This window comes from Pseudoalteromonas sp. OF5H-5, assembly GCF_021530695.1.
In the GTDB taxonomy this organism is placed as follows: Bacteria; Pseudomonadota; Gammaproteobacteria; order Enterobacterales; family Alteromonadaceae; genus Pseudoalteromonas.
This window is the reverse complement of sequence record NZ_JAKGBF010000003.1, coordinates 115343-173013: the sequence shown is the minus strand read 5'-3', so window position 1 is coordinate 173013 and position 57671 is coordinate 115343. Positions and strand designations below refer to the sequence as shown.

Below are 57671 nucleotides of genomic sequence, written 5' to 3'. Positions count from 1 at the left end.
ATTTTAACCGCCAACGATGCAAAAGCGGGTGATGCCTTTGGACAAAGCATTGCCCTCACCGAGCAATTTTTAGTGATCGGCGCACCACATAGCGATGCGCCACACAAAGACTCAGGTTCAGCGTATGTATACGTGAGAGAAAACAATAGCTGGCATTTTCAGTCAAAGTTGACGGCAAGGGATGGGGCTGATGGGGACTTATTCGGAATTAGCGTAGCAATAGATGGCGATACCATTTTAGTCGGCGCAGATTTGAATGATGAAAAAGCAGAAAAAGCTGGTGCAGTTTATGTTTATCAATTCGATGGTAAAAAGTGGAATTCGCAAGCAAAACTGATGGCAAATGATGGTGGGAACACCGATATTTTTGGTGTTCGCGTGGCTATTTTTGGAGATACAGCCCTTATTTCTGCCAGAAGAGATGATATCGACGGTATAGGTAAAGATGCCGGCTCTGCTTATCTGTTTGAGAGAACAAATGATAAATGGACACAAACTCAAAAATTAGTGGCTCCGGATGCCAAAGCGGATGATAGATTTGCACGCGGTGTTGCGTTAAGTAAGAACATGGCGTTTATCACCGCCATGCACCATGATGAAAAAGGTAATAACGCGGGGGCACTTTATCTATACAAAAAACAACAAGGCCAATGGCAATATGCGTCTAAGGTATTTGCCAATGATGCCGCGCCAGAAGATAGGTTTGGTTGGAATATTGCGGCTTCTAATAACACTGCCATCATCGCAGCTCCTCACCGCGATGACAAAGGAGAAGGCTCAGGTGCCGCCTATATTCTGGATTTGGTGGAATAATAGCGATTGGTAATGTCTGAGCTTGGTTCGTTAAGCTCAGACTTTGGCTGTCAGAGTGAGATTGATAGGCCCTTATTTAACAGTTGACTTGGTGCCATTTTGAATCGTTCAAGCAACAAGAAAGGCTTTAAAGAAGACATTCGGTATCGGTTAAATAAACGACGACCGTTTTTTACGCGTTGTTTGACCGATAGAGAACTTATTTCATGTGTTTATTATATATTTGACCTTATCAGCGCTAACTTTCGTTTGCGACACGTATTAGCTAAAAACGTCAAAGTACACGTTCTAGCTATCTGAAGTTCATATTACTTCGTCTTGCTAGTACTGCCCTTTTATACGAACCATTTCATTCGCATACACTGACTCGCCATTATATTCAGTGAGAAATTCATCAGACACTTCGAATCCGTATGCCTTGTATAACTCCTTTGCAGGCTCATTTGTCTTGGCGACAAAAAGGTTCGCCTTGCCGCATATTTGTGACAAAAGGAATTCAAGCATTTTTCTTCCGATTCCGTTTCCTCTAGCACTAGGGCAAACAAATAGTGCCCTAATCTCTGACCCAAATATTGCTCCAAAACCAAGAATATTCCCATCATCAAAAACGTATATCTTTGATTCCTTTAGCGCTGATAGTCTCTTTTCATCATTTTCTAGAGGTAAGAGCTTAAATGTCTTCTTCTCAAAACGAAGCTCATCCAGCTTAGATTTGGAATAGATCTCAAAAATTCTCGGATAGTCTTCCTCTGTCAACTCTCGAATATTCATAGGGTGCTAGCTCTTATCAATTTTAAATATATCCATTGTACGTTGTAGCGTATCGCTGTTTAGTTTCATATCTTTAAACAATTCATTTAACGCTTTCGATGTATCTAATTCATGGTTTGCAGCGTCAAGTACAGCAGCGGTATTTTGTGATATATCGGCGGCCACTTCAGACTGTTCGCAGGCTGCTGTGGCAACCGAAGTCGTGAGTTTTTCAACATGCGAACTGTGTTCGTTTACTCTGAGCGATACTTTACGCGTTTCTTCTACTTCGTTCATGGTATTTTGTGTGAGCAGTGTGTTTTCTCTGATTGATTTAACAACGCTTTGGCTTATCTCTGACAGGCTAAGTAACAGCGTGGAAATTTGCTCTGAAGATTGTTTACTGTTGTTTGCAAGTCCTCGCACTTCGTCGGCTACAACAGCAAAGCCGCGGCCATGCTCGCCTGCACGGGCTGCTTCAATTGCGGCATTGAGTGCTAGCAGGTTAGTTTGTTCGGCAACACTGCGAATTGAATCCAAGATAGTGTTTATTTCAGATACCTGCTTTTCCATACTCGCGGCCATCTCGTCGACGGCGTTCATACTCTTCGAGAGGGTTTTCATGGTGTCTAAGTTTTTTTGGTTGTCTGCAAGTAACTGCTGTGATTCGATGTTAAGTTGGTCGCTGGCATCCAGCGTATCTTGCGCGAGTTTTGCAATTTCTTGGCTGGTTGCGGCCATTTCTTCTATTGCAACCGCAATGGAAGATGCCATGCCTTGGGTTTTTTGTGCATCCTCATTGACGTTAGAGGCTGCTAAATGCATTTTTTCGCCTAGTTTCGTACCTACCTGAACGGACTTAGCTAAGCCAACCATTAGGTCTTTAAACGCATAAATCGTATTGTAAATTGACTCGGAGATTTGCCCAAGCTCATCGCGCGTGTTTAAGCGCATATCTAAAGTTAAGTCGCCCTCTTCAGCTACGCGTTTTAATATACTCGTTAATTGTGAAAGCTCCGAGCGTAACGAGCGAATCAGATGAAAGTTGACGAGCGCGATAAAGCTGAGAACGACGACAAAAAGCACAAACATTAAGATACTTTCAAATGCGATATCTGATTTGTGCTTTTGGCTATCTTTAATTGTCATTTCCCACACTGAATCGAGTTTGGTCTTGAACTTACCTATTAGACTTGTCGCCGCAGAAAACCACTCGGCACTTGAAGGTAAGCGACTAAAGTCAACTTGCCCTTGGCTTTCAAGAGTATCAAGAATTTGATTGAATGCTTTTGCCTCGCTTGAAGATAAAATAGTTTGTACGTTGCTTTGGCCTGTACCTTCGAGTGCGGTTTCTAATTGATGTAATGACATCTCTAGCTGTTGGCGATAGTACTTGATATCGTCTTTGAGGGTGTCTGACATTGCTTTTTTTGCAAGCACACCATTCACTTTGCCACGGATCTGTCCAAGGCGCTCTTTACTTTGGGCAATAAGGAAAGCAATAGAAAGTTCAGAAGATAAGGTTCTATCTGATACGTAGGCTTGAATTTTTGCTGCTGTGTTTAATGAAACTTGATTAAGTTTGCTGTAGTAAGCAAAAGCATTACTGCCATTTTTCCTGTCGACCTCACCTCTTACGCGGTTCTTATTGGCTTCCACTTCAAAAATATAAGGTAACCATTTTTGCACATTTTTATCTTTAAGAAACAGTGAAGAGTGAATACTCTTAAGCGTTGATATTGTTTGGTCGGCAATTTCACGTTGCGCGTCGACCTTTCGTTTGTTATCACTACTTGGATTACCAAGGAACCCAGCCGTTAAGCCGCGCTCTACCGCATGATGATGCGCTACTTTCTCAATGGCGTCGAGCAAAACGACATAGTTGATATTTTGATCGGCCGCATTGTACTGTCTCCAGTTATTCAAAACGTTTTTGCCAACTAAAAATAGTAAAAATGCAAGCAGTGAGAAAGAACTTATCATCGTGAGCTGCATAATCGAGAATCTTTTCAAAATACCCATTCGTCTCTCCGTAGCGCGAGCGTAGATTATTGTTTAATCAAGGTAACTATAGTCCAACAAAATTAAGGTGAGATATTTTGTAACGAACATCGTGACGGATTTAACGTTTCGAGGCTGGAAGGATAGGTGAATGTTACTTGAAGTAATTTTTCTGAAAGCAAATGGTAATGAAGTGTTGCTACCTTCTTGTTGCTGATAATGGTATTGGCGTCAAAATTAAATAGAGGAATGTATGAAAGGATTTATCAAACTAATGTTAGTGAGCCTTGCGCTTATCTCTTTGAAGTCATATGCGGTTGTATTTACGTGTAAAGGTATCGTGTACGACCTTTATTCAAATGGTAATAATAGCTACGAAGTTAGGTTTAAGCGTGAGTCCGGAGTTGACCTTGAGCCTGTTATCATTTATCCAGAACAGCACTACCTTCTGGCTCCGGTTTTAGATGCCATCCGCGAAGGTGAAAAATACCGCACTGTATATCGCTTAGTCATTGAAAATAGAGATAGTGCTGATACTCGATGCCACGATGGTGAGAGTGAAAACGCCTTAATCGGTCTTACAAAAGTCATTGATTAAAAAAACAAAAGGCGCCGACGGCGCCTTTAGAAACTAACCTGTAATGATCCTTAACATTCTACGAAGTGGCTCTGCCGCCCCCCATAAAAGTTGATCACCAACAGTAAATGCACTGATATACTTTTCACCCATAGTGAGCTTTCTTATCCTGCCTATCGGAATATTCAGTGTGCCGGTAACATTAACCGGAGTTAGCTCTTTTGCGGTAATATCACGCTCATTAGGAATGACGCGCACCCATTCATTATGTGCAGCGAGAATCGCTTCTATTTCTTCGACACTTCGATTTTCACGTAACTTGATGGTGAGCGCTTGTGAATGACAGCGCATCGCGCCAATTCGTACACACAATCCGTCAATAGGAATGGGCTGCTTTGACGAGCCAAGGATTTTGTTTGCTTCTACTTGTGCTTTCCACTCTTCTTTACTTTGCCCAGACGGCATTGGAACGTCAATCCATGGAATTAAGCTGCCGGCTAACGGCACACCAAATTGATCTTGTGGTAAAGATTCATCTTTGATTTTTTCTGCCACTAGCTTATCGATTTCTAAGATGGCTGAACTTGGGTCGTTGAGTTGTGCTTTAACCGAGCTGTGGATCTCACCCATTTGAGTGATGAGTTCACGCATATTTCTTGCGCCTGCACCTGATGCCGCTTGATAGGTCATTGGGCTCACCCACTCTATTAAGTCTTGCTCGAATAAACCACCAAGCGCTAGTAGCATAAGAGAAACCGTGCAGTTACCACCAACAAAGGTTTTTACACCTTGCTCAAGACCTTGTTGGATGACATCTTTGTTGACCGGATCAAGCACAATAATACTGTCTTTTTCCATTCTCAGTGCTGAAGCTGCATCTATCCAATAGCCTTCCCAGCCCTGTTCACGCAATGAAGGATATACAGATTTGGTGTAATCTCCGCCTTGGCAAGAGATGATAATATCCATTTCGCTAAGCGATAGAATTTCGCTTGCATCTTTTAGCAGCTTTGGCTCTCCACCGCCTTTCACAACGGGGCCAAGTTGGCCCGCTTGCGAGGTAGTAAAGAAGTGTGCATCAATGACCTCAAAGTCATTTTCTTGCTGCATACGCTCCATCAGCACGGAGCCAACCATTCCACGCCAGCCGACGAGTCCTACTTTTTTCATGTTATGTGCCTTAATTCTTGATTATACGGATCATTGCGTGAGTCGTATGTCTAGATGGCTACCATAGCAAAAGAATACGCAGTGGACTAGCTAGAAATCAGGATTTTAAAAAATAAAAAACCCCGCATGGCGGGGTTTGGATACAACATGTAAAGGTTGTCCTAATTTAACGCATTTGCGTCAACAAGAACTCGGTACGAAACGAGCTATGGTTTTGTTTTTAAAGCTCTTAAATAATGTTACTAGTTAAATATGACAAGTATATTAACAAGCTAGTAACTTACTGAAGTATTTAGATATATTTTTATATATAGACCAACTATACACAAAGTTACAGAACTTAGTCTATGAAATAACGAATAACAAATAAAAAAATTTAGAAAGATTGATAAAGATCAAAAAAGCCAAGGCGGGCCTTGGCTTTGGTTTAGCTTAGTTGTTCCTTAGAACTCGTAGCTGTAGCTCAGGCTAACTGAGGTGCCAACATCTTTTTGTCTTACTACCACGTCAGATTGAGTTACTTCTTGATCTTCATTTAGCAAGTTCTTGACTTTAAATTTAACTTTAGAGTTAAAGTCTGGATACCAAGTATATACTAGGTCAAGCGAATGAAATGGTTGCTCATAAGCATCATCTCTACCACCAATCCCAGAAGCCAAAATACGCTCTCCAAAGACGTTATACACTAATGAACCACTGTGTTGACCATCAGCCGAATCATAGTTTAATTGCATATTAACTACGTACTCTGAGTGACCCGTCATACGCTTTGTTGGATTGGTTAAGTTACCTGCACGAGCAGGATCTATCGATACTTCAGAATCACTTAAGGTGATGTTACCTGACGTAAAGAAGCCGCTCGCAAGACTCGATAAGTCATATAACCACTCGGCTTCGATACCGTATACTTCGCCTTCCTCACCATTTACGAAGGTTGCTGTATAGTCTTCATCACCAACCCGTAAGATGGTTTCTATTGGTGCCGTGATGTCTTTATAGAATGCCGCAACTGAGAAGTTGTCGCCATTATCCATATAGTACTCAAAGCGCGCGTCATAGTTTTTCAGGTCGCTACTCTTTAGGCCAGCTACACCGAAGGTGCGGATATCGGTTAGTGGATCATAGTAGGCAACCGGTACTAACTCACGTAAGTCAGGGCGTACTGTGGTTTCACCATAACCAAAACGTACTTGATAGTTACCGTCTGAAAGATACGTTAGCGATAGTGCGTTAAAGAAGTTATCTTCGTTAACGGTACCGGCTAAAATACGCTCTTCATCGTAAATCGTTTCCATTGTTATGCGGTCGAAAATCAGACTCGATGTTGCAAGTGACACTTGTTTAAAGTCTTCGTAACGAATACCACCACTAATACGCCAGGTATTGTCGAAGAAGATATCAAACTCACCATAGCCCGCATCAATCTTTTGAGCCGCGATATAATCGTCTGCCGCTGGTGCCTGAGGTTCGTTGAAGGTCAACAAGAAAGTGTTGTTGTTCAAAAACTCATCGTCAAGATAACCCGATAATCCATAGATCTCAGACTCATCAAAGTTTACTGGGATGGATATACCACTTTTGTTGTTTACAACGAAGTTACTGGTATTGTAAACACGCGCTCTGTCCATAAAGTCATAACCACCTTTAAGGGTAATTTCTATACCCTCGAAGGTTAACGGTAAGGTGACATTGCCGCTGTAAGACTTTACGTTGTCTTCCATGTCGGTAAAGGCGTACGTTATACGGTTATCATCACCGGTTACGATGGAGTTTTTATAAGAACCGTCTTCGTTATAGTTATCAATAAACTTAAAGTCGATTTCTGTTGGAATATCGGTTTGCGCTTTTGACTCTGTATACTGCCAGTCAAAGCCTACCCCCCAGTAATCGAGGAACGTGTGTTGACCAATCACTTGGTCGATATCCAACGTGCGTTCTTCGTAATCAAACTGATGTGAACGCTGTGCCGCGCCCGTTCCCGCAATTGTTCTAACGGTACTGCCGTTAGGGCTTTGTAACACGGAAAACTCTGATTCGGTTTCGTTATCTTCTAGATAAATCTTAGAATAAGTAATGCTATGCTGATCTAAGCGGTAACCGATATTGAATACACCATTTAGGCGTTCAGTTTCAGTCGTTACTTTAGATTCTTTAAGTGTCACATAACAGGAATTGGCTGTGTCTTCTGCGGTTTCTAGTTTTGAAGTACAGTTTTCAGCTAATGTGTCGTCAATAACACCTGTTGTGCGGTCGCTATAATTCCAATCGTTGTCATAGGAACCCGCAAGCATAAAGCCTACCGTGCCGCCTAACCAATCTTCTTGGAAACTATTGCCAATGTTGGCTTTTACATCAAAGTTTGGATCTAGGGACTCTTCTTTGACTTGAATATCGCGAGGAAGTGATGACACAAAACCTTTGATCACGTCAATTGCTTGATCCGCACGTGTTAGCCCGTCTTTATCTTTGAAACCGTTTTTGTCTACAACTTCGCCGATGTCAAAGTTACCACGATATCTTACAACTGCATCTTGTAGTACTTGAGGTATACCTTCCGTGGTACCGCTGTAGGTAAAGCCTTTATCAGAATTAAAGTTTTGGCCAATACCTACCTCAATACCTGCGGTGAACTCCGATGGTACAGACTTAGTACGGATATCGATGTTACCACCACCGAATGCAGCAGGCATTGATGGAGAATAAGCTTTTTGTACCGCTAGACTTTCAATAATGCTTGCTGGAAAAATATCGAGTGGAATAACGTTTCGGGTTAAGTCCGGGCTCGGTACTGCGGCACCATTCAGGCGAGCACTTGAGTAACGCTCACCTAGGCCACGAACATAGATAAACTTGCCGTCAACTAACGTGAGACCGGTAACACGACGTAGCGCGGATGCTGCATCACTATCACCTGTTCTAGATAGCTGCTCTGCGCCTAAGATATCCGCAACGAAGGCTTGGTTTTTACGTTCTTCAATTACCGCCGCAGCACTACCTTGCAAACGAGTACCTACCGCAACAACTTCTTCGATTGCCTGTTCTTCTTCTGCAACGCTTGGTAGAGAAGTTGCGACTGTGAGTGCCGTACTGATGGCTAAAGCAACTTTTTTAAATTTCATTTGAGTATCCATATGCAATCCTGCCAAAAATCATAAAAAAGGCGCAATGACTGCGCCTTAATTGTAATAACTAAGGTCATTACGGATAATTAGTCAGCGTTTGAAGCCTCAATTGCTTTCTTAACCCACTGATACCATTCAGAAGACGTATCTTTATCAGATACCGCACCAATGTAATCAACGGTCGTGAAGAAGTTGTCATTTAGGCTGCTTAGGTCGTTTGCTTCAACAGTGATAGCGGTAGAGCTTGAATTTGTTGAGAAGCCGTCTGCTGCAATTACGTCAGCTGCACCGTTTAGAATTTGGTTAGAGCCTGCGTTAACAAACCAGTCTTCTTTACCTTCACCTGCAGGTAATGGGTCAGAACCATTTTTAAAGTTTGCAGCACAAGCAAGTACAGAGCTTACATAGTTAAGCGTATCAGCTTCAGCGTTTGCAGCAGCCTTATCATCTTTAAACTCTAAACATTCAGTGCCATTCGCAGCTGATGATTTAACTACTAATGCGTTGTAATACATACCACGGATAGCATCATCAAACTTCATACCTTGTGATTCGTCATCATCACGAATTGAGTTACCATCAGTCGTTAACACAGTTACGTTTGCAAAATTAAGCGTAGATGCTGGTGCTTGGCTGTAATCAGGGCCTGCTGCTTTTTCACCATCGGTTTCAAAACCATTGTTACCCATGAAGCCTTCTGTGCCCGCAGGAATTAGTACCGCGTCGCCGTTGTCATCAGCATAAGTAACGTCACGCTTAGTTTGAATTGTACCGTGCTTAACAAGGATAAACTGGCCTTTACCTTGCCATCCTGCATCAACGTCAACAGCATCATCTTGAGTATCCGTTACTACGATATTTTTGATGTTTGCAGCACCACCGAAGAATTCGATACCATCGTCAAAACCTTGGTGAATGTGAAGGAATTCGAAGCTTGAACCAGAACCCACAGCATTCAGTGTTAGTGAATTTAAGTCGTCCCCAGGGCCGCCATCACGAGGACCAGAACCTGCATACCAAATGTGCGCATATTTGATTTGACCGCTGCTATCTGCGTTGTTTTTACCGCCATAGTAGCTTGTTACACCTTCAGAATCTGCATTACATAGGTCGCCATCACGCTCTGCATCGGTACATTCGTTTGTGATACCAAAACCGTTAACCATGATACCACCCCAGTCAGCAAACTGTGGACCGATACCTGCTAGGTTAAATGCGTCAAATTCTGCTGCTGAAGTGAAACGAATTGGCTCGGCTGCAGTACCAACTGCGTTGATCTTCGCGCCACGCGCGATACGAACCACTGACTCACCAGAAGTGAATGCCATTACAGCACCTGGCTCTACAGTTAGTGTTGGACCGTTCGCCTCGATTGTACAACCTGTTGATGTGTTACAATCTTTACCGATTAAAAGTGCACCTTTGAATACGTGAGCGCCGCCATTCTCAAGCTTTTTGAATGTAACATCGCCTTGTACTTCTAGCGATTTAGAAGCAAAGTCAGTGCCGTATACACAGTGTGGTGCTTGGAACGTACCTTGAACTTCAGTGCTTCCTACAGCGCGAGTTGTACAAGGGTTAGTTGTGCCAGTATCGCCACCTGTATCACCGCCTGAATCGCCATTGTTTGTTGTATTGTTTGAATTGTTAGTGCTGTTATCGTTTACAGTAGGTGTAACTTCGATGTCACCACCACAACCAGTAAGTGCCATAGCAGCGACGATTGCAGAGACTCTGAAGAGGTTTTTTAGTTCCATTGCTAACTCCAATAGTAGACTTTTAAAAAATTATTTTTTTACTGTGTTTAAATGATGTGACTAAATTAATGGGGTTTTATTACACGAAGATTACACAAAATGATTGTAATTAAATCTTCATAATAAAAATTGGAACTTTTAAAAATAAAAAAACCGCCCGAAGGCGGCTTTGGTGTTGCGATTATAAAATATTATAATAAAGCTTGTTTTAATGTTTCAGCATGAACTTTTTCCCGCTTCACATATTTAATCCATTGCTTAGCGAGATTTGCTGATTTTTTGTGCTTTTCAGCTTGTTCGAAGGCCAATATAGAAGCATCAAAGTTTTGCAGGTTAAACTGTGCCATTCCAAGTGCGACATAGGCGTTAGACTCAAACGTTAAATCGCCTTTATTGAGAGCAAGTCGGGCGTGATCTGCGGCTTCATCATATTGTTCAAGATTTAAGTAGATCTCTGCAAGTCTCTGATCTAAATTGCCATGTTCAACTTTTTCAGTTGCTGCTAGGAAGAAAGGTAGTGACTTTTTATCTTCTCTTGCTTGAACGAATGCTTCTGCGATAAAAGTTAGGTTTTTGGCGCTGTCTTCAACGACACCTGCTTTTATTCCGTTATCGAGTGCTTCCGCTGCTTTAAAAGGCAAGGCGTTCATTAAATAGACTTGAGCAAGTTGCATATAATCAGATTTCGATTTTATAAAGCCCCTTTGCTTTGCAGTTTCAAATGTTGCAAGCTGTTTTTTCTCGGCACCTATTTCACCGTACATGCCGCCAAGCTGGATCCAGTATTGTGGTTTGTCATAGAGGGTAACCATTTTCTCTAAAACATCTGCTACTTTTTTTGGCTGATTTAATGAGTAATATATCGCTCGCTGAAGAACTAACCAGTTTTCTTTTGGTAGTTCACCGTCGGATTCAACTAAATCAATCGCAGTATTTATATTGCTTATCGCATCATTATATTTTTTTAGTTGATATTGTGCTTGCGCTTTTAAAATATAAAAGTTGCTTTTTGGGGCCTGGGTATTAGCTTCTTTCCACTGATCAAGGAATGATAATGTACTTTCAAAATCATTGTTTGCCATGGCCAATTGAGCCAAGCTAAATGTCGTAGAAAGACGCAGGGACTCAGGAATAGATTCTTCCGCAATAACTGCTTTGAAAGATTCGATGGCCTTGTCGAGCTTGTTTTCGTTGTAATAAATAAAGCCATAGAAGTTATACATCATTGCCACTTCGTAGCTATTCATACTCGAAACGCGTTCTTTCACCGAATCTAATGCGGCGAGGCCTTCTGCAACTTGCCCGTCGTCTGCAAGTTTTTGCGCGCGGGCCAGTTGACTATACACTTTTTCGCGTAGCGCGGGCACACGCTTGGTTTTAGTTTCTGAGTCAGCATAAGCCGTTGCCAAATTAACATTTGGTATGACTGAAATGAGACTCGGCGCTATTAAACCTGTGCTAAATAACGCACTTACTAACGTAATTTTTTTAAACATTTTCATAATCGCAATCCTTAATGGCAGTTAGCCATTAATTTGAAATGAAATCTTATTTTGAACACCCGCAACTTCAACCGGTTCACCGTTTACTACGCGAGGTTTGTATTTAAATTTCAATGCCGCATCAAGCGCTGCTTGGTCAAAGATTGATTCCGGTTCGGCGCTTACTACAACAGGGTTTCTCACAGTGCCTTGTTTAGTTACAATGAACTCAACAATCACATACCCCTCAATTCCGCGTGATAAAGCACGTCTTGGATATACCGGCGCAACTTTAACGATTGGCAGATATTCACCATCACTGGACTCAAGTGCTAAACCACTCGCCAAATCTACGTCAGCGTCCACATTGGCACTAAAATCAAAGTTGCCGCCTGTTGCGTCAAGATTGTTGTTCTGGGTTTGTGGTGCATCCATTGGTGGAGGCGGCTCTTTAGGTGTTGGTGGCTTTTGTGGCTTACGCTCTTTTTTCTCCACCGTCTCTTCTTTTTTAAGACGGACGAAATCTAGTACTTGTCCTTTTACAGGATCTGTCATTGCTCCTTCCCCTCCTTGGATAAGCGCTTGCATACCCAAGAAAAGGAAAAAGGTAACTATGCCTGCAATTACTAAAGCAATTAAGTAACGCATGGTATGTTCCTATGACTCCTGTGCTGCAATCGAAACATCAAATGCGCCAGCTGCGCGTGATGCATCCATTACTTTAATTAGCGTGTCAGTAGTTGCCTTTTTATCAGCCTGAATAACCACACTACCCTGCGGATTCTCCGCTTTAAGACGCTCAATATTTGCTTGAACTGCACGGATGTCTACTTGGCGTTTGTTAATCCAAATTTCACCAGTATCTGAAATTGCAACCAGGATATTGGCTCTTTGCTTTTTAACTGCAGTGGCCGCTTCTGGGCGGTTAACATCAATACCCGCTTCTTTAACGAAAGAGGCCGTTACAATAAAGAAGATAAGCATGATGAATACAACGTCCAGCATTGGCGTCATGTTGATTTCTTCTGCTTCTTCTTCTTGGAATACTTTTGCAAGTGGTGCTCTCATAATTCTTTCCTCACACGACCGCTTAATGGTCTAGTAGCATTTTATCTTCTAACAACTCAACTTCACGCTTGGCTTTACGCTGAAGGTAGGTCGATGCAAATACACCCGAAAGCGCGCCAACCATGCCTGCCATTGTCGGGATAGTTGCTTTTGATACCCCAGATGCCATAGAGCGTGCACTGCCTGATCCGGTGATCGCCATTACATCAAATACTTCAATCATGCCAGTTACCGTGCCTAGGAGTCCTAGTAAAGGACACAGTGCCACCATGACATTGATATATGGTAAGTTGGCGTTGAGTTTGATCCCCACGCGAGAGATAGTTGCTTGTCTTATCTGCTCTGCGTTCCAACTGTTACGCTCATTTCGCGAGTTCCAAGCTTGTAGGACTTCGTTTTTGTAGCCTCTGTATTTACCGAACACAAACATGAAGCGCTCGAGAATAAGTAGCCACATGGCGAAGGTTACGAAGCCGATGACCAGGAGAACCTGGCCACCTGTATCAAGGAATTCACGTAAAGCGTTAATTGCATCAAGCAATAAAACCACGATTACGCTCCTTTCTCGCTACGCTCAGCAATGATCCCCGCGCTTTGCTCTTGAAGAATAAGGAGCAAGTTACGAGAACGTGTGTTTAGTAGTGTGTAAAGGAATACGGTTGGGATAGCGACAACCAGACCAAGTACGGTGGTTACGAGGGCCTGAGAAATACCACCAGCCATGAGTTTAGGGTCGCCCGTACCAAACAAGGTGATTGCTTGGAAGGTGTTGATCATACCGGTCACTGTACCGAGTAGACCAAGTAGAGGTGCTACGACTGAAATAATTTTGATTAAAGTCAGGTTACGAGTGATCTTTGGCATCTCACGAAGGATTGCTTCGCTTAACTTAAGTTCTAGCGTATCGTAAGCCACATCTGGGTATTGCTCTTTCACTTTCATCACACGACCTAGCGGGTTGTCGTCACGGGCAACACTATCTTTAAGCTGACGGTTGATTTTAGAACCCATCAACATGAGTGATACAAAACGCTCAATTGCAATAAGTAGTGCCAGTAAACCAACACCTAGGATCACATAACCTACCGCGCCACCTTGGTGTACTTGTTCTTCGGTATTTGGCGCTTGTACTAGTAGACCGAGAATTGAACCGCCTGTTGGGTCAAGGGCAAAATCGACAGAACCGGTCTTCGCATTTTGTAATTCACCCGCTGTCGAGGTGAAACGAGACGCTGGCTGACGAGTCAGTTCAGAAAGCGTTTGTGTATCATTGTTGTAAGTCAGGTATTTACCATCAGCGATTAAGTTAAACGCACCGACGCGAAGCACTTCTTTGTTTTGCTTGGTACCACCGGCTACGATAACTTCGGTATTAAAGCGCGACACTTTACCTTGTTCCGTCATTTCACGTTGCATCTCAAACCAGACTTTTTCAATGTCTTCGATTGATGCTAGACGCGATGTTGAGCCCATCTTTTTCGCAAGCTCAGTCATGTAATCATCACGACCTTTAATTTCAGCTGATACAACTGACGTTGCGAACTTATTTGAACTGTCGCCAGCTACTTGTTGAAGCACACCGAATAGCTCTTTTAATGTACCCATACGTTTGCTAAGCGTGTCACTTAGGTTGGCCAGTTTTATTTCGTTTTCTTCGAAATTGGTTTCTAGACGCTCTGATTTAGCCAACGCTTGGTTACGTTCACCCGTTAACGCATTCAACATTTGGATTTGGTTGTTTTGCTGCGCTTTGAACTCGGCTTCACGTTGTTTGTTTTGGGCTGTTTGTGCCGTTTGCCCTTGCTCTAAGGTTTTTAGTAGTGAATCTAAATCTAATGCTTGTTCAGCATGCGCAGATGCGGTTAACGCAAGTGTTGTTGCGAAAATAGCGTGTTTAGTGAATTTTTGTACGAATTTCATAGTGGTCTCACCTATTACTCTGCAGCCTGAACTGGAAGCGTTAACATGTCAGGTGCTAACTGCTTACGTGCGATGCGAATGCCTTTATTGATTTGGCTGATGTTGGTATCTGGTAATGCGTTAAAAGCATTACTGTCTTTGTTCCAAAAACCAGCTTGGCTGCCATCTTTTGTGACATAAAGCAGCTCAAGACGACCAATTCGTAGGAAATCTACTTCACGTTCTTGTCCATTCACGTCAAGTAATGAGGTGTAAGCTTCGATAGTACGTCCGTAGTCAACTTCGACTTGGTAAGCCTCAAGTACGCGGCGGAACTTTTCGCTTGATGAAATATCAGCACGCTCCATCAAGTTAGTTAACTGAGTAATACGCTCAGCACGCTCTTTAGGAAGGAAAGGCACATCTAATTCAACAAACTGTTTCAGACCTGTGATCATGCGCATCATGAGAGGTGTGATTTGACGCTCGATCACCGAAACCTGATCCATAGAGGTGTTAATGGCTGCCATTTCTTCAAGTTGGTTTTTGATTTGTTTTTCTAATTGAGCGTTGTAAACAGATAGGCCGTCGATTTCTTTGTTCAACGTCTTGAACTTTTGCAAACGAGACTGCATATCGTCTGCAATACCATCGATTTTCCCTTGAGACTTTAATGCAGATTCATTGATAGCTGCACTTTTGTCCATCGCTTGATTTAATTCTGTTGCTCCGGCAGAGGCCGTTGCTAGCATACCTGCTATAAGCAAGTGGTTAACGCACTTCATCGCATACACCTTATAAATTATTGCTAGTTGCTAAAAAACTGGGTGCAGTCTAATTACGAAAAATGACAACCATGTTGCGCAACTAATACACAAATGTGACAGCTGTCATTGAAATTACATTAATCAATTAACTTATTGTTTTTAAGGAAATTTTGTTGGTTAATGAGATGTTGCAGGTGTTTTGTGTCATAAAAGGATCACAAAAAAGCCGCTTTTGTTAAGCGGCTTTTAAGCTCTAGTGAGATGGCGTTAGACTCTAAACTTGAGCACCATTTGTTCTAATTCGTCGAACTGTAGTTTCAATGACTTACACTCTTCAAGGGTTGCGGTTAGGTTATTGCTGCCTTGCAGGCTGAGGTCACTAATATGATGAATGTCGCTATCTAATGTTTGGATAACGGTGTTTTGCTGGTGGGTGGCGCTGGCAACTGCATGGTTAACGCCGTCTATGGCATCAATCGAATTGCTCACTTCTTGCATTTTAGTACCTGAAGCATTGGCTCTATCGGCGCTTCTTGCTGAGTCTTCTAAACTCGCTTTCATTACGGCCACAGCTGAAGCAGAACCTTGTTGTAGTTGTGCAATAGTGCTTTCGATTTCTTGCGTTGACTCTTGCGTGCGCTGTGCTAATTGCCTTACTTCATCGGCAACGACGGCGAATCCACGTCCGGCCTCACCTGCCCTAGCCGCTTCAATGGCAGCATTTAACGCCAGTAAATTGGTCTGCTCGCTAACTCCTTTGATCACTTCAAGCACTTGCCCTATGCTGCCTGAGAGTTTATCCAATCCATCCAGCGTGTCTTGTGCCTGAGACATTTTTTGTGTCAGTGAAGCGATTTCTTCGATATTTTGAGTGAGTGAATGTTGGCTTTCAACAGAAAGCTTGTTGGCGTTACTGGCAAGTTCTGAAGCATGGGTTGCATTGTTTGAGATCTCTTGTGCACTTGAGGAAAGCTCGTTGATCGCTGTCGCGACGCTATCGGTGCGCTTTGACTGATCTGTATACATAGATAAGGTATCTTGCGTTTGCGCAACCAAACTATTTACGACGTTTTCAAGTGTTACTGTAGTATTTTTTACCTGCGTAATAGAAGCATGAATTTTATCGATAAATTGGTTGAAATAATCGGATAACTCGCCAAATTCATCTTGATTTTCTACGATTAACCTACGAGTAAGGTCACCTTCACCTTGGGCGATGTCTTTGATGGCTGCATTGAGATTGTACATCGGGCGCATCAGATACTTGAGCAATAGTTGTAGCATCACCACAATCGCAATCACGCCAAGTAGCATATAGATAGCCGCCATATTTCTAAAAGAAGATACGGACGAATAGGCAATTTCTTTATTAATGACAACGCCAAGATACCAGTCGACATTTTTAATGCCTTTCATTTTTACAAATGAAACGAGCTTTTCTGTGCCATCAATTTCAAGCTCCGTGAAATCCCGATTTAATGACAGGCGTTTACCAAACAGCTCTGACATCGGCTTGTCATTCAGTTTAGTATCTGGATGACTGAGTATTTTACCGCTTTCATCAAGTAAGAAACCGTAACCAAACCCTAAGAAGTCAATTTCATTGATAATTTCTGTAATGGTTGACATGTCGATGTCCCCCCCTGCCACACCTGCGAAACGGCCTCCTTGTTTTACAGGTACAACGGCTGAGATAGTGAATTCGTTGGTGGTAACGTCGATATAAGGTGCGGTAAATGCGGTATCTTGTTTTTGCTCAGCGAGCTTGTACCAAGGGCGGCTAGTCGCATCAAAATCAGCAGGAAGTTGGATACTTGGATCGTCCAACACAAATGTTCCATCTGGCGTGCCAATAAAAACGTTTTTGAAATCCCCCGCAGTGTCTGCGGTTTTTAACCGTCTTCTTATCTGTTCAGTGGAGTCATCAGCTCTATGTCCATCAGCAATCGAGACCACGATTTCAAGTCTGTCATTGAGCCAATTGGCGATATTCTGTGAAACCGAGCTTGAAATCTCTTGTAAAACCAAGGTAAGTCGAGCTTGAGTTTGGTCTCGCATAACAAGAAAGTTGTTTACGGTAAATAAGCCGAGCACAATTACTAACACAAGGGAGGCTGCTACGGTTACTTTGGTGGTGAACTTTAGCGCTTTAAACATCATGATCCTGTTGAAATTGTTCTTTTCTTCAGCCAAACAATACACTTGTTGGCCGATTATTATTAATAGATTTAGGAATTGGATTCCTTTGTAACTATTTTTATCAAAAACTCAAAGGTTTGTCTTTGATTATCGGCAGGAAATGAGAGAGGTTTAGAGTGAATGTTAAATAAAGGTGAGACTTCGCTCACCTTGCGTTACAGTAACGACGCTTGATAATGTCGCCAAGCAGTATCTAATTTAACACCTGCTGATTGCTCAAAGTATTGCCAGTCCCACTTTATGTCGTCATGTGGGTCCAATTGAGCATTGATCTCCTGAAGTAGGTCTCGGTTACTTTGCTTCGATAACCAATCGATAAAGAATGCTGTATTTTTATAGCCGTCTTTATAGTTGCCACCAGGCTTTTGGGTATCATCAGGAATATACCCAGCTTTTAGTCTAACAACATCTGCTATTCCCTCAATGATTGGCCCTATTTCCTTGTAGTTATGATCATCTAGCTGATAAGCATGGGCAATTTCATGATAGAGAATACCGATAAGTTCGTCGACTGATTCTGTTTCACTGTGCGATGTAGAAAAGTTTTCCATGTAGTTTGCGCTGATATGGATTGTTGCGCCGTTAAAATCGCCCTCTTTATATGCAACCCCTTTTAGGTCTTCAAAGACGATATGGAGGGTTGGTAGCTTAGGCGCGCTAGTCATATCTTTATAAAGTAATCTAGCCACGTTATAACTTATTTGCTCTATTACTTTGTTATCAATTTCTTGCCATGCGAAATGGTTAATTTTAGTCGTTTTGCTGAGCGAGACGGCTGGTAGAGGAAATTGACGCCATGCTAAGTCTGACTGAAACGCGATCGGTTTTAATCGCGCTGCGGCATTATCGATGTCATTTGCAAGTGCGAACGGCGCACTTGCAAATGTGGTCATAGCCGCAAGAAATATTCCTGCTTTAACCATTACTTATACTCCGACAATGAAGGCGGTCTCTGCGTCTTGGATTGACCCCATGCTTTATTCGGCTTGCTAGACATTTGATACTCCAATGTACCACCATTCATAATGTCGTTATGTGTGATGTAGCTGCGCTTAAGCGGTTTTCCATTTAATTTAATGGACTTGATATATTTGTTTTTGTCACTGAAACCTTTCGCAACGGTTCTAAATGCTTTGCCGTTTGCAAGTTTCAACGTAACTTCTGGCACTTGAGGCGCACCAATCGCGTAGCTTAGGTCGCCTGGCGCAACAGGATAGAAGCCCATCGCAGAGAATATATACCAAGCAGACATCTGACCTACATCGTCATTACCTGCAAGGCCATCCGGTTTGTCTGAGCTTAAGGTATCCATGATCTGACGAATACGCTCTTGGGTTCTCCACGGTTTACCCGCGTAGTTATATAAATAGGCAATATGATGGCTAGGCTCATTACCATGGGCATAGTTACCAATCAGGCCTGCAATATCTTCGTGCTCTTTGATCATCTCTTCAGAAAGGTGGGTATCAAACAGTGCATCTAGACGCGCTTCAAATGCATCATCACCACCCATTAATTCAATCAGGCCAGCTACATCATGCGGTACATAGAAGCTATATTGCTTCGCGTTACCTTCGGTGTATGGGCCCATGTATTTTGCTTCAAAAGGGTCAAATTCGGGATCCCAGTTTCCTTTTGAATCTAACCCTTGCATGTAACCGGTTTCTTTATTGAACACATTTTTATAGCTCATCGCACGTTGGTAATAGTCTTTCGCTTTACTGGTATTGCCCATCGCTTCATACATTTTTGCGATGGCAAAATCATCGTAAGCATATTCAAGAGTGATAGAAATAGACTCAGGAAGTACGTCCATTGGTACATAGCCAAATTTCTTGTATTCAGGGATGGCATCGTACACTGGGTTGTTAGCCGTGTTTTCAATTGCTTCTAATGCTAAATCAATATCGTAATCTCTGATCCCTTTTAGATATGCATCAGCAATGACTGAAACCGCATGATAACCAATCATGGTCCATGTCTCGTGGGCATGGAACGACCAAATAGGTAACATTTTTTCATAGCTTTGCTGATAATGTACCAGCATAGATTGGATCATGCCGGATACGCGGTCTGGGTCGATATAAGTGAGCAATGGATGTAATGCACGATAGGTATCCCACAACGAGAATAAGGTATAGTGCTCGAAACCTTTGCCGTCATGAATTTCACCGTCAACGCCTCGATACTGTCCATTGACATCTTGGTAGATATTAGGCGCTTGTAGCGCATGGTAGAGCGCAGTGTAGAACTGACGTTTTTGCGCTTTGGTGCCTTCCACGTCGACTTTATCTAAATAATTTGCCCACTGAGACTTGGCATTTTCGCGAACGTTATCAAAATCCCAACTTGGTACTTCAGTTTTAAGATTCTCTAATGCGTTTTTGCGGCTAACTGCAGAAAGTCCGACTTTCACCAACAGTGGCGTTTCGTCTAAATTATCAAAGCTTGCAACAAACTTAACGGCTTTACCTGCTGTCATTTTTACTGCGGTATTCTCAATCGTAGAGTGTTTGCTGTCTTTTCCTAAGCAATTCATACAACGATAACGGTTGTTGTCTAGATTATAAAACTGATAGTCAGCGATAGGTTTTGAGAACTCGATGGCAAAATACATTTGGCGGTTACGCGCCCAGCCATTAGTTGCGCGGTAAGCAACCAATGTGGTGTCGTTTATTTTGCGGATGTCGCTCCAAATCACTTTATTCTCAAAGTTATAGATTGCTGAGGTCAAATCAAGCAATACATGACCCTGTTTTGCTTTGTTGAAGCTGTATTTATGCATACCCACTCGCGTGGTTGCAGTGACTTCGGCTTTCACACCATAGTCGAGTAAGTCAACACCGTAATAGCCAGGTTCAGACCATTCTTGGTCGTGAGAAAAGCGCGAGCGATATCCTATGTCAGGATTTTCAGCGGTACCAGCATCGAGTTTTACTTCGCCTGTCATTGGCATGATCAGCAGGTCGCCAAGATCTGAGTGACCAGTACCAGAGAAATGCGTGTGGGAGAAACCAACAATAGTATGGTCGTCATAGTGATAACCAGCGCAGCGCTTGTAGATTTCTGGTTGAGGGGAAACACCGCGCATGGGGTTATCTGTATCTGGGCTTAATTGCACCATACCAAATGGCACGACTGCGCCAGGGAAGGTGTGGCCATCACCGCCAGTACCAATGAAGGTATCGACCCACTGTGTATTTGATTCAGTGGCGTGAACTGTTGCGCATAACAACACACTTTGTGTGATTGCCAACGCCCAAGTTTTAGCTCGCATTACTCTCTCCTAGTTTTTGTTTTGAATTGGAGCGTTCCAATTTTGTTTTATAATACCCTTTATGAATACGTATTCAATACTCTGCGACGAAAAAATTATGCAATAAAAAAGGCGAGCTATGCTCGCCTTGTAAACTTTCGTTAACTTAATTCAGTTTTGCTTGCCACTTTTGCGACAGCTTAACCACGTTTAATCCGTACCATGCGATGTAGACATAACAAAGCAATGGCACAATAAAGCTGATCTGAATATGGAATTTATCCGCAACCACACCTTGAATGAGCGGCACAATAGCACCACCGACAATGGCTAAACACAGCCAGCCAGAACCTTTACTAGTTAGTGAGCTCAAGCCTTCAATTGCCATTGAGAAGATTGTCGGAAACATAATGGAGTTAAACAAGCCAATCGCGAGTACGGCAATCATCGCAATGTTGCCACTGGTACTCATGGTCAATGCCAGTAATAAAATAATAACGACAGCGTTGAAAGCCACTGCTTTTGCAGGTGCAATGGTCTTTAAGGCAGCAGAGCCGATAAAGCGCCCTACCATAGCACCACCCCAGTAGTACCCGATAAGTTTTGCTGCAGCGTGCTCTTCAAGTCCTGCGATTTCAGGTTCTGCAAAGTAATTTACAAGGAAACTCCCAATCGCAACTTCTGCACCGACATAGCAGAAAATAGCTACTACACCCATTACTAAGTGTGGGGCTTCAATTAGGTTATGGTGTTTCGCTTTACAATCGACGGCTTCAGTATGCTCAGCAATAATGGGTAACTTTAAAAACGCGAATACAACGGCGATTGTTAGTAGCGCAGCTGCCAAAATAAGATAAGGTACCTTTACCCCCTCTGCGCTTGCCGCAGCTTCAACGGTTAGCGTACCGGCTGAACCAAACAATAAAAAGCCACCCACGATAGGACCAATAGTGGTACCCAGTGAATTAAGCGCTTGCGCAAGGTTTAAACGACTTGACGCAGTGCGAGGATGCCCGAGTGCTGCTACATAAGGATTCGCTGATACTTGCAAAACAGTGATGCCAGATGCAAGCACAAAAAGCGCTGAGAGAAAAATCCAATATTCGTGAACAACAACGGCGGGATAAAACATGATGCAGCCAATGGATGCCACGATTAAGCCCGTTAGTACGCCATTTTTATAGCCAAAGCGTTTAACTAAATACCCAGCAGGTAAAGAAATAATAAAGTAGGCACTAAAAAAGCAAAACTGGATCAGCATTGCTTCGGTGTAGTTAAGGTCAAATACGCCTTTTAGACGTGGGATGAGGACATCGTTTAAAACGGTTATAAATCCCCAAAGGAAAAAAAGCGTTGTCATTGCAATAAGCGGAAGTCGATAATTATTATTCTCGGTATTCCCGCTTGTGACGAAGGTTTGATTTGTATTTATTTCGCTCACAAGTGATACTCCAATCTGTTTTCACCTTGATTCTACACACTGTTACATGAAAATCACAAATGTTTTGTTGGATCGTTCCATGTTTTATCTGCTAAAGTAACGGAAATGTTCAGCAGTAGGTTAAAAGTTAGATGAATTTTAGAACAACGCAATTTTTAGAAGCACACATTAAAAAGACGCTCAGCTTTTACGCACCAAATTGCGTGGATGAACGTGGTGGCTTTAATCACTTCTTCAAGGATAATGGCGAGATTTATGATGCGAACACGCGTCACTTAGTATCAAGTACCCGTTTTGTCTTTAACTATGCTATGGCTTATGACTATTTTAAAGAGCCAGCTGACTTAGATAAGGTTAAGCATGGTATCGAATATTTAGAAACTGTCCATAGGCAGGAAAATGGCGGCTATGCGTGGTTGCTTGAAGGCGAAAATGTTGTAGATGGCACTAACCATTGTTACGGGCTCGCCTTTGTTTTATTGGCTCATGCCTGTGCGTTGAAGGTTGGGTTATCAGACAGCAAGTCTGCAATTGAGCGAGTATGGCAGCTGTTAGAAGAGAAATACTTTGAGCCTGATTTTGGACTCTATAAAGACGAATTCGATGCAGACTTTAATCAGGCAGATAAGTACCGAGGTCAAAATGCCAATATGCATACCTGCGAAGCGCTAATAGCTTGCTTTGAAGCAACGCAGGATGAAAAGTTTTTACAGCGTGCATATATGCTTGCCGACAATATGGTAAATCGTCAAGCCGCTAAGGCAGAAGGGCTGATTTGGGAGCACTATGATAGTCAATGGCAAGTCGACCTTGAGTATAACAAAGGCGATCCCAAACACTTATTCAGGCCTTGGGGATTTCAGCCCGGTCATCAAACTGAGTGGTCAAAATTATTATTGTTGATTAACCGCTACATGCCAAAGTCATGGCTTGTGGAAAAAGCCGCGCACTTGTTTGATGAGTCATTAAAAGCTGCTTGGGATAGTGAATTTGGCGGAATTTGCTACGGCTTTGCGCCGGATAAGTCGATTTGTGATGATGATAAGTACTTTTGGGTTCAGGCTGAGTCATTCGCTGCGGCTGCGCTACTAGCACTTGAAACCGGTGATGAAAAATATTGGCAGTGGTACGACAGAATTTGGCAATATGCTTGGGATAACTTCGTCGACCATGAATACGGTGCTTGGTATCGTATTTTGAATAACAAGAACGAAAAGTACAGCGATGAAAAAAGCCCGGCGGGCAAGACTGATTATCACACTATGGGCGCGTGTTACGAAGTCCTGCGTTCAATGAAGTTAAAAGGCGAATAACATGGCACTTGTTTGTTTTGGTGAGGCGTTGATTGATTTTTTATCGGATGGCAAAACACCAGAATCATTTACTAAATATGCAGGCGGCGCGCCTGCAAACGTGGCAGTAGCTGCGGCAAAGCAAGGCGTTGATGCGTATTTTTGCGGCATGTTAGGCAATGACATGTTCGGCCAGTTTTTAGCTGAAGAGCTACAGGCTAATGGCGTAAATACCCGGTACCTTGAGTATACAGATAAAGCCAAAACGGCATTGGCATTTGTCTCTTTAGATAAACAAGGTGAAAGAAGCTTTAGTTTTTATCGGCCACCAGCGGCGGATTTGTTGTTCAGGCAAACACATTTTTCTGAGGATATGTTTACAGAGCATTCTGTATTACATATATGCAGTAACAGTCTTACTGAAGAGAATATCTATAAAACCACGGTTTATGCGCTTGAGCGTGCACGAGCAAACAACATGCTTGTTAGTTTTGATATGAACCTGAGGTTGAACCTATGGAGTTCGATAGCGCATATTCTTGATAGAATTTGGCATTGTATCGCACTAAGTGATGTCGTTAAACTCTCACGCGAAGAATTGGAATACCTGAACGCGAATAGTCATGCGGGTAAAACCGAAGCGCAAACCATAGCCGCAATTATGGATAAGCAAACTCAATTGTTATTAATAACCGACGGCGCAAACCCCGTTGAGATTTATCTACAAAATGATAGTGCTAAAGTCGCTGCGCCAAATGTTGTCGCGGTGGATACCACGGCTGCGGGAGATGCGTTTGTAGGGGGGTTACTTGCTGAGATCATTCGAAAGTTTAAACCTACCCGAGATACTGAGTTTGCCATCACACTAAATGAGGCAAAAGGCTTAGTCGCATATGCTGCAAAATGTGGTGCGTTCGCCGTTCAACACTACGGTGCATTTGCCGCTTTGCCGTCTAAAGGTGATATTGGCGAATAGTAGTCTTTTTTCTAGGATAGATGCATGCTCCACCGCAAAACATTTATCCTAGTCCCTGTTTTTTACTCGCAGTCTTTGTGGGGCCACTCTACTATATGCGCTTCAAAATCAGATTCTAAATCTACTTCCAGTTCTGAGGTTGCCTTACCAAAAATACTGATCCCCGCATCTATCATGGCTTGTTTGGAACCATTATTTCTAAGAGGATGCCAGCTTGCCAGTCCCCTGCGCTCATGAAGTCGTCGATAACTACAACTGTTTGGCATAAAAAAGATATCTTTGAGGTTTTCTTTGGTTAGCTGTACGCAAGATGGTACTAGAACTTGCCTTTCGCTGTAGCGGCTACAACCACAGCTATTTTTATCGTTATATTGGCAAACAACGTCGGTGTAGAGTAACTCTTCACCTTCGCGTAAAAAGTCGGTGCTCTCAAATGATTCATCTTCCTCATCGCTGTCGATAAAAGAGTGTAAACAGCATTTACCACAGCCATCACAAATCGCTTCCCACTCATCTCTAGTCATTTCTTCGAGTGTTTTTTCTTGCCAAAAGCTCATTACTTTGCCCCTTCATTACGCTTTTTTGCATCATATTTGATTTGTGACGTTGGAATCGATCACATCAAACAAGCGGCGCATTCTATAGGATAGTTGAACGTAATTCAAAATTGGCGAACTATTTATGGCTGACTATGATTAAAGTACTATTTTTATTTCATAATCTTTGGCGAGAGCGCTATTTGTCTGCGATTATGGAACGTAGCGAGGGTGGTTGATTGAGGCAAAGGTACGTCTTTTTATTGTTTGTACTCCTGTTGTCTCTGTGTAGTCAAGTGGTAGCTGCTGGCAAAGAGACGTTGCAACTAGAGTACGTGGCTTCAAATGCTAAAATTGTCGACGTCATAAATAACTCAAGTATCCATTGGCAAACTACCGATGATAAAGTGCTGAACTTAGGTTATTCCAACCTAAGTTACTGGGTACGTACGTCGTTAAATATTGACGAAAAAGAAGGGCCTTATTTACTTGAGATAGCCTATCCGGTGCTGGATCAACTTGATGTTTACATGCTACAAGAAGGCAATATATTTGTTCATCAGCAATTAGGAGATAAACAACCTTTCGTTGACCGCCCTTTTGCGCATGAACATTTTATTATACCACTCCCAAACGGCACGCATGGTAAGGTAGCACTATACATTAAAGTACGCTCATCCAGTGCGCTGCAACTTCCCGTGGTACTTTGGACAAACCATGACTTTTTGATAAACGACCAAGTTTTTCGTATCGTGATGGGGATCTACTTTGGTTTGATGGGGATAATGGCAGCTTATAATGTGCTCCTCTATTTTACCATTCGCGAATCCACATTATTTTACTATGTTTTATACGTTATTTGTTTAGCGCTATTTTCTGCTTGTTTGTCAGGTTTTGCCTTTCGATATCTTTGGCCAAATAGTCTTTGGTGGAACGATCAAGCAATCTTGTTCTTTCTTATCAGTTCGGTGTTAACCGGCACTTACTTTGTTATGACATTGCTCGAGATTGGTATTTCGGACAAGTGGCTTTATCTAGGTTGTCGCTTAATTTTGGGATTAGGGCTGGTACTCTTATTTTCTTCTGTGTTTTTTGACTATGCAGTGATGATAAAACTTACCATAGCGTATGCCGTATCAGCTTGTATCTGGGGCGTATTCTGCCGTATTTTACGTTTGGCTGGGAAAAGCCGCTTAGCGACATACTATTCGATTGCTTGGAGCTCAGTGCTCATTGGCGGGATCATTCTTGCGCTAAATAAATTAGATTTAATCAGCCAAACTTGGTTTACCGAAAATGCGCTATTAATAGGTACTGCCATTGAGGTGGCCTGTTTATCGATAGCAATAGGTGAAAAACTCAATACCGAGAAAAACAAGCGTTTTCAAGCGCAATTAACGGCATTCAATGAAATCCAAAAAGTAAACTCTCAATTAGAGAAGACTGTCGCCATCCGAACTCAAGCGCTACAGGAAGCTAACGATAGACTGGAGCTTGCGAGTCGCACCGATGCGCTTACTGGTGTTGCCAATAGGCGAGCGCTAGACGAAGCCTTGCATAGTGAATGCTTAAGAGCAAAGCGTTTTGAACACGCTCTTAGTGTTATTATGATCGATATCGATTTTTTTAAGCAGGTTAACGATACCTATGGTCACGAAGCGGGAGACGATTGTCTGATTCACATCGGACGTATACTTTCCAATTGTGCTACGAGAGCGGGAGACTTTGTCGCACGGTATGGCGGCGAAGAGTTTTGTATTGTACTTGCACAAACCGATAGCTCGCAGGCTTTTGACCTTGCAGAGAAGATCAGAATGACATGTGAGACTAGCCCATTGATAAGCGAAAGCTATTGTATAGAGATGACATTAAGTGCAGGATTACATACTCAGACTAAGCCACCATACAGCGGTAAAGAATTGCTTGCCTCGGCAGATCAGGCACTTTATTTTGCTAAGCGTAATGGTCGTAATCAAGTGGCAATCTCAGGTGAGCTGTAAATTTGGTATTCGGCTGTAAATGAATTAGCTAAGTCACCATAGAAAAGGATATAAAATGAAGACACTTTACAGAATCGCTATTTTATTGGCGCTCCTCATTGGGGCAATAGCTGCTTATAGCTATAGCAGCCACACTGGGATGTTCATTTTTGTGATATTGGGTGTGGCACTTGAAATTGCATTTTGGCTTAAGTTAATACCGCGACGAAATAATAAAACGTGAGCGCGAAAACATACTGTTGTATATCAACTAAAAGCAGGCACTTTAGTTAACGGAAGCTTGATCTCCATGTTCAATCCGCCTAATAGACTATTAAAGGATTCAATTTGTCCACAGTGAGCTTCTACCACTTTTTTGCACATCGCAAGGCCCATCCCTTTGGATTTTCCCGAATTGGTCCTTGCAGATTGTGATTTGTAAAGCGGGTCAAATAGCTGTTGGTGTGCCTCATAGGATAGCGGAGTGCCTGAGTCTTCAATGCGAATGATTAGATTGCTGTCGACGCTAAAGAAACTCATCTTTACTTGGACCTTATCTCCTCCATGCTTAATCGCATTACCTAAGATCTCAAGGACGCAGTTAGTTATCGCATCTAGATCGATGGTTATCTTTTCTGTACCAGATATTTGATAGTTAACTTCTAATTGCTCCTTATTATCCTTAAATAAACCAGCGGCCTGAGTATGTACTTGATTTACCAGCTTGCAGATCGTGAAGTCTCTTAGATTAAGCATAGTTGCTAACTTTTCATTGTCAGTGACCAGCATCAATTGATTAATAAAGTGATTTAACTCGTCAATTTTATCCATGAGCTTGCCGTAGCTTTCCTGAACATTCTCTACAATATTGTATTGTAGAGATTCAACTTGTACCTTCATCACCGTTAGGGGGGTGCGCAGCTCATGGGAGAGATCGGTAAATAAACGTTGTTCTTTCTTTTCTAACGCCTGCTGATTTTGACGGTTGAACTGCTTTTCTGTTTGTACTGTATTCGAGAGTGCATTCACCTGAGTTTGTAGCGTTGATAGCAGATTATTTTGGGCTGACTTATTTTGTTGCGCAAGTGCCAGCGTAAATAACATGACCTCAATTAAGTAGCCAAATTTAATCGCGCTTGATATATGATGAACGTTGATAAAACCCGCATACATTGTCCCACCGATAGCAATGAAATTTACAAAAATGACATGGTTTAGCAGGCTGAGGGAAAAAGTTACAGAACCAGGAGCACTCTGTTTCAAAGACCAATAGCTGGTATAAAGAAATAGCGGGATGATACTCAAGCTTAATACTAGATTGTAGTGAACCGATTTTGAATAGATTGCCACTGGGATAAGTAGTAGGTAAGCCGCTAAAAATCCATTATATAAAAGATGTAAGGTTTCGTTTCGATGCTTTAATTGCAGAAATTGCTTGACGAAAAGAAGGTGAAACACTGGTACAAAAGTCATCAAACAAGCTGAAAATAAGGTGGCAAATTTGCCTTGTGAAGGCCAAAAATATTGAAATGTGAACCCTGACATATCCAACACAATAAGCAAAAACAATAGCGTCCAAAGACAATAGTAAGCGTTGGTCGCATTGGCATTAAAGTAGAAGTTAACCAATACAATAACAAACACGGCTGCTATGATCCCGCTTAGTGCAGCATTGGTCACCGTACTGGTAAGAACATTACTGTTTAGCTCATTATCATTTATTAACCTAAGGTCAGCGGGGGCATTCGCAAAAGTCTGATAGCGGACAATAAGACTTGCCCCTGCTAAGTGTTCTTTTGATATTGGTAGATATAATTGCGGTGCTTCTACTTCCCTAATATTAAACGCGGTATTCAGGGTGTGCTGCGTTAAAAATGAGACCTCGCCGTTGTTAATCAAAGCAACACTTAGCCAAGGCAATCTGGCAAAGCCAAATGCGATGTAATTTCTGTCCTCGGATATAAGCATATTTGGGGTGATCAACGCCCACTGATAAGGCTCATTCTTTAGCTCAGGCACTTGGCTTGAAAGTACCTCTGCAATAGATTGGCTTTCGCGCTCATTTATGCCAAGCGTTGAAGATAATTGCGTAGCATCGACTTCTCCAAAGTGGATTGTTAATGGTTCACTTACTCTATGCTCGGCACTAGGCGTAAAGTCAACTGCACCAGCCGCCATAGAAAAAAGCATAAAAATTAACGAGAAAAGTCTTAACATAGTGATATAAGGCACAATAATTATAGCTAAATCCTACTTTTAAATAGTGAAGCAAATGTGGATCAAATTTGGAGAAGTAAACAAATGTAAATGCAATCACATAACTAATAATCAGTAAAAACAGCATATTACTACTATTAGTTACCACTGTTTCAAAAAATGCGATGAGAAAATGAGCATACGTGTCGAGTTACATAAAACTGAAATATAACTGTAACAATTGGGTGGTTAAATGCGCGGCTGAAATAAAAGTGTAATGAATGAACATTACTTACTCTAAGAGCGAAACTATGGTTAATCAATCTCAGACTTCAGCATCAGCTAAACTTTTTAACTGGCTGTCAATCGTATTACTTGTTTACTTAGTCTTAGTCGCAGTTGGCACTGTGAGTGGCGGTTTTAAGTTGGCCTCAGGTGGAAGTGAAGGGGCGAAGGAAATCTTCGCATTCGCAACCAATCCAATCGTCGCCCTACTCTTAGGGGCTTTGGCAACTGCATTGGTGCAGTCCTCATCAACGGTGACTTCTGTTATTGTTGGCCTCGTTGCTGGTGGATTACCTATTAGTATCGCAATTCCTATGGTAATGGGCGCAAATATTGGTACTACTATTACCAACACGCTCGTTTCTATCGGCCACATTCGTAGTAAAGAAGAGTTTAGAAGAGCGTTTGCCGCATCCACCGTACATGACTTCTTTAATTTATTAGCCGTTGCTATTTTCCTGCCTTTGGAAATCATGTTTGGCATGTTAGAGAAACTTGCGTCAGGACTTGCCCATGTATTTGTTGGTGATGCTGACTTATCGTTAAAAAGTTACAACTTTATCAAACCACTAGTGAAACCAGCGGTTAGCGTGGTAAAAGATGGTGTTAGCTTTTTAGATTCTACAGCTGCAGGTATTGCCATGGTTGTTATCGGTATCATGATGATCCTGTTCGCTGTGACTTACTTAGGTAAATTACTCAAAAAGGCGTTAGTAGGTAAAGCGAAAGAATTATTACACAGTGCGATAGGCAGAGGCCCTGTTGTAGGTATAAGCTCAGGCGCGGTAGTTACGGTGATGGTACAATCGTCGTCGACAACAACAAGCTTGATGATCCCACTCGCTGGCAGCGGCGTATTTACCACTCGTCAGATATATCCGTTCACTCTAGGTGCAAATATCGGCACTACAATTACCGCTTTGTTAGCGGCAACATCTATCACTGGTCCTGCAGCAGAAGTCGCATTAACGATTGCACTTGTACATGTAATGTTTAACGTTTTTGCGGTAGCACTTATTTACGGTTTACCACTACTGAGAGAAATCCCGCTTCGTCTAGCTGAGAAGTTAGCGGAGATTGGTGCGCAGAATAAACCAGCAGCTTTGGCTTACGTATTAGGTTCATTCTTTGTGTTTCCGGGAATCATTATGCTCGCAGTACGATAAATAAAACGAACAAAGAATGCATTTAAAGCTCGGTATTGCCGAGCTTTGACTTTTTTAGCCTTTGGTTGATAAGTCATAATTCTGTAATCTAGCTTTGAGACAATTAACATTGTCTTGTAAATAACGAAAGAAAGTAATGAGTAGCAAACCTGGTATTTTTAGTTTTAATGCAGCACAGATCACAAGTTCTATGAGGGGACAGTACCGTGCTGTTCAACCCTATGAGAAACTTAGTCTGCAACCAGGTGAGCAAGGACTTTCTTTGGTGATAGAGTTGCCAATGGATGCGCGTATTGATGACCTAGTTAACGTTGTACTAACAAAGCACGGCGAGCGAAATGCGAGGTGCGAGGTCTCTTTGGTGGTTGATCCGGAGTCTTATCTCACTAAGATTGTAGAAATCAAAGTAAAGCAATCGCTTGATGCAGGTCCTTACTTTATGCAATTGAATCTAGTGGGACTCCACGATTACCTAAAGAATGCGGCTGAGTTTGATATCATTTTGAATGAACGAATTATCGTAAGCGAGCCAGTATCTGAAGCGGTTACAACTCAGACTACTGGCTTCAAACGTATTTTTAACTCGGCGGTCAGCGCTGTATTATCCGTTTTTTAGCGACTATGTTGGTAATGAAATCTTACCCATAGAAAAAGGCAGCGCATCGCTACCACCTGATACGGTTTCATTCGCAAGTAGGGCAAATAAGGCGGCCTCTTTGGCATCAGGGTTGATACCCAGTTGTGAGAAATCCTTGATTAAAACACGGTTATTCAAATGGCTTTCAATTCGCGCCATTAAAAACACATTATGAATTCCACCTCCGCTAACATATAGCTCTAATTCAGTTGTACCAAGCTCGTTCACAGCATTTGCGACAGTGATAGCTGTGAATTCGGTCAGTGTCGTGATGATATCTTCATGATTATAATCTTTTCCGTCCAATGCATGATGCACGAAGGTTTGATTAAATAACTCTTGTCCAGTTGATTTTGGAAGTGGCATATCAAAGAATTCGTGTGACAGTAAGGCTTCGAGAAATGGCAATTGAATTTTTCCACTTGACGCAATCTCACCATTTTCATCGAACGGCAGCCCTAATACGTGGCGACAATATTGGTCTACTAATGTGTTTCCTGGACCGATGTCACTACTCATACTCTGCGCTAGTGCACAATTTTTTGGCAAATAAGTAAGGTTTGAAATACCGCCAATATTGAGTAAAACCCTATCGATACTTGTGTCCGAATATAACAAATAGTCACCATATTGCACGAGAGGGGCTCCCTCATATCCTTTGGCGATATGCTTTTGTCTAAAGTCTGCGATGGTGATGATGTTCGTTTTTGCCGCAATAATATCGCCGTCAACGATCTGCAATGTGCTATTTAATTTTTCAACGTCTGCAAAAGATTGTTTTGGACAATGGTAAAGTGTTTGTCCATGACTCGCTATTAAATCAACAGTGTCGGCTGCGACTTGCCATTCTTTCAAGGCATTATTGATTAGACTTGCGTACAACTCGCCGAGCCACGCATTTAATTGACATAACGTTTTAAGATTTACTTGAGACTTAGACGCATGCTCACTGAGAAGCTGCTTTTGCGAAGGGTTGTATTCTATTGTGGTAAATTGTTCGACCGTTAGCTCTGTACTTTTCCCTGCACCTTCAATTTTACATAACGCAATATCTAATCCATCCAATGACGTACCGCTCATTAGTCCGAGTATATATTTGGTCTTTTTTTCCGCGATCGTGGCGAGTTTAATAATATCTGTTTTCATTTATAATGCGCGCTCCATAATCAATGCTTTTGCCTTTTCATACTTTACGCCGGATAAACTGCCAAATCCTTCAAGTTGTCTGAATTTATATTTAGTAAAATAGGGGCAATTTAAGCCTAGTAAAAACAACGCTTTGAGGTGAGTAGAAAAAATAACGCCGCGTTGCGATGCAAATTGCGAAGCGTCTCTTAAAGTATTTCGTGTTGTTTCAATATCTAGTTCGTGGCTCTCTTGTGCGTTGACGATCAGTTGCTTACCGCAGCAGACTCCGCAATGGCCACATTGCTCTGGTGCGTGCATATCGCCGAAGTAGCTGGCGAGCGCTTTGTGATAGCATGAAGTCAGTTGGAAAAATTTGAGTAAATGCCTTAGCCGTGCAAGTTCGCCTTGCTCTTTAATTTGTGATTGCTGGTAGAAAGACTCAACCAGTTCATTAATGTTAACTTGTTGGATAGGCTTTGAATAAACCGACGTATATTTAGCGACTTTTACGTCAATCAGTTGTTGGTTTTGCAAATACTCAACGACTTCTTGGGCTTTAGCCTGTGGGATGTTTTGCTCGCTTAATGCTTGATGTGAAAGTAATCCCCATTTCTTTTTGAATTCAAAACACGAGAATAGCTGAGTCAAAAACAGTTGCCGCTCAGGCGAGTACTTGGCTAATATTTTATCTTTGTCTTGGGTGAATGCGATGCTTAGCTCCGCAAAATAGCTGTAGTTTACTTGTAAGTATCCTTGCAGTTCGAGCTGGACAATAAGTGTTTTTAGCACCAATTGATTAATATTGGTTTTATAGGCGAGATCGTATTCATTTAGATGATAATCTGTAGCTGGATCACCGAAAAGTTCATCAAAAAGCAGCGTTAATGACTCTCGCTCTAATGCACTGGCATAAACGAAGTTCTCTAATGTGGCAATTTTTTCATTATTAATTAAAGCAACGCAATGTGCATTCTCGCCATCTCTGCCTGCCCTACCCACCTCTTGGCTATATCCCTCAATAGATTTTGGCATATCATAATGTAGTACCCAGCGAACATCGGGTTTGTCTACACCCATACCAAATGCAATGGTAGCTACAACGATAAGATTAGCTTTCGCTAGAAAATCTGCTTGAATTTGGGCCTTTTTCTCGCTCTGCAATGATGCATGAAAAGCTTCTGCAGGAAAGCCACAAGCAGTTATCATTTTTGCTACTTCTTCTGCTTGCTTTTGCTGCGTGACATAAACGATACCGGCGCCTTTTGCCTTTTTTAAAAAGGCGAGTAAATATTCGTCTTTTTGAGATTCGCTAATATGCGCCGCACTTAAGAATAGATTCTTCCGGTAAAAGCCCGTTCTAATGATATTTTGATCGGATACATCGAATTTACCCGCCATATCGCGTGCAACTTTATTTGTTGCTGTCGCGGTGAGTAATAGCACTTGGTTGATACCAAGTTCATGGCGATATTTGGCCACTTTTAGGTAATCTGGCCTGAAATTATGTCCCCACTCAGAAATACAATGCGCCTCATCAATGACAAGAAAAGAGATATTGCTTTGTGATAACAAAGTACGTGCTTTTTGGCTATTAAGCCGCTCGACTGATATAAAGAGGACTTTAAGTGCATTGTCTCGCACCGCATTTTCTATGCGTAACGTTTCCTCTTTGCTTTGAGTACTGTCAAGACAAGCAGTCGCAACTCCTTTACTTTGTAGGTAATCTCGTTGCTCGTGCATTAGTGCTAATAGTGGTGAAACGACTAAGCACATCCCTTGCTTCAATATTGCTGGTAACTGATAACACAACGACTTGCCTGCACCAGTTGCAAAAATAGCGATTGCACTTTGGCCTTGAAGTATAGATTCAATGACTTCCGATTGCCCCGGGCGAAGTGTCGTATGTCCAAATGTACTTTGTAGTGTTTGAAAGAGTTGCTGCTGTTGAGTCATCCTGAATCTTTTCTATATTTTTCTGAGATATTCGCTATTGTGCCATTTAAATTGGTGATTGCTTCATTAACGCGCTCAATGTCACTACGCTTAAATGCATGACGTCCAAGCATAAAATGTATAGCGTTATCGTTAACTACATAAGGGTGTAGCTGAATGCTTTGGTAGCCTAGCTTGTTGATATAGTAGTAGCCTGCGTCCTCATCTTCAATCAGAAAATCGACGCGGTTTTTAGCCACCATTTCTATTCGCCGGTCTAAGCTCGCGATTTCAAACAAACGCCTGTCGTACCAATCGATTTTTTTTATTTGTTTCACTTCCTCACCGTAGTAGGCTCCAGGATTGGCCGTGAATGTATAGCCTGCAGAAAACAACTCGATTAAGTTGCTATCGAGATCTATTTCCTTGTTAGCGAACAAGCGCATTTTTTCACGCCGATATGGCGAGGAGAAGTAAGCGATTTTTGCTCTATCGACGCTAAAACTTGCGGATGGCAGGACATCAATTAAGCCCTTTTCAAGCTCAGTGATCCCACGAGCCGATGAAGGAAGCTGAATGAACTCGATACAAAACCCGGCGCGTTCAAAAACTGCTCTCGTGATATCTACGTCTATGCCGTAAGGACGAGTGCCATACATAACAAAAGGCGGCCAGCTAGAGCCAATGCCGATTTTTAGGGATGACTTATTCGCGCAGTCGGACGCGTAGCTTTTTGGAAAAACTAAAACGAATAATAAAACGGATAGACGAATAAGCACTGCCAGAACTTATGACTCTTTTATGAAGTTCATTATGTCATTATGAAAGACCAAGCAGAAAAAGAAAGAAGAAATTGGTGATAAAAGTCAGATAATGGGTAACTTTATGTTTATGTGAATAAAAAATGAGCTTGACTGGCAAGCTCATTAATTGGGGATGGTTAGATTAGTTAGTTACTGCCTTCCATACATCAGCGGTTCCAGGTTCTTCACCTTGAGTCCACCATTTTGCTTCAAAGACATTGCCGTTATGAATTACTCGGTCGCCACCGACATATACTGTAGAGCGATCCCAAGTCGGGTATTGGGCGCCACCGTCTTTAATCGTAACATTAAATGTTGTATCAACAGCGTTCACCCCGTCTGATACGGTAACAGTTACTGGGACGGTTGTGTCGGCAGTGACATTTGCAGCAGTAATAGTCGCTGAGCTACCATTTGCTACTACGCTCAGCTCGGCTGGTGCACTCCAGCTATAGCTAAGCGCTGCGCCTTCAGGGTCAGTTGCTGACACATTGACAGTAGCCGAGGCCCCTTCATTAACCGAAATATCTGAAACCGGTGTAACGACAGGCGCTGCATTTGCACCTTCTGGGTTTACAACAACAACGATTGTTTTGGTTGTTGATAACGCGCCGTCATCGACCGTTACAGTCAAGTCGTAGCTTGTCTGTTGATTGACTGAAGGAGCGGTTACAGCGACAGCTGCGGTGTTGTTAGCAGATAAAGCCAAACCAGGCGCAGCAACCCATGAATAGGTTAATGGATCATTGTCTAAATCGCTTGCTTGCGCATCGACATTCACAACCTGACCTGAGGTCACATTGATTGGTCCAGAAACTCCGATAGAAGGGGCACGATTAGGGATCTCACCTGCTGTAAGGCCATCATACATTGCATTTAGAATGTCGCCATTATCAGCGTCAATTTCCCAACCAAATAAACCAGCCAGTTGATGAGTGTTTGCATACTGACCTTTTGCGATAACGCTGCGTGGGCTATCGTAAGTGATGAGTTTACCGTTACTTCTGTTCCAAACATATGCTGCTTGTGCTTGCTCATCGTAGCCTACTTCATAACCATTAACACCTGAACCACCTTGGCCTACAGCGTTTGCTGCAATAGCCTTGTAATCCATAATGCCAGGCTCCCAAACGCCTTCACTTGTAGAACCAGTCAACGGGCCATTGCCCGGCGCCGTCATCGGATTACCTGGGATTGTGGCATTTGCATCTAGCACTCCTTCCCAGCCGCGGCCGTACATTGCAACGCCCATAACGAGCTTAGAGGGCTGCACACCTTGTTGAAGTAACAATTGAATTGCATGGTCGCCAGTATATGCCGGGCCTTTACGTGGCACTCCATTGTCGTCAACGCCTGTACCGTTACATTCGTCTGTGCTGAGATGAGAGCCACAGTAGATACCGGTTTGATGACCCGTTTCATTGTTCCAAGCGCCATAGAAGTCATAGGTCATCGCAAAGATATAATCCATATACTGCTGAGCAGCTTGGTAATCTACATCTTCAATCTTGTCATAACCTGCACCAATTGCAGAAGTGAGTTCATATTGGCGTCCGGTTTCAGCTTCTAACTCATCTAGCATTGCACGCAGCTCTTGCATTAGCGCCACATAGGCTGGACCGTCGTTAATTGGGTCGCCTAAGTCTGGGTTTGGACCATCACCACCCGGGAATTCCCAGTCGATATCTACACCGTCATAAAACTTCCACGTTTTAAGGAATTGTTTTACAGACGCGACGAAAGTGTCGCGGTTTGCTTTATTTGTAAAGCCATGGAATGGATCAGATAGCGTCCAACCACCCACTGAAGGCAGAATTTTAAGGTCTGGATAACGTTGTTTTAGCGCCATTAATTGAGAATATACACCGCGAATAGGATCTTTTGCATCCACCCCTGGCATAGACTTTTGCACTGCAGCCCAAGGGTCGTGAATGACGACTTCATAATCTTGAGAGTCAGCACATGCAGTTTGAAGCGCTCTCCAACTATTGCCATTTTCGATGGATTTTAGCGACTCGTTAGGTCCGCAAATCGGAATAAAGCCATATAAAATGTGCGATAGGTTATGAGCGGGGATCTTAGTTACGTCGTAATTACGGCCATATATGCCCCATTCAACGAAATATGCACCCGTCACACGGCCTGGTATTGTACCGTTATTACGGTTGTTCGGATCTACATTCATAGGAAGTGGCGCTAGATGTGCACCGTCAGTGTCGGCAATGACGATTTCTTTCCCTGCGCTTCTTGCACATACAGTACCTTCACACAGTTCTAAATAAAGCTGATGGCGACCCGATTTAGTGTAGGGGAATTGTACTACTCCGCTTTTAGTACCAGCTGCAAGCGTACCTTGGTTTACGAGTAGATCATCAAAATATACTTTATAGTTATCACCGCCAGAGCCACTCCAAGCATTCCATTTGATGCTAATATCGACAACATCTTTGGCTTTTACCAATTGCTTGTAAGAGCCAAGCCCATCGACGTTAACTTCAACGAACGAATACTGTTGTGGCTGCCAATCTAATGTTGGTGTAGAAGGGGCTGCAAGTGCCCCGCCACTCAGTAAGGCAAGTCCTATATAGCTGGTTATTTTATTAAGTTTCATATCTTCAACCTTATTGTAGTTACATGTTGTACCCAATTAATTTGGGTTTTCTTTAAATTGCTTTCCAAACATCGGATGCGCCGGGCTCTTCTCCCTGCGTCCACCACTTGGCTTCATACACTTTCTGTTGATGCGTTACTCTGTCGCCTGCGACATAGGTAGTTGTACTATTCCAAGCTGGGTATTGGTTATTGGTGCTATCTTGAACGGTAATTGAGAAACTTACGGTCGTGCTTGCTTTGCCATCGGTGACATTAAGTTCAGCCTGAAAGGTTTGATCAGCCGTCACTTCAGGTGTTGAGATGGAAATCGTGTCACCTTCGCCACTAAAGCTAAGCGGTGCAGGAATACTCCAAATGAATGTCAGTGGGTCATTTTGGTCGTCAAACGCATGAGCATGCACTGTCGCTTGGCTATTTTCTGCGATGCTTTGGTTAGAAATTGGATTCACCGTAGGAGCGGTGTTGTCACCCCCTTTTACAACGCTAAGATTGCTGGTGTAAGCGGCATGTGGCAAAAATACTTCGTTTGCTAATAAGGCGTTTGCATCAAACGCAATTGAACCATCCGGTTGCTTAACACCAATGTTGACCTTATTTCCGTAATTGCTATTAAGATAAAGAGCCAACTCAGCTTGCCATGTTGATGCATTAGTGGAGGTTACATTCAAGTTATGGCTAATTAATTCATTCCCAGATTGGTCAAACGTCCTAAACCACACGCTATCACCGGCTTTAGCATCTTGCCCTTGCTTTAAGAAATAGCCGCTGCTCACCCATTCTGGTGGCGTGCCTGTTGAGGTTATTGTGATATCAGAGCAATTGTAAAATCCCTCTCCTGCGACATCAAACCGCTGCCAACGGGTATATAAAACTGCATCGCCCTCACGGCCTTGCGGTATATCTATTTCCATTTTATAGAAGCGTTTACCTTCTGGATCCACAACGAAATCAATATTGCCAAATTCATTAATAAGCTCTAAATCATTCCAAGTCAGAGGAGATGTATCGCCATCGTAGTTTGGCTTTGACAGGAAAAACTGCCAAAAACTGGGATTATGAGGTGTTGTCGCCCTAAAGCTAATGGCAAGTTTATTTTGAGCGTTTGGCTCTACAACTGTACGCTGCCAGTGTGGTGAGACAACACTCATGCCACTTTTGTTTGGGTCACCAGCTGAGCAAAGCGTACCATTGGGGATATTCGCTTTTACTGCCTCTAGGTTATTGTAGTCAGCGGTATTGGTCGAAAATTCATGCTCTTGCACAAACTGAAAATGGCCTGAGTCTAGAAAAGCTGCTCGACACGCTAAATTTGGGATATTTGAGCCATCATCCGGCCACCAATAACCTCCTTGCGCTTGGCAGATCGCTTGTCTTGCTTTGGGAAAGTCCATAAAACCATGAGCTGAAACTGCGCTTGAAAGCAAAACTGAGGTTGCGCCCAAAAGACCAAGCGCATATTTACGGTGTAAACTATTCATGCTTATTCGCCTTTTATAAAGGGGAGCAAAGCTCCCCATTTATTATCTACAAGTTGCAAACCTTGGTATAGTCGCTGCTGACTGATGGTTGCTTATTGCTCCACCATTTCGCTTCATACACCGCGTTTCCTTCAACAATTAAATCACCTTGAGCTGCATGTGTGCCCTGTGGCAAGTTCGGGTAAACCACAATTTGACTGATAGGTGTACCTTTACAGCTAGTTACCGGATCTGTAGGCCCTGTACCAGGTGTTGCGATTGGTAGGTCGTTATATTCACTGGTAAATGCATAGCGATTACCGTCTTTCTCAACCACAAAGTTAACAGGACCAGAAATCGGCATGTAGTACATGACTTGGGCATTGATGGTTTCGCCAGGAGCAAAAGACTTAGGCGTTCCACCCCACTCGTTCACAAGCGTGATTGAGAATCGGTGGAATTCGTTTTCGAAGCCGCCAATATTATTTCCCGCAGCATTTGAGCCATTTACGTCAACTGCCATGCCAAGTTTTTCTTGCGCATTCCAGTTAGATTTGAAAATGGCCGAAGTCGCAACAGGAACATCAAATGAAATTTTCGCGCCACTCAAATCTATCGCTGAGTTATTGGTAAAGGCAAAAGTTGGTGCTATTGGATAGTTAGCATCTCCAGCTGGAAAATCTTTGGCAACAAACGTAACATCAACTGCTGAAGCTGGTTTTACGAAGGTTTTATTTCCTTGTTTAACCGAGTATGGTGTGCCACTTTGGTTAAACTTGTTGTAGGCTAAGCTTGTTAGCGATGAACCCATGAAATATTCATTCTTGCTCACATCATAATCGAAATCGCCTGCAAGCTCCCAGAACATGATACCGCCTAGTTCTTGGTTGATGACATAGTCGACTTTGGCGGCCATTGACTCTTCATCTTCTATGGATAGGAACACATTCTTAGTGGCATTCCAAAGCCAAGGAGCAACCGCTACCGAATCATAATGGCGGGCATAGGTACCGCTGATCTGATGCGCTGGGTTGTTAACTGGGTCTAGTCCATAATCACCTAGGTAACTACCTAATACGCCATTTTGAAGGTTTTTAACATGCCAAAGCGGGTTAGAGCCTGCTGGTACTTCTAGGCCAACATCGTTCTTGTCATGCCATAAGTTATCTATGCCTACGGCACCATTACCGCATTTATTCTTTTCACCGCTGCCAGTTCCTGGAGGACAATCTGCCTGGTTAGGTAATGCAGCCTGCCCCCAAAGGCCATTTGTACCGCCTGTTACATCTCTAAAACCGCGAGTATAATAAGGAATACCAATGTTGATGCGTCCTGCGGAGACCGAGCCTCTGAAGTATTTGACCGCCCAATCGGTATTGAGGTAACCAATTCCTTCAAACTCTTTGGTGCCATATACATTCCATTGTTTAAGCTCTGAATCTTCGCCAGTGTCGAATAGCGATGCGTTATGACCAACGTGCTGGTTCCACGCTCCGTGTAAGTCATAAGACATGATATTGACGTAATCTAGATACTTGGTGACCTGGAATGTCTCCATACCACGTAGAAGGTAACCAGAAGATGGTGATGCAATCGTCAATAGATAGTGTGTATTGTCTTGTTGGCCAGCTTGGTCTAATGCTTCTCTTAGCTTTTTCATCAACACTTGATAAGAAGCATTCAATGCTGCTCGACGCGGGTTTGATATCGCAAAATCATCCGGGTGACCAGAGTCATTCATAGAAGATGGATATTCATAGTCGATATCGACACCATCAAAGTTGTATTTACGGATAAATTCAACTGAACTTGCTACAAACGCATCAATACCAGCGTGATTCACGCTGCCATCTGCATTGGTCGTCATCGTATAGAAGCCACCGCTGGCAACTCGCTTACCTGTTTCGTCAAAGTAGCCACCAGTTTCTGCCCAACCGCCGACTGAGATCAAGGTTTTAACATCAGGATGCTGTTTCTTAAATTTGTTCAGCAAGTTAAAGTGACCGGTATAAGGAAGAGACGGATCCATCTCTGCACCAGCAACCCCAGGCCAAGTCATGTTCGTCGCTGCATTGTTAGGAGCTGTTGGATTGCCTATTGACACCTTGTTATTGGCATCAACGTGCGCGAAAGCGTAATTGATGTGGGTGATCTTATCCCAAGGAATATCATCAACTAGATAGCTCGGTTGACCATTCTTACCCGTTCTCCAACTAGTAAAGTAACCGATGACGCGTCTAGGGTGATCAGTGCCCATTTTCTCGCGGCCATTCTCGTCGTAAATATCACAGTAGTTAGGCGATGTGTTAGGGGTCTGATATAGGCCATGTGGAACACAGTTGTTTACAACTGGTGGTGTTTCAACCACATTTGCGTTGAGTATGCTCTCTGCTGTCGCACCGGTATTGTCTTCAACAATAAGTTTTAAAGTTACGGCGCCCAGTTGCGTTGGTGTCCAAGTATGCTGAGCTGGTGCTGTTGCACTTTCAAATGCGACTTGGTCGTTAATAAGCAGTGTTAGTTTTGCTATTGAGCCGTCGGGATCTGAACCATCAAGAACGATGTCTACAGGCTGATTAATAACCAGATTATTACCTCCGCCTAACGAAAGGTTTGCTGTAGGTAACTGATTTCCAGCCGTATTAACGATAATATTGGTTATTAATGTGTTGGATACAGCCTGCTTGTCATCTGTTGCAACTACTGAAATTGCGTGTGTTCCAGCGGTTGCTGACCAGTTAAATGAAAAATTATCACCTGTCGCTGTGGTATCAATACCAACTGACGTGCCATCTACAAAAAACTCTACCTGCGCTACTTGGCCATCACTATCTGTTGCATTTACAGAAATGGCAACGCTGTCATTTTCTTTAAAAGCGCTGCCATCAGCTGGCAGTAAGCTCTGTACTGTGGGTGGTGTGTTTGTGACAACGCTGTCACAGTCCCCCAATTTTTTCCAATCATCCCACTGACCCGAATGGGTAACCGGATCAGCCTGAGTCCACCATTTCGCTTCAAAAGCTTGTTGCGATTTTTGTACTTGAGCACCACCATTGTATGCCGAATTTTGTGACCATTCAGGTAAGCCATCACAATTATAAGCATATGAGTTAGCGCAGAAAATGGCTCCGAGGATCGAAGCCATTTGCGATAATTTAAGGGTCTTTACATGTTGTTTCATAGTTTGGTTCTCCAACCATTTATTGTATTTGGTTAACAATAACAACATAAACCTAACACATAAAATCAATATGGCAACAACATTTTTCTCCAGCCGATAACGTTAACGTAAGCGTAAATTGAACCGTGTTTTTCATCAAAATGTAACACTAAATGATTGATTCATATGCTTAGTTTTGGTTCGCTGACACATGGAAATGAAACTGTAATTATTTAATATTAAGCGATAGTTGCTAGCCACATCTCTAAATTTATTACAGTTACCAGTTTGTTTCTTATGCATATATTAAAAAGTTATTAATCAGGTTTAAGGGTAATATTAGACTTAAGGCGTATTTTAACGGTTTCTTGTCGTGGCTTCCTTTTTGAACTAAGTTTAAATTAATTCATTTAGGAGATTGAACTTTGGAATTTGCTGAGCTATCAACGACTTCAAATGAAGCGATACGAGTGCTTTGTCTCGATGATGAGACGAATGTGATACGGTCATTAAATCGCTTATTTCGTCAAAATGGAATACACGCAGAGCTCTGTAGTGATCCACAGACGGCCTTGGCGCTTGTCCGAGACTCCTCCTTTGAAGTTGTTATTAGTGATATGCGGATGCCTGAAATGGATGGCGCCACATTTTTGCATGAAGTAAAGCGTATTTGCCCAGATACACAACGGATATTACTCACAGGATACTCTGATCTTGCTTCAACAATTAAAGCCATTAATGAAAGTGGGATCCATGCATATATTCAAAAGCCTTGGGATAACGATATACTCGTACATACTGTGAGAGAATGTTCAGAGAAATACAGGTTAAAAAGCGTCAATAAGAGACTAAATGAAGAGATAGTACAAAAAAATGCGCAACTCACAGAGTTAAATGAAAACCTTGAAGGACTTGTACAAAAACGCACTGTGCAGATCCGCAAAGTGTTAAGTCAACTAGAGCAAGCTAATCAAAAAGAACGTAAAGAACATCGGGCTACCGTCGAGTTACTTTATAATTTTCTGAATGCAAATCCATTTATCGATGGTAAAAAAGCGAAGAGCATAGCCAAATTATGTAAAATTATAGCTAAGAAGCTAGAGCTCTCTAGTGAATTAGCTGAAACGGCTATGATGTCAGGGTATTTAGCAGAAGTAGGTTTACTTGCTATGGACCCAGAAATTTATAAATCGCCACCCAGAAAACTAAGCGAAGCCCAAAAGAAAATTTATTATACGCATCCTTCCATTGCACAGCTTATGTTGATGCCAGCGCAGCACTTATCTGACGTATCCGAGGCGATTTATCATCAGTTTGAAAAATTTAATGGCCAAGGGATCCCAAAAGGTCTTAAAGGTAAAGAAATTCCTTTAGGCTCACAGATACTTGCAGTCGCCCGAGATTATTATGACAATTTATACTGCGCTAACGGTTCTGATAAAGAGAAAGCCGATTTAGCGTTAGATCTTATCCGAACCTATAGAGGGAATTTCTACTCCCCAGAAGTCGTTGATATTTTAGAGACAGCAGTGAGTAACAACGAGCTAGGCCAAGAGCAAGTCGGTTCGGTTGATATATTGACAACTGAAAAACTCAAGCCAGGCATGACATTAGGTTTAGCGCTTCACAGTAATCAAGGTATTTTATTGCTACCAAAAGGTCATACCTTTTCTGATAAGTCGATAGATAAACTTAAACAGCTGGAAACACAACGGCCAATCCCCTTTCGAATTATGGTCAAGCGATAATAATAGCTTACCGACTTATCGACTTATCGGCGACTGCACTATCGAATACTCGTTTGCTGGTGTTGTGTAGATGATAGTAAATATAGCTTTTAAGCCTTTAATTGGATCAATGTTATTGAGCGGTCAAATTATACTGGCTCGAGAATAACTGACTTGTATTCGCGCAACACGCCACAAAGAACACATCATACTATAAAGTCAATTAGCTTAGTTTATCTTCAGCTAAAACTATTAATAAAAAAAGCCCAGCAAACTGGGCTCGTTCAACTACTAAACTAATCTAGTAGTTTATTAAGTGCTTGAAGCGGGTGTTTTGGTTTTTCTCCACTAAAGCGTTTAACCTGACACCGACAAGAGAAGCCAGTCACTAATATTTCATCTTGAGCTGCGTTATCAATATGATGCTGCCATGAGGATTCGTAGAGCGCTTTTGAGTTTTCCTGATTTTGCGCTTCGTGGCCATAAGTTCCCGCCATGCCACAACATCCTGTATTAACCGCTTCTAAATTAGAGTTCAACTTATTAAAAATACCTTGCCAAACATTTTTAGATTCAGGCATCGCTGTTGTTTCTGTACAGTGACTTATCAATGTAAATTTTGATGGACTGATTGTCGCAGCCGTTGGGATATCGACTGTTGCAAGCCATTCATGCGCTAATTGTACCTTAAAGTCTCCCCTGCTCTCTTTGAGAATATCATTATATTCATCGCGATAGCACATCACCAAAGAGGCATCGAGCCCAACTAAAGGTCTGTTATACTCACTGACAGTATTTAAAAACTCTGCGGCAGTCTTCGCGGTCGATTTAAATTCCTTTAAAAAGCCTTTAACGTGTTGTGGCTTACCGTTCGGTTTGAATGGTAACACGAGCGGATAAAACCCAAGCTTTGATATAACTTGCACAAAGTCCGATACTAGTTCTGCTTCATAGAAACTAGTAAACGGGTCTTGAACAACAAATACCACGCTTTGTTGTTCTTCATCGCTTAACATTTCAAAACTGCGCTCTGAATAAAAGTGTTTGCTTGAAACTAATTTGCTAAGTTGCACCTTACTTAGCGATGGGGAGTCAATATACCCAATCAGCCGTTCAACAAAAAAGTTGGATATGCGATTACTTTGTAGAGCGTTAACTAAATTTGGAAACTTAGCCATGGTAGGCAGTGCTCGCTCAATATTCGCAACTAAGTAGTCTTTAAATGGACGATTGTAACGGCTGTAGTAAAAGTTTAAAAACTTAGCTCGAAACGTAGGAACATCCACTTTTATTGGGCAAGCCGTTGTGCATGCTTTACAGGCTAAACATTCATCCATTGATGCTTTAACTTCATGGGAAAAGTCATATTCGTTTTTCTTTCGGGTATTGAGAAAGCGCTCCCACCAAGTGGTATCATTTTCATGATTGATTAATTGCTTTTCTGCAGCAATCAAATCGACCCCTTTATTGCTTTGTAGTCGTAACCACTCTTTAAATAGCCCAGCGCGTCCTTTTGGAGAGTTTCTACGATCTTTGGTTACCTTGTACGATGGACACATTGGTGAGTTGTCATCATAGTTAAAGCAAAGTCCGTTACCATTACAATTGATTGGCGCTTCGTAGTTTACTTTTACTTCAGTTGGTATTGTACGGTCAAACCAAGCTCTTTTCTGTGCATCGACTGACACTAATTGATCGCTTGAACCCAGTGGTGTACAAATTTTTCCAGGATTTAGGCGATTGTTTTTATCAAACAAACTTTTAATTTTACGAAGTTCATTAAATAGTTGCTCACCGAAAAACTCGGGTCCATATTCACTTCGGTAACCTTTTCCATGCTCACCCCACATTAGTCCTCGGTATTTTGCAGTTAACGCTACGACTTTATCTGAGATCACACGTAGTAGTCTTTCCTGTTCGGGGTCGCACATATCAAGCGCAGGGCGCACGTGTAAAACACCGGCGTCAACATGACCAAACATGCCATAATCTAATTGGTAACTATCAAGCAACGCTCTAAACTCAATGATAAAATCAGCAAGGTTTTCAGGTGGAACGGCTGTATCTTCAGCAAAAGCTAGTGGCTTTTTACTACCTTTTGCGTTACCCAATAAGCCAACTGACTTTTTACGCATCGCATAGATCTTAAGGATATCTGCTTTATTATTGGTAAGTTGATAACCAATTACACCTGCTTCTTTATTCGCAATAAGCTGATCTAATCGTTGACATAAACTATCGACTTTAGACGAAATTTCATCTTCGGATTCACCATTAAATTCAACCATGTTAAGACCTTGCATCTCAACACCTGGTACATCTTGAATTAAGTCCGATACTAAATGCCAAATGATGTCCTCTTTGGCAAGACCTAGAACTTTACTATCTACGGTTTCGACTGATGTAGCATTAGCGGACACTAAGAAAGGGCTGTTTCTAAGCGCTGATTCAAATGAGTCATATTTGATATTGATTAGGGTTTTATATGGCTGAATTGGCGTTAAATTAAGCTTTGCTTCGGTTACAACACCAAGCGAACCTTCAGAGCCTGTAATAATTCGAGACAAATCAAAAGTAGTTAGTGAATCGTCGAATACATTTTCGAGGTCATAACCGGTTAAAAAACGGTTTAGTCTTGGAAATTTTTCTAGTATAAGTGCTCGATTGCTTCGACAGATCTCGATGACATTCGCATAAATGTGAGAAGTCTTTGAGTTTTGCTCAGCTAGTAGCTCGGCTTTATCGATCGCTAACTTCGAGGTATTTAGTTCTGTTCCATCCACTAAAAAGGTTTTAAGCCCAAGAACATGATCGCTTGTTTTGCCATAAACGAGTGAACCTTGGCCCGACGCATCAGTATTTACCATACCACCTATTGTTGCTCGGTTACTGGTGGAGAGATCTGGCGAAAAGAAATAGCCGTAAGGTCTTAGAAAGTCATTAAGCTGATCTTTGATCACACCCGCCTGAACTCGAACCCAGCCTTCTTGTTCATTGATCTCAAGAATTTCTCTCATGTGTCTCGAGAGGTCAATCACGATACCGGGCGTAAGTGATTGACCATTCGTACCAGTTCCTCCGCCTCTAGGGCCAAAGGTAAGAGACAAAAATGGGTCTTGTTGGGCGATTTCAAGTGCAAGTTGTACGTCTCGATTTGTTCTAGGAAATAATACTGCTTGAGGGATTTCCTGATAGATACTATTGTCGGTTGACGTAACAAGACGAGTTGCATAACTCGTATCAATGTCCCCACTAAAACCTGCATCAGTTAGTTTACTTTGATAGAGGTTGATAAGTTCGTTTGCAGAATCCTGCTGACTAATATTTGCGATCATGACGGTATATTTTACTTGCTTTGAATTAATTGTATCACGAAGGATTAATGATCAACTTGAGAATTTTATGGTTTGTTACAATTGGAAATAGTTTATTTCACCACATACCTTATACTCATATTGTATAGGAGGAAATAACATGAAAATTATTTACGACCTTGCTGGTATTGTGTTTTGTATTCTAGCATTGATCTTCTTTGTTGTGCCCGGTCCATCGGTTATCTTTTTACTTGCGGCCTTGGTGTGTTTCTCGATGAATCATGAAGGCGCAAAGAAGCACCTAAAAAATGTGCAGCGTCTGTTTAAGCTTGGCTGCGAAAAGTTAGATAGGACATTTCAGAAATGAAATGGCCCCAATGTGTTGCATTGGGGCCATTAAATTATTTAGTAAACTTTTCAGCTAGATAAAGCCAAGTTTCAAGTACTGTATCTGGGTTAAGTGAAACAGAGTCAATCCCCTCTTCAACTAACCAAGCAGCAAAATCTTCATGATCCGATGGACCTTGACCACAAATACCTACATATTTGCCTTTAGCTTTAGCAGTTTGAATTGCCATTGAAAGTAGTTTCTTGATAGCGGGATTTCGCTCATCAAACAGATGCGCAATCAGACCAGAATCGCGGTCCAGACCAAGTGTTAACTGGGTAAGGTCATTTGAACCTATCGAGAAACCGTCGAAATATTCTAAAAACTCTTCGGCTAGCAGGCAGTTTGATGGAAGTTCACACATCATAATGACTTTTAGACCATTCTCGCCACGTTTTAGACCATGAGCTTCAAGAATTTCAATAACTTGAGCAGCTTCTTCTAGGGTACGAACGAATGGGATCATGATTTCAACGTTGGTTAGATCCATCTCATTTCGAACACGTTTAATGGCTTCACACTCTAATGCAAAGCACTCTCTAAAGTCTTCAGAAATGTAACGAGATGCGCCGCGGAAACCAATCATTGGGTTTTCTTCTTCGGGCTCATACTGCTGACCGCCAACCAAGTTTGCATACTCATTTGACTTAAAGTCAGACATACGAACGATTACACGCTCTGGAGCAAATGCCGCACCTAGCGTAGAAATACCTTCAACTAGCTTGCTGATATAGAACTCTACTGGTGACTCATATCCTGCGATTAGCTCTTTAATTTCAGCCTGTAGCTCTGCATCTTGCTTATCAAAATGAAGTAGTGCTTTAGGGTGAATACCAATCATACGATTGATGATAAATTCAAGACGCGCAAGACCGATACCTGCATGTGGTAACTTCGCAAAATCAAACGCGCGATCTGGGTTACCTACGTTCATCATTATCTTCATCGGAATAGCTGGCATTGCATCGATGCGAGAAGAAATAACATCGAATTCAAGTTCACCTTTGTAGATATAACCTGTGTCGCCTTCAGCACATGAAACTGTTACCGTGTCGCCATTGGTGATCAAATCGGTTGCATTACCACATCCAACCACCGCTGGGATCCCCAGCTCACGTGCAATGATTGCAGCGTGACAAGTACGTCCACCACGATTAGTTACGATAGCAGAGGCACGCTTCATGATAGGTTCCCAATCAGGATCCGTCATATCAGTAACAAGTACATCGCCTTGCTTTACCGAATCCATTTGATCAATTGAAGACAGGACTTTAACTACGCCTGAGCCAATCTTATGACCGATTGCACGACCTTCAACAATAACTTCAGACTTTGATTTTAGCTGGAAGCGTTCCATTACGTTCGCATCTTCGTTTGAACGGACGGTTTCTGGACGGGCTTGAACGATATAAAGCTTACCGTCGTTACCATCTTTTGCCCATTCGATATCCATTGGACGACCGTAATGCTTTTCGATAATAACAGCTTGCTTTGCTAATTCTTCTACTTCTGCGTCTGTAATCGAGAATTGGTTAGATAGTGCTGAGTCTACATCAACAATCTCAACTTGCTTTCCGTGAGACTCATCACTTGAGTAGATCATTTGGATTGCTTTTGAGCCAATATTTCTCTTAAGAACAGCTGGTTTTGCTTTTGCAAGCGTTTGCTTATGAACATAAAATTCATCTGGGTTTACTGCGCCCTGAACTACCATCTCGCCCAAACCATAGCTAGAAGTAACGAAGACAACGTCTTCAAAGCCTGATTCGGTGTCGATTGAGAACATAACACCAGACGACGCTTTGTCTGAACGCACCATACGCTGAATACCAGCAGAAAGCGCCACGCCTCTGTGATCATAGCCTTGGTGTACACGATAAGAAATTGCACGGTCATTGAATAGCGAAGCAAAAACATGCTTGATAGCGACCATTACGGCATCAATGCCACGAACATTTAGGAAAGTTTCTTGTTGGCCAGCGAAGGAGGCGTCTGGCATATCTTCTGCTGTTGCTGATGAACGAACAGCAAAGGAGACATCTTGGCTTGCGTCACCGTGTAACTGGCTATATGCGTCACGGATTGCTTTATCTAATTCTGGTTGGAATGGTGTATCGATAACCCATTGTCTAATCTGGGCGCCGACTTTGGCTAATTCGTTGACATCGTCAACATCGAGAGTATCTAGGATTGAGTGGATTTTTTCATTGAGGCCTGATTGCTCAAGAAATTCATTAAACGCATCAGCAGTTGTTGCGAATCCACCAGGTACTTGTACACCAGCGTTAGCAAGGTTAGATATCATTTCACCTAGAGAAGCGTTTTTACCACCAACTCGAGGTACATCTTGCATACCCAACTCTTGATACCAGAGAACGTAGTCTTGCACGGAACTGTCTCCAAAACAAATTGTATTAAATGTGAGAGATTAATTGACCTTTCCACTTGGTCAAGGGCATTCTACAACGGTAAGGCAGTCTTCGTAAACCGCGATGGCTTATTTTCAACAATTTCTGAATGAATAATAGCAAAATGAGAACAGCATTTTATATTTCCGATGGTACCGCTATCACCTCTGAAGTGTTTGGTCACGCAACGCTTTCAATGTTCCCTGTAGAATTTAATCACCAAACGATACCATTTGTAGAAACAGTAAAAAAAGCAAATGAAATCAAAAAATTAATAGACTCGGTTGCTGAGACTTCAGGTGAAAAACCATTGGTGTTTTTTACATTCGTTAATCCAGAATTGTCCGATATTATTTTATCGTCGCAAGGGGTTTGTTACGACTTTTTATCTTATGCCAGCGAAATAGTAAAAAGAGAGCTAAAAGTTCAGCCGGTGCCAAAAATGCACCGCACGCATAGCATTCACGAATCTTCTTATGATTTTAGAATAGATGCAGTTAACTACGCACTTGCAAATGATGACGGCGCAAATATTAAAGATTATGACGAGGCAGACATCATATTGGTAGGTGTCAGCCGTAGCGGTAAAACACCGACAAGCTTATATTTAGCATTGCAATATGGGATAAAAGCCGCGAATTATCCGATGACAGAGGATGATTTAGAAAGTGGAAAACTACCCAAATGTCTGGATAAATACAAAGGTAAGCTCTTTGGCTTAACCATAGATCCCGAAAGACTAGCCGCAATAAGGCAAGAGAGAATGGCAAACTCCAAGTACGCATCAATCAGACAATGCCGTATCGAAGTCAAAGAAGTAGAGATGCTATTTAAAAAGAATAGAACGCCTTACTTAAACAGTACACGTTATTCCGTTGAGGAAATATCAGCAAAGATTATTTCTGAAACTGGGTTAAAGCGCCATAAATACTAAAAAGGCCGCAATGCGGCCCTTTGTTTGTTGTTTATACTGTTTTACGAGCGTCTTTTAGTAGATCAGCAACTAAAAATCCTAGCTCTAAAACTTGGTCTGCGTTTAGACGCGGATCACACTGGGTGCGGTAACGCTGAGATAAGTCTTCGTCTGATAGACCGTAGGCACCACCAACACACTCAGTGACGTGTTGCCCTGTCATTTCTAAGTGCACACCACCAGGATAGCTACCCTCAGCTTTATGCACTGCGAAGAACTGACTGATTTCTCTTAGGATATTGTTAAAGCTACGTGTCTTATATCCAGTCGTCGCTTTTTCAGTGTTTCCGTGCATCGGATCCGAAGTCCAAATAACTTTGCGGCCTTCTTCTTGAATTCTACGAACTAATTTAGGCAGTTTTTCTGGCAGCACATCTGCACCCATGCGTGTGATAAGTGTTAGACGACCAGGAATATTATCAGGGTTAAGCGCATCGACAAGTTTAATTAACTCATCTTCTTGCATCCCTGGGCCAACCTTTACGCCAATAGGGTTTTTAATACCACGGAAAAATTCGATATGAGCGTGATCTAATTGACGCGTACGTTCACCAATCCAAACAAAGTGAGCAGAACAATCGTACCAGTCCCCAGATAAGTGGTCTCGTCTAGTTAACGCTTCTTCATAACCTAACAATAGCGCTTCATGTGAGGTATAAAGCGGAGTTTCCTTCAGGCTTGGTGCTACTGTTGAATCAATGCCACAAACTTCCATAAACTCAAGCGCTTCTTGAATACGCTCCGCGAGCTGTTGAAACTTGTCTTTTAACGGATTCGCAGCTACGAAACTCATATTCCAGCGATTTACCTGATGCAGATCTGCTAGACCACCCTGCGCAAACGCGCGAAGTAGGTTAAGTGTTGCTGCTGACTGATGATATGCTTTCATCAATCTATCAGGATCTGGGATACGCGCTTCTTCCGTAAACTCAAAACTATTAACGATATCACCACGGTATGAAGGTAAAGAAACACCATCAATAGTCTCAAAATCTGAAGAACGGGGCTTAGCATACTGCCCTGCCATTCGAGCAATTTTTACTACCGGGCATTTACCGCCATATGTTAATACGACAGCCATTTGCAAAAGTGTCTTGAACGTATCACGAATATTAGCTGCACTAAAATCTGAAAACGATTCTGCGCAATCACCACCTTGCAATATAAAAGCTTTACCTTCGCAAACATCTGCAAGGCTTTTATACAAGCTTCGCGTCTCTTCTGCAAAAACGAGCGGCGGTGCTGAATTTAGTTCTTTTTCAACTGATTTTAACTTCTCTGAATTTGGGTATTCAGGTTGCTGCAAGATAGGTTTATCTCTCCAGCTATTTGGGCTCCAATTAGCCATTGTATTTTCCTCATTCCAATATGTGTTACCACCATTGAACAGTACCCCAAGCCCCCTTATTCATCAAGGAAAAACTTTAGTTTGTTTTTATCAAAGAACACATCATACTATTGTTGGTTTAATAATATGATGCTTTAGCTAAAACTGTTCTAAAAATTAATCAAAGTATTGAACTTCTTGAGATATGGTGTATTTTTAATACATCTTTTCAGCTAGCAAAAAAAGCAGACCTAAAGTTGTCGACTATCAGACTTGGAAGATCTGATCTTTAAATCGCTATAATGAGTACTATCACTCATTTTAGAGTGAATTGAAGACTCTGGAACCTATACCAATATCAAATATAATCTTGTCGATGTCTTTTTTTTCACTTTGAGTGTCTTGATTAGAAGTCAATTCAAGAATTTGTGATCAAGCAGGACCCCACCTACCTCTTCAGAAAATCATCTTACAGAGCATTTATATACAAAGATGACACACTGACTTTAGCCTATTATTATGTTAAATTGATGTTTATTTAAGTTCAGACTAGTAATTGCTGTAGTGACTCGTCGTATTTTATGAGTAGGAAGGAAGCAAGAAAAAATGAGTCTATAGTGATTGCTATGAGTACTAATCACATGTGCTATATAGTATTTGGAAGTATTAACACGTATAGGTACTTCCAACAGCTAACTCCTCCAATGAGAACTCAATGCTGAAAAATTGGGGAGATTTCTCTTCAGTGATCTGAGTTATTAAAATAAATTTTCCTGATTAAGCTATCTTATTGAAACGGCGAGAACGCCGAACAATCTATCACTAGATAAAAACAAAACTCTACTGTCAAAAAGGTGATATTGATTACGTAGTACTACTGAGTTTACTCTTGCCCCTCATTCTTTTCTTGATATCTAACACAACGACTTTTATTCTTACAGTATCAAGGGGTAGTCACTTTGCCTAATATAATTGGGCATAAGGTTACTCGCTTAATAGCTATTTTCATTTCCAAAACTCTCGCTAGTTTCTGGCCAGTTAGTTTCAGAGATATTTTTCCATGAACAGTTAGCTAATCTAGCTTGACTCGTTCGCAAACAAGCTGTTCAGACGCTTGAAAAGATCTCTGTCTACTTTGCTCTTTGACGATCAGACCATGAATTCAGGTGTAAAAACTATATGATATTTAAATAATAAAAGCACAGGAGACGTGTCTTCTATCTACTCGTTTTTTCCGTTATTTTAACTTCGCTACAAATCGAGTACGGCATTGACATTAGTATTTATTCCGGTGAAGTTTGAATAATAGTAAGCAATCACTGAAGTAGCTGGTTTAGTTATTATAAAGTTAGTACTAGCATTGCAACTCCGAACTGTACATGTGCATGTAGCAAAAGAAACTTGTGCTATAACCGTCTTCGTGTTTTAGTCAGGTACGACTACAAAAGTGCGGATGTTACTCGAAGATTCATAGCCAAGAAAAAGAAGTGGTACGATTGTTCTCTTTGAAAGTGCAAAATTAAACTCAGTGTTCTACTCTACAATTTAGCCAATCCCTTTAAAGGATCCCAAATGATGCTTATTGCAAAGTGAGTACACACTTACTAACCATCTATCACCTTCCCTTTTCGGCCTAACTAGAATTTATTGAACCTTCATGCCTACGGAAAAGTGCTCGGTCGAAACAAAATAAGTGAACACTTACTATTGTTTTTCAACACTAAAATCTTGAACCAGAAGAAGACTCTGTCAGTATCAAAAGTTGACTTTAATTTATAAAAAAGAGTATTATCGCGAGGATAAAGGAACACATCATACAGTTTTTTCATAAATATAAAATCAGTGTTAAATTTAAAAATTAATCAAAAAGCTGACAAGTAGCCTTGTTGTTCTGAGTGGTTACTAGCCACTGCTTTTTAGCCTAATAGTATTGCCCATTAGAAACTCCCTTCAAAAGTGACAAAAATCTAATTTTATAGGAGAAATCCAAAAAAATTTGATATAATTTAGTCTATCGGAAAGGAACACATCATACAAAGTAAGATAAAACAATTTCAACTCTACAAAACTAATTAGCAATTTCATCAAGACGACATAGAATCACTTTCCTATTTTAAAATTCACTAGCAGATATTTTATTTCTCTAAAACCTAGACGCTCCAAATAAAAGCTTAATAAGTGAAGATAAATATGAGCTAACAGAATATTTCTGATATAATTTACATATATCTCAGGGAACACATCATACTTACAATATCAATAAAAGTATGCATCATCACAAAATACCCACAGCTAATTGATCAAATAACTAAGTTCTCAACAACGATCGACTAAAACGATACTTAGCTTAATTTAGCAAACGGCAAGTGATATGGTTAGTTTTTGTTCCATTAGATACTCATAATAAAATCGCTTAGCGAGATTTCATTATTTTTGATATAATTCGAGAGAGATAACAAGAACACATCATACAATGAATAAATTTAATATACGTTCAACTTTCGATATTCTTAATGAACACATTAACCAGCTATGCCATGAACTGACAGAAGCCGATATAAAAAAGGCAACATTTTATGAACTGCCTGATATCAAAAAACAAGATGAAGAAACCGCTCCAACAAATATAACTGTTAAAAAAATAGAAGGTGAAAAAGCACTCTCTAAATGTTTAGATGCTTATCGCGACCTCTACTTAAACGACCGAGAAAGCGGAAAGTTGTTGCAAAGGTTTCCTGGTCTTTTGTTAGTTAATGACCCTAAAGAAGTTATCAACTCTAGGGTGAATGCAGTGAATCTTGCCAAAGAAAATTTTAAAAATGCTATTCTGGAAATTTCTAACAATGATGCCAGATTCGAAGCTGTTCATAGTGCAGTTCCTAACTTAATGACTTTGGCTGCCTATCGAAAAATACATAGCGAATCCGAAGCTCCCTATTCCGTTCGATTTACCTGGATGAAAAAACATGCAACCAGAGTTTTGAGTAAAGAACTTGCTATGGAGATGTTGAATCGCTCTTCACTATATTCAAATCCGAGGATGATAGATCAGGAAAAGTGGCAACAGCTAGTAGAACAAGAAAAATATAGAGTTTCTAGTCTATCAGAAAATGCAAAGCTCAGAATTAGAAGGCCAACCAGAGTAACACCTGAGGTGAATGTGAGATATACAGCTCAAAATCGCTATCATGTAAGTGCCGCACTTCCATTTATACTCTTTAACCCGCATCCAGACACTAAACTTGGAGAGTTAAGTCATTTTACACAAAAAGATGATCATCCAAGAAAGCGAGAGTACAACTTTCTAGTCGATAGAATTTATTTAGAAAGATTTGAGTAATAGTAAGGTATAATTCATACGGAATCTAACGATAGCACGCAATTTAACATAATCTTGTTGAGTTAGTATAGTCCATACAAGTGCTAACTGACTTGTCCTCATTATAGTATGATGTGTTCTATCCATTTTAAAACTTATACCAATTAGCTTAATTAAGTGATCTCTTCTGAGGCGAAGAAAATCTTGTCGATAACACCATTACCGCATCCAGCTATCGCCAAGTTACATCCATATAGGCAAGGCGAAAATTTTTGCTATTTAGTTGTTCTAAATGAGAAATTTTTAACGCAGTTAGCATCAGATTTGCTCCTTCAAATTGAACAAGTATCAAGGCTAATTGGTATTATAAGACTATGATGAAATCGTTATCTTCACAGATTAAGTACTAAATTTCTTCAGGTTAAATTTTGATTTATCATTAAATTTTAAGCTCTGAAATAGCTTATCGACCACGGACTCTTATCTAGAAATCACTAATAAATCATCTACTGTTGGATAACAAATTTTTTCTATTTGATTGTTCTAAATAGGAAGATTTGAATTATTGATATACTTCTCCCCTCTTCCAAGGATTAGAGAATTAATTTGATCCGCTGATGTAGTTTCAAGATTTATTTATGTCAGTATTTTCCACCACAGAAAATTTTTAAGAAGGCTTTTAGCTCTTTAGACTGCATCGTTTTTAAGAATTAGGTAGTAATATATTTCGGTCAGAAGTACCTTCAGTAGCAATAGAAATCAGCTTTGATGCTAAAGTTCTTTGTCTTGGCTAGAAATACTATTCTAGCCAAGACAAAGAAATTTTATTTTTTAACGATTTCTTCTAATGTATCTTCATCAATTACTTCAACATTTTCAACGATCCGTTTTCCGCCTTGAATTTCGATACGTTTATGGTGTTTATTGAGAGCCAATATTTCATCACAGAACTGAGCTGATGGGTGCATTTCGTACACATAATCAACGATTTTCCCGGACTTTTCATCCTTAACATTTGAAATATTGTATTCGGATATCGCCCCTTTCTCGATCAAATCTTTCATTGTTGTGGTCATATCACGACGAAGTGCCTTCAATTTATTCTCTGTTATTTCATCATCAGAATAAATTGAACCATACTTTTCCATAATTGAAATTAGGCGAAAATGATAAGTTTTACCTGGAGCTGCGTAACGCCATAGATGATACAAACGTAGCATCATCCAACGAGACAAACCGCGTTTTAACTCTTGAGCACTGTTGAAATAATAGCCTTTATACTCCAAGTTATCGATCATGTTATGAACAAATGCATTTAAACATGCAACACATTTGATGTTCCCACCCTGCCCTTTTTTACCACTAAAGTGTAGCGACGACAGAAAGTTCATGTTTGATTCGTAAAATGAATCATCAATACTTGGGTTTTTAGTATCTGTAGCCGTATATTTGAACGAAAGTTTAGAACCTTGAAGAGCTTCCAAAGATTCCTTAATTTGCGGATAAGGCATTGATTGACCAACAGCTTTTAATTCTTGAGCAAGCTCGTTCATCGAAAAAATAACCGCGTATTGAATACCGGACTTAAAATTTATTTTAACAATCTTACCTTTAGAAGCTAGGCGGATCAGTGCGCGCTCAACTTTTTCTTCTCGGTCAGATGGCCAAACTAAAAACTCTTCGTCATCACCATCTCTTTTAGTACTAACAACAGCAGGGGTAATTTTTATCTCACCTTCGTATAGAATACCATC

The 57671-nt window shown here is 41.6% G+C and carries 38 protein-coding genes (2 of these 38 running past the window's edge); 11 read left to right on the top strand and 27 right to left on the bottom strand.

What is annotated here, in order from left to right; genetic code table 11:
* Positions 1-813, top strand: the 3' portion of a protein-coding gene (locus L1271_RS05640; protein ID WP_235367214.1) for an FG-GAP repeat protein. 411 nt of this gene lie to the left of the window's left edge; only the last 813 of its 1224 coding nucleotides appear in the window; the start codon falls outside the window, past its left edge; its stop codon occupies positions 811-813.
* Between the two features lie 321 nt (positions 814-1134).
* Here L1271_RS05640 and L1271_RS05635 read toward each other — a convergent pair whose 3' ends face one another.
* Both L1271_RS05635 and L1271_RS05630 read right to left on the bottom strand, forming a co-directional pair.
* Positions 1135-1584 (bottom strand): GNAT family N-acetyltransferase, encoded by a 450-nt coding sequence (locus L1271_RS05635; protein WP_227387942.1) that lies wholly within the window; start codon positions 1582-1584, stop codon positions 1135-1137.
* 6 nt (positions 1585-1590) lie between these two features.
* Positions 1591-3585: a methyl-accepting chemotaxis protein gene (locus L1271_RS05630; RefSeq protein ID WP_235367212.1), complete on the bottom strand. Its 1995-nt coding sequence runs from the start codon at positions 3583-3585 to the stop codon at positions 1591-1593.
* A gap of 232 nt (positions 3586-3817) precedes the next feature.
* On the opposite strand from L1271_RS05630, the gene L1271_RS05625 reads away from it, so the two are divergent.
* On the top strand, positions 3818-4162 hold the full coding sequence (locus L1271_RS05625; RefSeq protein ID WP_235367210.1) for a hypothetical protein: 345 nt from the start codon (positions 3818-3820) through the stop codon (positions 4160-4162).
* A 33-nt stretch (positions 4163-4195) separates the two neighbouring features.
* Here the strand turns inward: L1271_RS05625 and asd are convergent, their stop codons facing one another.
* From asd to L1271_RS05560, 13 genes are all read right to left on the bottom strand, one after another.
* Positions 4196-5311 carry an aspartate-semialdehyde dehydrogenase gene (gene asd / locus L1271_RS05620; RefSeq protein ID WP_235367208.1) on the bottom strand — a complete coding sequence of 372 codons (1116 nt, stop codon included), beginning with the start codon at positions 5309-5311 and terminating at the stop codon, positions 4196-4198.
* A 443-nt stretch (positions 5312-5754) separates the two neighbouring features.
* A complete protein-coding gene (locus L1271_RS05615; protein WP_029215807.1) occupies positions 5755-8442 on the bottom strand; it encodes a TonB-dependent receptor domain-containing protein in 2688 nt (895 codons plus the stop codon).
* Between the two features lie 77 nt (positions 8443-8519).
* On the bottom strand, positions 8520-10190 hold the full coding sequence (locus L1271_RS05610) for a hypothetical protein (RefSeq protein ID WP_235367206.1): 1671 nt from the start codon (positions 10188-10190) through the stop codon (positions 8520-8522).
* 191 nt (positions 10191-10381) lie between these two features.
* Entirely contained in the window at positions 10382-11692 is a 1311-nt protein-coding gene (locus tag L1271_RS05605) for a tetratricopeptide repeat protein (protein WP_174169172.1), read from the bottom strand.
* A 21-nt stretch (positions 11693-11713) separates the two neighbouring features.
* A complete protein-coding gene (locus L1271_RS05600; RefSeq protein WP_010605501.1) occupies positions 11714-12319 on the bottom strand; it encodes an energy transducer TonB in 606 nt (201 codons plus the stop codon).
* 9 nt (positions 12320-12328) lie between these two features.
* A complete protein-coding gene (locus tag L1271_RS05595) occupies positions 12329-12739 on the bottom strand; it encodes an ExbD/TolR family protein (protein ID WP_010378708.1) in 411 nt (136 codons plus the stop codon).
* A 22-nt stretch (positions 12740-12761) separates the two neighbouring features.
* The gene (locus L1271_RS05590; RefSeq protein ID WP_010378705.1) at positions 12762-13289 is read right to left on the bottom strand and encodes a MotA/TolQ/ExbB proton channel family protein; all 528 of its coding nucleotides are present in this window, start codon (positions 13287-13289) and stop codon (positions 12762-12764) included.
* Between the two features lie 2 nt (positions 13290-13291).
* Positions 13292-14659 carry a MotA/TolQ/ExbB proton channel family protein gene (locus L1271_RS05585; RefSeq protein WP_102058115.1) on the bottom strand — a complete coding sequence of 456 codons (1368 nt, stop codon included), beginning with the start codon at positions 14657-14659 and terminating at the stop codon, positions 13292-13294.
* 14 nt (positions 14660-14673) lie between these two features.
* Entirely contained in the window at positions 14674-15423 is a 750-nt protein-coding gene (locus L1271_RS05580) for a DUF3450 domain-containing protein (protein WP_235367204.1), read from the bottom strand.
* Positions 15424-15672: 249 nt separating this feature from the next.
* Positions 15673-17562 carry a methyl-accepting chemotaxis protein gene (locus L1271_RS05575; RefSeq protein ID WP_102058117.1) on the bottom strand — a complete coding sequence of 630 codons (1890 nt, stop codon included), beginning with the start codon at positions 17560-17562 and terminating at the stop codon, positions 15673-15675.
* Positions 17563-17759: 197 nt separating this feature from the next.
* On the bottom strand, positions 17760-18527 hold the full coding sequence (locus tag L1271_RS05570; RefSeq protein WP_102058118.1) for a basic secretory protein-like protein: 768 nt from the start codon (positions 18525-18527) through the stop codon (positions 17760-17762).
* Entirely contained in the window at positions 18527-20881 is a 2355-nt protein-coding gene (locus L1271_RS05565; RefSeq protein ID WP_235367202.1) for a GH92 family glycosyl hydrolase, read from the bottom strand. Before L1271_RS05565 ends, L1271_RS05570 begins: the two co-directional genes overlap by 1 nt.
* A 145-nt stretch (positions 20882-21026) precedes the next feature.
* Positions 21027-22301, bottom strand: coding sequence for a sugar MFS transporter (locus L1271_RS05560; protein WP_235367200.1), 1275 nt, complete (start codon positions 22299-22301; stop codon positions 21027-21029).
* A gap of 131 nt (positions 22302-22432) precedes the next feature.
* Here L1271_RS05560 and L1271_RS05555 point away from each other — a divergent pair, with 131 nt between their 5' ends.
* Together L1271_RS05555 and L1271_RS05550 are read left to right on the top strand one after the other, a co-directional pair.
* Positions 22433-23614, top strand: a complete 1182-nt coding sequence (locus L1271_RS05555) for an AGE family epimerase/isomerase (protein ID WP_102058120.1) — start codon at positions 22433-22435, stop codon at positions 23612-23614.
* 1 nt (position 23615) lies between these two features.
* Entirely contained in the window at positions 23616-24569 is a 954-nt protein-coding gene (locus L1271_RS05550) for a carbohydrate kinase family protein (RefSeq protein ID WP_235367198.1), read from the top strand.
* 62 nt (positions 24570-24631) lie between these two features.
* Here the strand turns inward: L1271_RS05550 and L1271_RS05545 are convergent, their stop codons facing one another.
* Entirely contained in the window at positions 24632-25126 is a 495-nt protein-coding gene (locus tag L1271_RS05545) for a YcgN family cysteine cluster protein (RefSeq protein WP_235367196.1), read from the bottom strand.
* 242 nt (positions 25127-25368) lie between these two features.
* Here L1271_RS05545 and L1271_RS05540 point away from each other — a divergent pair, with 242 nt between their 5' ends.
* Positions 25369-27105: a sensor domain-containing diguanylate cyclase gene (locus L1271_RS05540; RefSeq protein ID WP_102058123.1), complete on the top strand. Its 1737-nt coding sequence runs from the start codon at positions 25369-25371 to the stop codon at positions 27103-27105.
* Positions 27106-27351: 246 nt separating this feature from the next.
* Here the strand turns inward: L1271_RS05540 and L1271_RS05535 are convergent, their stop codons facing one another.
* Positions 27352-29262, bottom strand: a complete 1911-nt coding sequence (locus tag L1271_RS05535) for a sensor histidine kinase (RefSeq protein ID WP_233525293.1) — start codon at positions 29260-29262, stop codon at positions 27352-27354.
* Positions 29263-29591: 329 nt separating this feature from the next.
* Here L1271_RS05535 and L1271_RS05530 point away from each other — a divergent pair, with 329 nt between their 5' ends.
* Together L1271_RS05530 and L1271_RS05525 are read left to right on the top strand one after the other, a co-directional pair.
* Positions 29592-30731: a Na/Pi symporter gene (locus L1271_RS05530; protein ID WP_102058125.1), complete on the top strand. Its 1140-nt coding sequence runs from the start codon at positions 29592-29594 to the stop codon at positions 30729-30731.
* Positions 30732-30867: 136 nt separating this feature from the next.
* The gene (locus L1271_RS05525; RefSeq protein ID WP_235367194.1) at positions 30868-31347 is read left to right on the top strand and encodes a hypothetical protein; all 480 of its coding nucleotides are present in this window, start codon (positions 30868-30870) and stop codon (positions 31345-31347) included.
* A 3-nt stretch (positions 31348-31350) separates the two neighbouring features.
* Here the strand turns inward: L1271_RS05525 and L1271_RS05520 are convergent, their stop codons facing one another.
* From L1271_RS05520 to L1271_RS05495, 6 genes are all read right to left on the bottom strand, one after another.
* Positions 31351-32514: an anhydro-N-acetylmuramic acid kinase gene (locus tag L1271_RS05520; protein ID WP_235367191.1), complete on the bottom strand. Its 1164-nt coding sequence runs from the start codon at positions 32512-32514 to the stop codon at positions 31351-31353.
* Positions 32515-34449: a RecQ family ATP-dependent DNA helicase gene (locus L1271_RS05515; protein WP_102058128.1), complete on the bottom strand. Its 1935-nt coding sequence runs from the start codon at positions 34447-34449 to the stop codon at positions 32515-32517. It abuts the gene before it with no gap.
* Entirely contained in the window at positions 34446-35207 is a 762-nt protein-coding gene (locus L1271_RS05510; RefSeq protein WP_102058129.1) for a substrate-binding periplasmic protein, read from the bottom strand. Before L1271_RS05510 ends, L1271_RS05515 begins: the two co-directional genes overlap by 4 nt.
* A 166-nt stretch (positions 35208-35373) precedes the next feature.
* Positions 35374-37842, bottom strand: a complete 2469-nt coding sequence (locus tag L1271_RS05505) for a glycosyl hydrolase family 18 protein (RefSeq protein WP_102058130.1) — start codon at positions 37840-37842, stop codon at positions 35374-35376.
* Positions 37843-37894: 52 nt separating this feature from the next.
* Entirely contained in the window at positions 37895-39322 is a 1428-nt protein-coding gene (locus tag L1271_RS05500) for a lytic polysaccharide monooxygenase (RefSeq protein WP_095726509.1), read from the bottom strand.
* 46 nt (positions 39323-39368) lie between these two features.
* Positions 39369-42482, bottom strand: a complete 3114-nt coding sequence (locus L1271_RS05495; protein WP_235367188.1) for a glycosyl hydrolase family 18 protein — start codon at positions 42480-42482, stop codon at positions 39369-39371.
* A gap of 404 nt (positions 42483-42886) precedes the next feature.
* Between L1271_RS05495 and L1271_RS05490 the strand changes: the two genes are divergently transcribed.
* Positions 42887-44209 (top strand): HD domain-containing phosphohydrolase, encoded by a 1323-nt coding sequence (locus L1271_RS05490; RefSeq protein WP_235367187.1) that lies wholly within the window; start codon positions 42887-42889, stop codon positions 44207-44209.
* A 275-nt stretch (positions 44210-44484) separates the two neighbouring features.
* Here L1271_RS05490 and ydiJ read toward each other — a convergent pair whose 3' ends face one another.
* Positions 44485-47523 carry a D-2-hydroxyglutarate dehydrogenase YdiJ gene (gene ydiJ, locus L1271_RS05485; RefSeq protein WP_235367178.1) on the bottom strand — a complete coding sequence of 1013 codons (3039 nt, stop codon included), beginning with the start codon at positions 47521-47523 and terminating at the stop codon, positions 44485-44487.
* 139 nt (positions 47524-47662) lie between these two features.
* Here ydiJ and L1271_RS05480 point away from each other — a divergent pair, with 139 nt between their 5' ends.
* Positions 47663-47869, top strand: a complete 207-nt coding sequence (locus L1271_RS05480) for a PGPGW domain-containing protein (RefSeq protein ID WP_010605524.1) — start codon at positions 47663-47665, stop codon at positions 47867-47869.
* Between the two features lie 34 nt (positions 47870-47903).
* Here L1271_RS05480 and ppsA read toward each other — a convergent pair whose 3' ends face one another.
* Positions 47904-50279: a phosphoenolpyruvate synthase gene (gene ppsA, locus L1271_RS05475; protein WP_235367176.1), complete on the bottom strand. Its 2376-nt coding sequence runs from the start codon at positions 50277-50279 to the stop codon at positions 47904-47906.
* A 143-nt stretch (positions 50280-50422) separates the two neighbouring features.
* Here ppsA and ppsR point away from each other — a divergent pair, with 143 nt between their 5' ends.
* A complete protein-coding gene (gene ppsR / locus L1271_RS05470) occupies positions 50423-51232 on the top strand; it encodes a posphoenolpyruvate synthetase regulatory kinase/phosphorylase PpsR (protein WP_039495336.1) in 810 nt (269 codons plus the stop codon).
* A 31-nt stretch (positions 51233-51263) separates the two neighbouring features.
* Here ppsR and L1271_RS05465 read toward each other — a convergent pair whose 3' ends face one another.
* The gene (locus L1271_RS05465) at positions 51264-52619 is read right to left on the bottom strand and encodes a class II 3-deoxy-7-phosphoheptulonate synthase (RefSeq protein WP_010605527.1); all 1356 of its coding nucleotides are present in this window, start codon (positions 52617-52619) and stop codon (positions 51264-51266) included.
* Between the two features lie 2452 nt (positions 52620-55071).
* Between L1271_RS05465 and L1271_RS05460 the strand changes: the two genes are divergently transcribed.
* The gene (locus tag L1271_RS05460) at positions 55072-55938 is read left to right on the top strand and encodes a DNA replication terminus site-binding protein (RefSeq protein ID WP_010605528.1); all 867 of its coding nucleotides are present in this window, start codon (positions 55072-55074) and stop codon (positions 55936-55938) included.
* Positions 55939-56741: 803 nt separating this feature from the next.
* Here the strand turns inward: L1271_RS05460 and L1271_RS05455 are convergent.
* Positions 56742-57671, bottom strand: partial view of a hypothetical protein gene (locus tag L1271_RS05455; protein WP_010605529.1) — the 3' portion only. It continues 285 nt past the right edge of the window; 930 of the gene's 1215 nt are visible here — the last part of the coding sequence; its start codon lies beyond the right edge, outside the window; its stop codon occupies positions 56742-56744.

Bases quoted from the DNA above. Each gene is read 5' to 3' on its own strand.
- L1271_RS05635 (WP_227387942.1), bottom strand. From the start codon at position 1,584: ATGAATATTCGAGAGTTGACAGAGGAAGACTATCCGAGAATTTTTGAG.
- L1271_RS05630 (WP_235367212.1), bottom strand. From the start codon at position 3,585: ATGGGTATTTTGAAAAGATTCTCGATTATGCAGCTCACGATGATAAGT.
- L1271_RS05625 (WP_235367210.1), top strand. From the start codon at position 3,818: ATGAAAGGATTTATCAAACTAATGTTAGTGAGCCTTGCGCTTATCTCT.
- asd (WP_235367208.1), bottom strand. From the start codon at position 5,311: ATGAAAAAAGTAGGACTCGTCGGCTGGCGTGGAATGGTTGGCTCCGTG.
- L1271_RS05615 (WP_029215807.1), bottom strand. From the start codon at position 8,442: ATGGATACTCAAATGAAATTTAAAAAAGTTGCTTTAGCCATCAGTACG.
- L1271_RS05610 (WP_235367206.1), bottom strand. From the start codon at position 10,190: ATGGAACTAAAAAACCTCTTCAGAGTCTCTGCAATCGTCGCTGCTATG.
- L1271_RS05605 (WP_174169172.1), bottom strand. From the start codon at position 11,692: ATGAAAATGTTTAAAAAAATTACGTTAGTAAGTGCGTTATTTAGCACA.
- L1271_RS05600 (WP_010605501.1), bottom strand. From the start codon at position 12,319: ATGCGTTACTTAATTGCTTTAGTAATTGCAGGCATAGTTACCTTTTTC.
- L1271_RS05595 (WP_010378708.1), bottom strand. From the start codon at position 12,739: ATGAGAGCACCACTTGCAAAAGTATTCCAAGAAGAAGAAGCAGAAGAA.
- L1271_RS05585 (WP_102058115.1), bottom strand. From the start codon at position 14,659: ATGAAATTCGTACAAAAATTCACTAAACACGCTATTTTCGCAACAACA.
- L1271_RS05580 (WP_235367204.1), bottom strand. From the start codon at position 15,423: ATGAAGTGCGTTAACCACTTGCTTATAGCAGGTATGCTAGCAACGGCC.
- L1271_RS05575 (WP_102058117.1), bottom strand. From the start codon at position 17,562: ATGTTTAAAGCGCTAAAGTTCACCACCAAAGTAACCGTAGCAGCCTCC.
- L1271_RS05570 (WP_102058118.1), bottom strand. From the start codon at position 18,527: ATGGTTAAAGCAGGAATATTTCTTGCGGCTATGACCACATTTGCAAGT.
- L1271_RS05565 (WP_235367202.1), bottom strand. From the start codon at position 20,881: ATGCGAGCTAAAACTTGGGCGTTGGCAATCACACAAAGTGTGTTGTTA.
- L1271_RS05555 (WP_102058120.1), top strand. From the start codon at position 22,433: ATGAATTTTAGAACAACGCAATTTTTAGAAGCACACATTAAAAAGACG.
- L1271_RS05550 (WP_235367198.1), top strand. From the start codon at position 23,616: ATGGCACTTGTTTGTTTTGGTGAGGCGTTGATTGATTTTTTATCGGAT.
- L1271_RS05545 (WP_235367196.1), bottom strand. From the start codon at position 25,126: ATGAGCTTTTGGCAAGAAAAAACACTCGAAGAAATGACTAGAGATGAG.
- L1271_RS05535 (WP_233525293.1), bottom strand. From the start codon at position 29,262: ATGGCGGCTGGTGCAGTTGACTTTACGCCTAGTGCCGAGCATAGAGTA.
- L1271_RS05530 (WP_102058125.1), top strand. From the start codon at position 29,592: ATGGTTAATCAATCTCAGACTTCAGCATCAGCTAAACTTTTTAACTGG.
- L1271_RS05525 (WP_235367194.1), top strand. From the start codon at position 30,868: ATGAGTAGCAAACCTGGTATTTTTAGTTTTAATGCAGCACAGATCACA.
- L1271_RS05520 (WP_235367191.1), bottom strand. From the start codon at position 32,514: ATGAAAACAGATATTATTAAACTCGCCACGATCGCGGAAAAAAAGACC.
- L1271_RS05515 (WP_102058128.1), bottom strand. From the start codon at position 34,449: ATGACTCAACAGCAGCAACTCTTTCAAACACTACAAAGTACATTTGGA.
- L1271_RS05505 (WP_102058130.1), bottom strand. From the start codon at position 37,842: ATGAAACTTAATAAAATAACCAGCTATATAGGACTTGCCTTACTGAGT.
- L1271_RS05500 (WP_095726509.1), bottom strand. From the start codon at position 39,322: ATGAATAGTTTACACCGTAAATATGCGCTTGGTCTTTTGGGCGCAACC.
- L1271_RS05495 (WP_235367188.1), bottom strand. From the start codon at position 42,482: ATGAAACAACATGTAAAGACCCTTAAATTATCGCAAATGGCTTCGATC.
- ydiJ (WP_235367178.1), bottom strand. From the start codon at position 47,523: ATGATCGCAAATATTAGTCAGCAGGATTCTGCAAACGAACTTATCAAC.
- L1271_RS05480 (WP_010605524.1), top strand. From the start codon at position 47,663: ATGAAAATTATTTACGACCTTGCTGGTATTGTGTTTTGTATTCTAGCA.
- ppsR (WP_039495336.1), top strand. From the start codon at position 50,423: ATGAGAACAGCATTTTATATTTCCGATGGTACCGCTATCACCTCTGAA.
- L1271_RS05465 (WP_010605527.1), bottom strand. From the start codon at position 52,619: ATGGCTAATTGGAGCCCAAATAGCTGGAGAGATAAACCTATCTTGCAG.
- L1271_RS05460 (WP_010605528.1), top strand. From the start codon at position 55,072: ATGAATAAATTTAATATACGTTCAACTTTCGATATTCTTAATGAACAC.